The sequence below is a fragment of the Streptomyces sp. NPDC033229 genome (assembly GCF_055576875.1).
Genome location: NZ_JBVIQR010000039.1, coordinates 1 through 56,806, shown reverse-complemented (window position 1 = coordinate 56,806; position 56,806 = coordinate 1). Strand labels below are relative to the sequence as shown.

Below are 56,806 nucleotides of genomic sequence, written 5' to 3'. Positions count from 1 at the left end.
GCCCCCCACAAGACCTGCAACATCGCCCAGATGGGCCAGCAGGTCGCCGACCTCAAGGCCAAGGCCGCCAAGCTGCGGAAGATGGGCGAGCCCGAGGCGGCCAACCGCGCCCAGGCCCAGGCCAACGCCATCGCCAAGCAGCGCGCCGCCTGCATCAAGGCCGACGAGACCGCCGCGAAGCCGTGGTAGCAGTTCCCCCATCAGGCATCGCCCGCCCCGAGCTTCCGGGGGCGGGCGATGCCTGTTGTCCTGCGGACTGCTGTCGGGTGTGCACCTCCGCTGCGCGGCGGTGTCCGGGGTCGCCGGACGGGCTTGTTGTGGCTGAGCTCAGCCATCACCAGCCCGTCCGGCGTTTGAGGACGCGCCCGCAGGGCGCCCGCCGCCGCAGGCGGCAAGACGGCCCGCAGTCGGCCAAGCGTTAGCGCAAGCTCTCCCGTACCGCCATGAGCAGCGACGCCGTCCGCGCATCGCCGTTGCCGATCATCCGGTTGGTGACATAGCCGAAGCCGACGCCGTATTCGTCGTCACCGAAGGCCAGTTGTCCGCCCGAGCCGTCGTGGCCGAAGCTGCGCGGGCCGAGCAGGGGGTGCCGGGACGAGTCGAGGTGGAATCCGGAGCCCCACCGCGCGCCCAGGTCGGGGAAGCCCGACCAGGAGGCGCCGGCCGACTGCTCCCGCACCGCGTCCGTGACGGTCTCCCGGCTGAGCAGCCGCGGCCCGCCGTTCACACCGTGCGCGGCGGCCGCGTACAGCGTGGCCAGGCCGCGCGCCGAGGAGACGCCGCCCGTCGCGGGGAACTCGGCGGTCAGCAGGGCAGCGGAGTTGTAGCCGTGCGGGTCGTCGAGACCGGGGAAGGGCACCAGCCCGTTCGTCGTCAGGATCCGCATGATGAGCGTCTCGGGGTCGGGCAGCGCGGGCCGTCCGTCGGCCTCGACGAGGTGGGCCAGCGACGGGAATTCGTCCTCCGGCACGCCGATCCAGGTGCCGAGGCCCAGGTCGTCGGCGACGGCCTCGCGGAAGTACGCGCCGATGGTGAGCCCGGTGATCCGCCGGATCACCTCGCCGACCAGCCAGCCCAGGGTGAACCCGTGGTACTCCAGCGCGGTGCCGGGCTCCCAGAGGGGCTCCTGCTTCTTGAGGGCCTTGATGACCGGGGTCCAGGCGACGAGGTCCTCGAAGGTCAGCGTGCGGTCGTCGACGGCGGGGAGGCCGGCGCGGTGCGCGAGCACCATGCGCGTCGTGATCTTCTCCTTGCCGTGCCGCCCGAACTCCGGCCAGTAGTCGGCCATGGGGGCGTCGAGGTCGAGCCGTCCCTGCTGGGCGAGCAGATGGGCGCAGATGCCGACGATGCCCTTGGCGGCGGAGAAGACCGGGACGGCCGTGTCCTCTTCCCAGGCCCGGCCGGTCCGCTGGTCGGCGATGCCGCCCCACAGGTCGACGACCTTGCGGCCGCCCGCGAACACGGTCACGGCCGCGCCGAGGTCACCGCGCTCGGCGAAGTTCCGGGCGAACGCGTCCGCGACGGCCCCGAACCCCTCGTCGGCCCATCCGCTGTGCTCCACTGTGCCGCTCTTTCCCTCGCGTCGGGGGCATGCCGGACCGATGCCCCCCGTGTGCCTTCGGCCAGGCCACGATACGTATGCCGCGCGCGCGGATCGAGCGATATTCCGCCCGTCCGTCCCGGTCGCGCGACCCCGCGTCAGCCCTCGGCGAGGAACCGTTCCAGCGCCTCCACCACCAGTGCGTGGTCGTCGCCCTGCGCCAGCCCCGACACCGCGACCGCGCCCACGACGCCCGTGCCGCGCACCGTGACCGGGAAGGCGCCGCCGTGCGCGGCGTAGAGGTCCGGGTCCAGCCGGGAGGAGTCCTCGAAGGTGCGACCCTTCGCGCGGAAACGGGCGCCCACGAGGTAGGAGGACTCGGCGTAGCGCTCGACGACGCGGCATTTGCGGTCCAGCCAGGCGTCGTTGTCGGCGGAGGTGCCGGGCAGGGCGCAGTGGAAGAGGCGCTGGGCGCCGCGCCGGACGGTGATCGTGACGGCGGCGCCGCGCGCGCGGGCCAGCCCGGCCAGGAGCGAGCCCAGGCGCCAGGCGTCGTCGTTGTCGAAGTGGTCGAGGACCAGGCGGCGTTCCTGCTCCTCCAGCCGTGCGATCTCCTCGTTCATCGACCCGCCCCGATCCGCACCGCGCGGCCTTGTGCCGCCGAGGTCCGGGCCGCCTCCAGGACGCGCAGGGCATCGGCCGCCTCCGCCGCCGTGACCGGCGGCCGGCCACCCGTGCGCAGGGCCTCCTCGATCGCCGCGTAGTAGGCGGGGTAGTCGCCGGGCAGGGTCGGTACGGGCTCCCCGCCGCCTGTCTGCGGGGACTCGCCCGCCCCGAGGCGGCCCCACGCGCATTCGGGTTCGACGCCCCAGGCCGCGGCGTCGGCCGTGGGCCGCAGGCCCTCGCGCAGCGCGGCTTCCTGCGGGTCGAGGCCGTACTTCACGAAGCCCGCCTCGCTGCCGAGCACCCGGAAGCGGGGGCCGAGCTGGGCGGTGGTGGCGCTCACCCACAGATGGGAGCGGACGCCGCCCACGTGCGTGATCGCGATGAACGTGTCGTCGTCGGCCTCGGCGCCGTCGCGTCGCACATCGGTCTCGGCGTAGACGGTGGCGGCCGGGCCGAAGAGGTGCAGGGCCTGGTCCACGACATGGCTGCCCAGGTCGTAGAGGAGCCCGCCGATCTCGGCCGGGTCACCGGACTCGCGCCAGCCGCCCTTGGGGTGCGGCCGCCAGCGCTCGAAGCGGGACTCGAAGCGCTGGACCCGGCCGAGGGCGCCGTCGGCGATCAGCTTCTGGACGGTACGGAAGTCGTTGTCCCAGCGACGGTTCTGGAAGGCGCTGAGCAACAGCCCGCGCTCCTCGGCCAGGGCGGCCAGCGCCTCGGCCTCGGCGGCCGTCGCGGCGAGCGGCTTGTCGACGACCACCGGCAGCCCGGCCTCCAGGGCCCTGCGGGCGAGCGGGACGTGGGTGCGGTTGGGGGAGGCGATGACGATCAGGTCGAGCCCGCCCGCCCGCGCGAAGAGGGCGTCCGTGTCGGCGACCGTGGTGACGCCCGGGTGCTCGGCCACGGCCTGCCGCTGCCGGTCGGGGTCGGCCGTGACGACCGTGTCGAGGACCAGACCCCCGGTCGCGGCGATCAGCGGGGCGTGGAAGACGGAGCCCGCCAGGCCGTAGCCGATGAGTCCGACGCGAAGCGGGGTGCGGGGGGTGGGGGTGCCGGTGGTGCCATCCATACCCTCCACTTTGGCAACGCTGTTGCGAAAGTGCAAGCGATGGCGACAATGGGCGGTGTGAACAACGGTGCAGTCACTCCCCAGCCAGGCGCCAACCTCGCCGCGCTGCGCGACCACAACGCCGCCCTCGTCCTCGGGCTGCTGCGTGACGCGGGCGCGGGCGGCGCGAGCCGCGCGGAGCTGGCCGGGCGCACGGGCCTGACCCCGCAGGCGGTCAGCAAGATCTGCGCCCGGCTGCGGGCGGCGGGGCTCGCCGCCGAGGCGGGCCGCCGCGCGTCCACCGGCGGCAAGCCCGCCACGACCTGGCGCCTGGTCCCGGACGCGGCCCACGCCATCGGTCTCCACCTCGACCGCGACGCCCTGACCGCGATCCTCGTCGACCTCACCGGCACCCCCGTCGCCACCCGCACGGCCCCCCTCGCCTTCGGCGCGGGCGCGCAGGTGCTGCTGAGCACAGTGGCGAGGGAGGTGGCGGCGCTGTTGGCGGAGGGCGGCGCGGAGGCGTCGGCCGACGACCGCCCGGACCCGGGCGCGAGCCCGGCCGGCGGCCCCCGCGACGGGTCGCCCAGCCCCGTCCCGCCCCGCGGCAGCGGCCCCGCCCCCAGCGGCAGCGACATGCCCCGCGCGCACCGCCCCCTCCTGGGCATCGGTGTCGCCGTGCCCGGACCGCTCGATCATGCGAGCGGCGTGCTGCACCGGGTCACCGGGTTCCCCGAGTGGGACGGCTTCCCGCTGCGTGACGCGCTCGCCGAGCGGCTCGGGCTGCCGGTCGTCGTCGACAAGGACACCAACGCCGCCGCGCTCGGACTCGTGCTGCGCGGCGCGGGCGGCGGGCCCGCCGCCGACTCCTTCGCGTATCTGCACCTCGGCACGGGGCTCGGCGCCGGGCTCGTCCTCGGTGGCGGGGTGCACCGGGGGGCCAGGACCGGGGCCGGGGAGTTCGGGCACCAGGTGCTCCAGCTCGACGGGCCGCCGTGCCCGTGCGGCAACCGGGGCTGCGTCGAAGCGCTCTGCCTGGACGCCGTCGCGGCCGGTGACACCGCCCGCGCGGCGCGGCTGCTCGGCGTCGGCGCCGCCAACCTCGTACGACTGCTGGACATCGACCTCGTCCTGCTCGGCGGTCGGACCGTGCTGGCCGAACCGGAGCCGTATCTGCGCGGCGTGCGCGCGGTCCTCGCCGAGGACGCCGCCCGCGCGGACGGCCGTACGGTCCCCGTGGCCGTCACCCCCGGCGGCGGCCGGACCGTGGTCGAGGGCGCGGCCGAGCTGGCGCTCGCCCCGCTCTTCGGGCGGTCCGGCACGGCCTTCAGCACCCGGTCCGATGAGACGAAAATCGTCACATCGGGCGGTATGTGACGGCCAGTCGGCCGCACGGGACCGCGCCGCGCCGGGCTCGTGCGCGCGGGCGGTGGGATGTTCCAGAGGACCCGGAGCCCCACCCGCCGCCCTCACCCGTACTCCCACCCGTAAAGGTCCCGCGATGTCCCTGCCCCGTGCCCTTGTCGCAGTCGGCGCCGCCGCGCTCGCGCTCGTCCCGGCGGCGGCACCGGCGGCATCAGTGCGGGCCGCCGCGCGCCCGGCCGCCGAACAGCCGCCCTGCGGCGACCCCGGCAGCGCCGCCTTCCCGATCAGCTCACGGCTGAGCGGCGGCCCCGAGGCGTACGGGCGCGGCGGCGCCCCGCACGGCTGGCGGCTGGAGCTGCGCAACGGCACGGGCGCCGACTGCCAGGCCGTGCACCCGGTCATGGTCCTCGCCGACCGGGGCCGCGCGCTGCGGCCCGGCGACATCCACCTCGACTTCTACGACCGGGGCGCCGAGCGCTGGCGGCCCGTGCGCTTCGAGCGGACCGACGAGGCCGAGAACGTCGGCGTCTTCGACGGCGCATCGCCGGACTTCCCCGGCTTCGCCGTCCCCGCCCGCCGCTCGGTCACCGTCGACCTGCGGCTGTCCTTCGCGGCCGGCGCCGCCGAAGGCCCGGTCACCGCCAATGTGACCGCCGTGCAGCGCCGGGGGAACGACGGCGAGTGGGTGGGGGAGTCCGACGACTACACCTTCGTCATCGAGGAGGGCGCGCCCGAACCCGCCGAGGAGACCGGGCGGCGCGTCCCCGACGGACACGCCGGGGACGCGATGGACCCCGGCGACGCCGGTCACCGCACGCCCCGCGACGTCGCCGCGAGCCCGCCCGCGCTCGCCGACACGGGCTCCTCGCACCACCTCTTCGGGATCGGCGCCGCGGGCCTCGCGCTGCTGCTCGGCGGGGCGGCGCTGATGTTCGGGGCGCGGCGGTCGGGCCGCTGAGCCCTCCCGCGCCGCCGTCCGGGAGAGCACGGCCGGGAGCTGATTAGGCTGGAGGGGTCAGGGCGGCGCACGAGAGGTGCCGCCCTGGCGTACCCAGCCCCGGCGAGGGGCGATTACGGCAGGAGTCCCACTGTGGCAGAGCGCAAGCCCATCGAGTCCTGGCTGACCGACATGGACGGTGTCCTGATGCACGAGGGCATCCCGGTGCCCGGCGCGGACACCTTCATCAAGCGGCTCCGCGAGTCCGGCAAGCCCTTTCTCGTACTGACCAACAACTCCATCTACACCCCCCGTGACCTGCACGCCCGGCTGGCCCGCATCGGGCTCGACGTCCCCGTCGACAACATCTGGACCTCCGCGCTGGCCACCGCCAAGTTCCTGGACGACCAGCGGCCCGGCGGCACCGCCTACGTCATCGGCGAGGCCGGCCTCACCACCGCCCTGCACGACATCGGCTACGTCCTCACCGACCACGACCCCGACTACGTGGTCCTCGGCGAGACCCGCACCTACAGCTTCGAGGCGCTCACCAAGGCCATCCGGCTGATCAACTCCGGCGCCCGCTTCATCGCCACCAACCCCGATGAGACCGGCCCCTCCGCCGAGGGTGCCCTGCCCGCCACCGGCTCCGTCGCCGCCCTGATCACCAAGGCGACCGGCCGCGAGCCGTACTTCGTCGGCAAGCCGAACCCGCTGATGATGCGGGCCGGGCTCAACGCGATCGGCGCGCACTCCGAGACCAGCGCCATGATCGGCGACCGGATGGACACCGATGTGCTGGCCGGGCTGGAGGCCGGCATGGAGACCTTCCTCGTGCTGACCGGGCTCACCCGCTCCGAGGAGATCGAGCTGCACCCCTTCCGCCCCTCGCGCGTCGTGGACTCGATCGCCGACCTCGTCGAACTGATCTGACCCGGCCTCAACCGGCCTGAGGCGACCCGGTCCGCTCCGAGCCGATCGGGGGCCTTTGGGCACCGGATGGCGCAATACGGCTACGGAGCGGATGCGACGCCGGAGGCCGGCGGGTGAACCTTCTGACGTACCCAGGAGGTTTCACCATGGACTCTGCCCGCTTCACATTCTGTGGCGCCCTCGTGGCGGCGGCCGTCGTCTGCGCTGCCCCCGCGTACGCCGTCGACGACCCCGCCACCATGTCGGGGACCGTCGAACTCACCCCCGTCACCAGCCACCCCGGCGGCGAGGTGCAACTGCGCGTCTCGGGCTGCGGCAACAACAAGGCCACCGCCAGCTCCGAGGCGTTCGTCACCGACGCGGTGCTCGCCAGGGACTCGGCCGGGCTGTTCGCGGAGGCGACCGTCCGCTCGACCGTCGCCCCCGGCGTCTATCCCGTCAAGGTCAACTGCGACGGCTACGACGCGATGGCCGCCGGACGGCTGACCATCGTCAAGGAGGGCGAGGAGCCGGCGGGCGGCCACGACCGGCAGGACGACCGCGTCGGATCCGAGACCCACGAGCCGCCGGCCGGCCACGACCAGCCCGGCGGGCTGCCGCCCGGCGACCACCCCCTGCCCGACCCGCACTCCTCGGAGCTGCCCGTCGCGCCCGTACCCGCGGGCGGCGGCGGCACGTCGATGGCCACCGCCGAGGCACCCGGCACACCGGGACTCGTCCTCGCGGGCAGCACGGCGCTGATCGCCGCCGGAGTGATCTGGTACCGCCGCCGCAACGAGGCCGCGCAGCGCCGCGACACCGACGAATCGCGGCACTGACGGAACGCGGCCCGAGTCGATGTCCGAACCGCGTGCCAGTGGCACCGGCCGCCTCCTGACCGGAGTGACCTGGGCGGCGCTGCTGCTGGCCCTGTGGCTGTGGGGGCGGGAGATCACCGAGGGGCACGGGCCCGCCACGCCCACCACCGGTGACGTCGCCGCGGCGGGCCGCCCGATGGGCCGCTCACTGCCCCCGGCCCACGAACCGCTGCCCGCTTCCCGGCCCCGGGGTTTGTCGATCAAGGCGACGGGCGTCTGGGCGCCGATCGAGGAGCGCGGCCTCAATCCGACGGGGGCGGTGGAACCGCCGCCGTACTCGCGGTCCAACGCCGTCGGCTGGTACCGCGGCGGCCCGCAGCCCGGCAGCCCCGGCGCCGCCGTCCTCGTCGGCCACCTCGACACCCCCCGCGCACGCGCCGTCTTCTACGACCTCAGCGAGCTGAAAACGGGGGAGACGATCACCGTGGCCCGGGTCGACGGCACGAGCGCCGAGTTCACCGTCGAGGACGTCTCCGTCTACAGCAAGGACCGCTTCGACGCCCGGAAGGTCTACGGGCCGCGCGAGGCGCACCGGGCCGAACTGCGACTGATCACCTGTGGCGGTGACTACGACCGCGTCCGGCACTCCTACTCCGCCAACGTCGTCGTCTCCGCCTACCTGACCGGTGCGGGCCGGGTGTGAACCACGGCTTCCGGCAGGCCGCGACGGTGGACCCTGACCCAACAGGGCGATATGACGCCAAGTCATACCCTGAGCACCCACTGTGGAGGACACGTCTGTGTCAGCATTGAGACGACCGGTCATGTCCCGCGCGGGTCTGGGGGCACCCCCAGGCAGTACAGCCAAGGGGGAGTGGATGTACGGCAGCTACACCGGCCATACACGCAGAGGCCGCACGGGCCCGGTGCGGGCGGCAGCCGCGGTGGGGGCGCTGCTGCTGCTCTCCGGGTGCTTCTCGTCCTCGGACACCGCCGCCCCGAAGGAGCGCGAGTCCTCACGGCCGCCCACCCAGCAGCCCAAGGCCCAGGCCCCGTTCTGGGTCAATCCGCAGGCCACCGCCGCCCGGCGGGCCGACCGGCTGCGCCGCGACGGCAAGGCGCGGGAGGCCGAGCTGCTCGAGAAGATCGCCGCGCAGCCGGTCGCGGAGTGGATCGGCGTGGACGACCCGGAGGGGCAGACGCGCGGCTTCACCCAGGCCGCCGCCAAGGCCGACCGGGACGCCCTGCTGGTGCTCTACAACATCCCGCACCGCGACTGCGGCCAGTACTCCCAGGGCGGCGCCGCCGACGGCGACGCGTACCGCCAGTGGCTGGACCAGGCGGCCAGGGGCATCGGTGACCGCAGCGCGACCGTGATCCTCGAGCCGGACGCACTGCCGCACATCGAGGACGGCTGCACGCCGCGCGAGTTCCACGAGGAGCGGTTCGCGCTGCTCAACGAGGCCGTCGGCAAGCTCAAGGCGCTGCCGCGCACCAAGGTCTATCTCGACGCGGGCAATCCCAGCTGGGTCACGCCCGCCGGGCGGATGGCGGAGCCGCTGCGGCGGGCCGGTATCGCCAAGGCCGACGGATTCGCGCTCAACGTCTCCAACTTCCAGACCACCCGGGCCAACAAGGACTACGGCCGCAGGCTCTCCGCCCTCGTGGGCGGCAAGCACTTCGTCATCGACACCAGTCGCAACGGCAACGGCCCGCTGAACGGCGGCGACCACGAGAAGGCCTGGTGCAACCCCTCCGGCCGGGCCCTCGGCGAACCCCCGACCACCCGGACCGGGGACTCGCTGGCGGACGCCTATCTCTGGGTCAAGCGGCCGGGGGAGTCCGACGGCGCCTGCAAGGGCGGCCCGGACGCGGGGCAGTGGTGGGAGACCTACGCCCTGGAGCTGGCCCGCAACGCGGGTTGAGGCCGGGGCCAGGGCCTGCCCGGCGGGTTTCTCGGCTGCGGGCCGCTGTGCCGCCTCTCGCCTGCCCGGCGGGCCCTCGGCTGCCGACCGCTGTGCCGCCTGCGGCGGCGAGCGCCCTGCGGGCGCGTCCTCAAGCGCCGGACGGGCTGGTTTCGGCTGAGCCCAGCCAATAGCAGCCCGTCCGGCGATTCAGTCCGGATCCCCGACCCGGGGGACCTTGATCCAGACCGCCTTGGACGGGGTCCCCTGGTCGTCGATCACATGCAGCATGTACCAGCCGGGGGGCATCAGGGACGTGTCCTTGGGCAGCGTGACGGTGATGTCGTTCGCCGTCTTGGTGAGTTCCAATTCGATCGAACGCTGCTCGATATTGGTGACGTGGGTGAAGGAGCCGGGCCGGATCAGCCGGGCCTTGCGGATGGTTTGGGAGTGCGCCGTCGCGTAGGTGGTCTTCTCGCCCGCCTTCACCGTTCTCGGAGCGGTGTCCCGCAGCTCGGGGCGCGAGTCGCGGAAGAGATAGGGCGGGGTGTAGAGGTCCATCTGCTGCTGGAACGTGGCGGGTTTGGAATTGGCCCGGTCGCCGAAGAGCGAGTCGGAGCCGAAGGTCATGACCCGCCCGTCGGGCAGCAGCAGCGCGCCGGAGTGGTAATTGCGGCCCACCAGCGGATCGGCCACCGCGCGCTTGGTGTTGGTCCTCGGGTCGTACAGCTCGGCCTTCAGGACGTTGGAGTCGCCGCGGCCGCGGTAGTCGCCCGAGCCGTTGGTCGTCAGCACGGTGTCGTCGGGCAGGATGACGCTGCTCGGGTAGCGGGCCTTGGCGTAGAGGTCGGGGCCGTCCCGGAAGCGCGGCTTGGGGTCGTGCAGATCGACGATGCGGGTCTTGGCGGTGGATTTCTTGTTCTCACCGACCCCGCCGCCGCCGAGCACCATGTACCGCTGTGCCTGGGCGGGCGGCAGCAGGACGGACATCGAGGTCTCCAGGGTGTCCGGGGCGCTCATCCCGGGCACCTCGGTGAACGCGTTGCTCTCCAAATCCCACAGTCCCGGTACCCGGCCCTTGTCGGCCGGCCCGTAGCCCGCGTTCGACCCGGTGTAGAAGATCCGGCCCTTGTCGGTGAGGAAAAGGGCGGGGTAGGTGGGGAAGAACCGCTCCTTGGGGAGATAGCTCCACTTCTTGGTCTTCGGGTCGTAGACCTCGTTCTTCCCGGGGACGACCTGGCCGATCTCGTCCAGTCCCGAGACGGACAGGACCCTGCCGTCGGGGAGGGTGGTCAGGGTCGGATACCAGCGGGCCTCCCGCATCGGGTCGACCGGGACGTACCGCTCGGCGATGGGGTCGAATTCGAAGGAGTCCTTGATGCCCTGGAAATCCTTCTTGTCGAAGGAGAGCTTGTTGGCGATGCCGTAGAGGTTCTGGGCGTCCTTTCCCTTGAGACCCTCGATGCGGTAGTTGTCGGTGAGGCCGGTTTCGTACTTGGGGCCCTGGCCGAGCGCCTCCACGTAGACGCGGGCGGTGCTGGCGGTGACGGTCACCTTGCCCCCCTCCCCTTGCGTCTTCTTGGCGCGGGGCACGAGCAGGGGGTCGTTGGACTCGAAGGTCTTGCCGCTCTTCCCGCCGGTGAAGCGGGTGCCCGCCGGGAGGGTCATGGGCTTGTCGGGGTCCTCGTTGTGGACGACCATCAGCCCGCCCGCCTTGGTGACGTCCCCCTCCAGCTTCTCGTAGCGCTGGGTGCCGCCCGCGATCAGCAGCTTGCCGTCGGGCAGCTGGGTGTGACCGGCGCAGAAGAGGTCCTTGGGGGTGGCGACGTTCTTGTAGGTGTTGTGCTCGGGGTCCCACAGGACCGAGCGGAAGCTCTTGGCGTCGAAATTGGCGGCGTTGTTCCCCGACCCGGCGACGAGCAGCACCTTGCCGGTGTGCAGCAGGGCCGCGTGGATGGTATTGATCCGGTATTCCCGGGGCATGTCGACCGCTTTCCATTGGCCGTTCGCCGCCTTGTACCCCGGTTGGTTGATCTTGTAGTCGTGGTATTTGGTGGAGGCGTAGCCCCAGATGGCGGGCCCGTTCATCCCCGCCAGGACGACCGCCACCGCCGCACCGATGCCTACGCGGCGGGTGCGGCGGCTGACGCGGAACGGGCGGGCTCTCATGCGCGGGCCTCCACGGCACGGTCGGTGTGGCGGAGGGTCCACCACCAGGCGACGATCGGCGCGACAGTGATCGCGAGGGCGAGCGAAGCCCAGGTGGTCATCGCAACATGGCTGTGGCCGAACCAGAAGGAGGCGGCCAGCGAGCCGCCGAATACCACCAGGAAGAACAGGTGCACACGGAACGTGCCGAACAGAGTGTCGGGACTGGCCGAGTCGCCCTTCGGCGTCACCACGAAATTGCTTTTGCGGCGCAGCACGGCGTCCATCAGCGAGCGGGCGTAGATCGGCGCGGACAGCGCGGACATCACCATGCCGGCCAGCCCGCCGGAGCCCTCGGGCTCGTGCGGCGAGACATTGTGCCGGCGGTTCCAGATGTACAGCCCGATCTGCAGGGCGGCGGCGTCGCTGTACAGCATCATCCAGATCTCCGAATTGATGGAGATGCCGGAGGCGCCGAGGCCGAGGAAGAGGGCGCAGCTCAGCGCGCCCAGCATCCAGTTGATGGCGGTCATCGGGTAGTAGATGACCATCAGGGTGTAGTTGAGGAATTTCCCGGGGGAGAGGGTGAAGGGCCCTTTCCAGAACTGCTTGAGGATCGTCTCGTAGGTGCCCCGGGACCAGCGCAGCTGCTGGGTGAAGAAGTCGGTCCACGCGTTCGGCCCCTCGCCGACGGCGAGCACGTCGGGGGTGTAGACCGAGCGCCACTTCTTCCCCGTCGCCGGATTGCGGTGCCGGTGCAGCTCGAAGCCGGTGGCCATGTCCTCGGTGATCGAGTCGTAGAGCCCGCCGATGCCCTTGAGCGCGCTGATCCGGACGGCATTGTTGGTGCCGACGAACATGGGTGCGCCGTAGCGGTTGCCGGCCCGCTGGATCAGGGCGTGGAAGAGGAACTGCTGGCTCTCGGCGGCCTTGGTGACGGCCGCGTCGTAATTGCCGTAGACCTGGGGGCCGACGACGAAGGCGATGTCGGGATCGCGGAAATAGCCGAGCATCCGCTCCAGGAAGTTGGGCAGCGGGACGTGGTCGGTGTCGACCGAGGCGAAGAAGTCGTAATCGTCGCCGTGGGCGTCCAGCCAGGAGTTGTAGTTCCCGTGTTTGGTCCTGGCGCGGTGCGGGCCCTTCCGCTGATTCCACTTCTCGACGCCCTTGCGGGAGAAGTGGCGCACGCCGAGCCGCCGGCAGACCTCCTTGACCTCGGGGTCGTCGCCCTCGTCCAGCAGCCATACGTCGAGCGGGCCGCGGTGCCGCAGCCGCATGGCGCCCTCCAGCGTCCTGGTGACCATCTCGATCGGCTCCTTGCCGGGCACGAACGAGGTCAGGAAGGCGACTTTGGTGCCGGTCTCGGGCACGACGGGGACCGGGTCGCGGGCGACGAGCGTCGCATGCGCGTTCGACGTGACGTTCAGGGTGCGGAACAGCTCGATGAGGCCGATGGAGACGAGCATCACCGCGTCCAGGAACCGCATGGCGGTCGTCGCGTGGTCACGCTCGGTCCAGTGCGCGGGCTGCATCAGCCACACCAGCAGCCCCAGCGATACGACGGGCGCGGCCCCGAGGAGCAGCGCCGCCCGGATCCGGTGCGGCTCGTCCGCGAGCAGACTGCGATAGCGGACGCGATAGGGCTCGGTGGGGTGGGGCTGCGTGAGCGGGCCGGCCAGTCGGCTGTAGTGCTCGTAGTCGAAGCGGGGCCGTGGCCTGTGCTGATGCGGCGGGGCGGCGCCGGGCGGGGCCGCCCCGCCCGGCCCGGCAGCGTCGGCTGTGCCGGCTGGCCGGGGTGGATCCGGCGGGACCCGCGGGACCGGGCAAGGGGGCCACGCTCCCGGCTCACGGGGCGGGCGCGGGCGCGTGGCCGAGGACGGATCCCGGGACTGCTGCCGGGCATGGGCAGGCGTCGACGTCATGAGTCATCCCCCCGACACGCAGCTGCCTGCGTGTGTCAGATCCTGAGCCCGGCGGACCCCCCGGCCGTTCGGGCGCACGGGCACCGGCTCCCCCCGGCACCCCACTCGACCCACTGATAACGCAGTGAGACCGAGTCGTTGCTGTCGGTTCAGGATCTCCGACCCCGCGTCATGATCGCAAGGGTGAAACGAGGTGGTTACCGGGCAAAGCGGTGCGTCGAACGGAGGAGTGTGCGAAAGGTGCCGAAGGGGGGCGAGGCGCACCCCGCGGTCCGGCCCGGACACGACGAAGGCCCTCACCAGTGGTGAGGGCCTTCGTCTGTCGGTGCGCCGCCAGGGACTCGAACCCCGGACCCGCTGATTAAGAGTCAGCTGCTCTAACCAACTGAGCTAGCGGCGCCTGCTGACAGAGAAAACTCTACCTGATGTTCGAGGGTGCTCCCGACCACCCCGCGAGCCGCCCACCGGATCGGCGGTTCTCCCGCCGTGATCGGCGGACACCGCCCCGACGTGCGGTTTCTCCGGGCCGTTGAGAAGCTGTGGCGAGTACGGACGCGTGGCGAGCGGTCCGGCGGGCCGCCGAGGCACGGCGGGTGCGGGCCCGTCGGCGACCGCCCCGGACAGGCGTACGGAAAGGCGGCGAGGCGGTGCGGACTCCGGCATTCACCGACGAGCCACCCGGCAGCCGCGGGTGCGCGCTGTGTGCGGACGCGGCGGCTCCCGCCCCGGCGCGGGCGGACGGCGGTGACGATGCTCACGCCCCTCACGCCGGGCCTCTCGACGGGGGGATCGCCGAGGAGACCGAGGAGGGGGCCGACGGGGGTGGCGCCCGGCACCGGTGCGCCCTGCGCGGCGCGATCGTGGCGGCCGTGGGGGTGGCTGTCATCGCCGGCTCGGGAACGGGTGCCGTGGCCGCCCCCGAGCCCCCGGACCCCGTGGGCGGGGACAGCTCCGTATACGAACCCGGCGACCCGGAGGGCCCCGCGCTCCCCGGCGAACCCCTCGCGGACGAGCTGCCGGACGGGGCGGAGGCGGACGAGCCGCTGCCGGACGAGCCGGAGCCGCAGGTGTCGGGATCGGAAGGTGCTGCCCCCGAAGGCGCGGCTCAGGAGGGCACGGCTTTGGAGGGCACGGCCCCGGGCGGGGCCATGACCCTGGAGCCGCCGCAGGGACTCGCCGTCCCGCTCAGCGACCAGGACATCCCCGGCGTCGCCGTCCCGCGATGGCCTGACGAGTCCCTGTCCCCGCCCGTCCCCCTCTCCCCGCCCGTCCCGGCGGATCCCGCGCGTACGCCGCAGGCTACCACCGTCGCCAAGCCCCGACTGGAGTCGGCGATCACCTTCGCGATGGCCCAGATCGGCGACCCGTACAAGCTGGGCGGCAGCGGCCCCCACGCCTGGGACTGCTCCGGACTGATCCAGCAGGCGTACCGCCGCGCGGGCGTGAAGCTGCCGCGCATCGCCGCCGACCAGTACCGCGCCACCAAGCGCATCACCCGCCGCGCCCTGCGCCGCGGTGACCTCGTCTTCTGGTCGACCAACGGCAAGGCGTCCGGCATCCACCACGCCGCGATCTATCTGGGCGGCGGCAAGTACCTCGAGGCGCCCCGGCCCGGCAAGAAGGTCCGCATCTCGACCTTCTCCTACTACAGCCCCAACCTGTACGGCCGACCGCGCTGACCTGCCCCGGTACCCGGCGGCCACCCGTAAGGCCGCCGTCCCGGCGGCTCACCCGCCGTTTCGTCCTCAATCGCCGGACACACCCTAGGGTGCGGCCATGGGGATCATCACCGAGCTGGCGGCCGGCGCCTGGAATCTGACGGCGGCCGACGACCGCCGTGTCGTGCTGGGCATCGCGGGCCCGCCCGGCGCGGGGAAGTCGACGCTCACCCGGGCGCTGGTCGCCGAGCTGGAACGGCTGCACGGCGCCGGCGCGGCCGCGTATCTGCCCCTCGACGGCTTCCACCTCTCCAACGCGCAACTGGAGCGTCTCGGTCTGACCGACCGCAAGGGCTCCGCCCCGAGCTTCGACGTGTGGGGCTACGCCGCGCTGCTGCGCCGGGTCGTGGAGGAGCGTGAGCGCAGCGTGTATGTGCCGGACTACGACCGTGTCCTCCATGAGCCGGTCGCCGCCCGGCACGAGGTGCCGCCCTCGACCGGGCTGGTGGTGACCGAGGGCAATTACCTGGCGTGCGACGAGCCGGGCTGGCGCGAGGCCCGCCGGTGGCTGGCCGAGGTCTGGTATCTGGAGACACCCGACGAGGTGCGTCAAGGGCGTCTGATCGAGCGGCAGTTGGCCGGGGGGCGGGACATGGCGGGCGCGCGGGCCTGGGAGCTGGGCAATGACCGGCCCAACGGTGAACTGGTCAAGTCCTCGCGCGTGAACAGCGACCGGATTCTCGCTTCCTTTGGCCTGGACATGACCATTTCGGAGGACTAATCTCCGACTTGGTCTAGACCGCACACTCCACCCACCTCACGGAGAACCCCCCACGTTCTCGAGGGAGCGAAGCATGCGCAAAAAGATCAGTGCGGTGATCATCGGCCTCTCGGTCGCCGGCGTGTCCCTGCTCGCCACCGGCAGCGCCAACAGCCACGGCTACACCGACTCCCCCACCAGTCGGCAGGTGTTCTGCGCGAAGGGCACCGTGAAGAACTGCGGCGAGATCCAGTACGAACCCCAGAGCGTCGAGGGCCCGAAGGGCTTCCCGTCCCGCGGCCCCGCCGACGGCCGGATCTGCGCGGGCGGCAACAGCCGCTTCGCCCAGCTCGACGACCCGCGCGGCGGCCAGTGGCCCGCCACCAAGCTCACCGCCGGACAGGGCTACGGCTTCCGCTGGAAGCTCACCGCCCGGCACGCCACGACCGACTTCCGCTACTACATCACCAAGGACGGCTACAACCCCGCCAAGCCGCTCACCCGCGCCGACCTCGAACCCCAGCCCTTCATGAGCGTGCCCTACGGGGGCCGGATCCCCGAGGCGACCGTCACCCACCAGGGCACCGTCCCCACCCTGAAGACCGGCAAGCACGTCATCCTCGCCGTCTGGACGATCGCGGACACGCCCAACGCCTTCTACGCCTGTTCGGACGTCCAGTTCTGACCCGGGCTCCGACCTGAGCCCAACCGGCCGGGCCGGCCGGGAGACCTTTCGGCGCGTCCCGCGCACCGAGGCCTCCCGCGTCGGTCCGGTCACGTCTCGTGGAGCGGCTCGCTCCGATCGGCGGGCTCAGGGGCGTCGGCCGGATCGACAGGCTCAGCGGGCTCGACCGGCTCGACCGGCTCGACCGGCCGCAGCGCGATCCGGGCCAGGACCCCCGCGACGACCAGCGCGATCACGGCCAGCAGGGCGTAGTCGGGCACGGCGTTGCCGATCCGGGAGGCCAGCTCCTCCAGCTCGAACTCCTGGTCGGCGTCCAGGATCCCGGGCAGGCCGGTCGTCCCGTCGTAGGCGAGGAAGAGCACGCCGATGCCGATGAAGAACAGCCCGGACACCAGCGACGTCGTGTGCAGCCGCAGCCGGCCGAGGCGCAGTTCGCGGCCGCGCAGCCAGCCCCGGCCGCCGAGCTGGAAGCGGTCCCAGAACACGGCCAGCACGAACAGCGGCAGTGCCATGCCCAGCGCGTAGACGGCGAGCATCGACGCCCCGTACACCGGGTTGCCGTTGACGGCGGTCACGGTCAGCACCGCGCCGAGGATCGGACCGGCGCAGAAGCCGGCCAGCCCGTAGACACAGCCCAGCAGGAACGTGGAGGCGGCCGAGCGCGGAGTGATGCGCCCGGCGGCGGCCTGGGCCTTCCGGGAGGCGAAGCCGAGGCCGAGGATCTGGGCGGCGCCCATGGCGATCACGACCCAGCCGCCGACGGTGATCAGCAGATCGCGGTGGCCGTTGAAGAGCTGGCTGGCGGCCGTGGAGGCCGCGCCGAGCGGTACGAGCGTGGTCGCGAGCCCGAGGTAGAAGACGCAGGTGCGGGCCAGCAGCTTGCCGGGGCTCGCGAGGGAGTACGCGAAGAACGCGGGCAGCAGCAGCGCGCTGCACGGGCTGAGCAGGGCGAGGGCGCCGCCGAGGAAGGCGGCGAGATAACCGATGTCGGTCACTTCTCGCTCTTCCCGCTGTCCCCGCCCTTGGCCGGGCCGGCCGCCTTCGCCGCCTTGGCGGCCTTGGCCTGGGCGATCGCGGCCTCGAAGGCGCTCATCGGCTGGGCGCCCGCGACGGGCCGCCCGCCGACGAGGAAGGACGGGGTGCTCTGCACGCCGAGGGCGTAGCCCTCCTCCTGGTCCTTCTTCACGGCGGCCTCGGACGCCGAGCCGTTCATGTCCTCGCGGAACCGGTCGACATCGGCCACGCCGGCCGTGCGGGCCATCTCCACCAGCTTGTCCTCGGCGAGCGCGTCACCCTTGCGGAGCTTGGCGAACAGCTCGTGGTGGAACTGCGGGAAGCGACCCTGCTGACCGGCGGCCCAGGCGGCCCGCGCGGCGCGCAGCGAGTCCTTGCCGAAGATCGGGAAGTTGCGGAACTCGATGCGCAGGACGCCCTCGTCCACGTACTTCTTGATCAGTTCGGGCTGGGTCTCGCGGGTGAAGCGACCGCAGTACGAGCACTGGTAGTCGGCGTACTCGACGAGCACGACGGGCGCGTCGGTCCGGCCGAGGGCGAGCGGGTCGCCGTCCTTGCGGCGGCTGGTGGCCTTCTCCGCCTCGTCGTAGGCGGGCTGCTGCGGGTCGGCGGCGGGCTCGGAGGAGGCGGACGCCTCCCGTTTGCCGGAGCCGCCGGCGTTCTTGCCGATCGCGATGCCGGCCGCGACGAGCGCGACGACGAGGGCGAGGACCGCGCCGATGGCCGCGAGGCGGCGGGCGGGCGTGGTGAGCGTTGCGGACATGAGGAAGAGGCTCCATGGGTCTGACGGATTCTGGGCATGCCGGAGTACGGCCCGGGCGGGCCGTGGTGGGCGGGTCTAGATCCGTAGGACGGGGAGCAGCTCGGCGCAGCCGGCGACGGGGGCGGGCGGCGACCTCGGCGCGGTGGCCCGCGGCGGGAGCGCGGCCGGGGGTGCGGTGCGGGCCGCGGCGGGTGCGGTGAGCGGGTCGCCGTGCCCGGCGGGGACGACGGCCTCGGCGCCCCCCTGCGGGAGGTCCTGCGGGCGGCACGTGCCGCCCGCGTCGCCGGATTCGGCCCGGGCGGCGTGGGCGGCGTGGATCTCCGGCCGGGTGTCCTCGGGGGCTGCGGCCGTGGTGCCGCTCGCCGCCCGCGCGTACACGGACGGGATCACACCGGTCAGGACCGGTCCGGCCGACGCCGGGCCGGAGAGGACCGCGAGGAGGAGCAGGAGCAGCCCGGTAGCCGTCGGACGGCGGTGCTGCGGCACGTGGCCCTCCTTCCCGGTCCCGGTCGCGCGCGGCAGGGCCCGCCGCGGCCCCCATGCTACGGCGGCCGGTCGGAGCAGCGCCCTCCCGAGAACCCTCCGGGAACACGACGAAGGCCCTCACCATCGGTGAGGGCCTTCGTCTGTCGGTGCGCCGCCAGGGACTCGAACCCCGGACCCGCTGATTAAGAGTCAGCTGCTCTAACCAACTGAGCTAGCGGCGCCTGCTGACAGAGAAAATAATACCCGGTCCGAACGGGTGCTCCGAACCACCCGTCGCCGGGGCCCCTCCCGCCCCCTCCTCGCGCGCGTCAGAGGGACTCGGGGGCACTCAGAGGGACATCGACAGCAGCAGGGGTGCCGCCTTCCGGTTCAGCGTCTCGGCGGCCTGCCGCAGCCGGTGGGCGTGTGCCAGCGGGAGCGAGAGCGCGAGACAGCCGACCGAGTGCCCGGCGGTGATCGGGACGGCGGCGCAGACCGTGCCCACCGCGTACTCCTGGAGATCGAGGACGGGGACGGTCGCGGGCTGGGCGTCGAGCTTGCGGAAGAGGACCTGCTCATTGGTGATCGTCCGGGAGGTGAGCCGGGCGGTCTTGTGGCGCGAGAGATGGTCGCGCCGGTCGTCGTGGTCGAGCTGGGTGAGCAGGCATTTGCCGAGCGCGCTCGCGTGCGCGGCGGAGCGGAAGTCGACCCATTCGTTGACCTTGGGGGTGTGCGGGCCGTCCGCGTACTGCGTGATCCTGACCTCGCCGTCGATGTAGCGGCTCAGGTAGACGGCCGCGCCGAGCGAATCGCGCAGCGCGAACAGCGACTGCTGGAGCTTGCGCTCCAGGGCCTTCGCGCGGTCGCCGCCGGAGCCGAGCAGCACCAGGGACTCACCGATGACGTAGGCGCCGTCGCCGACCCGCTCCACGTAGTCCTCGCGGCGGAGCATCAGCAGCAGATGCGCGAGGTGGCCGGCGGGCAGGCCGGTCTCGCGCGCGATCTGGACCTCGGTGACGCCGCCGGAGTGTTTTGCGACCGTCTCCAGCACGCGCAGGGCGTACTGCACCGAGTGGAACGGCGCGGTCGGCTCGGGCTTGAGCGCCACGGTTTCCCCCTAGCGGTTTCCAGCGAGTATCCGCTCTCCACGATAAAGGCGAAAGGGTCCTTCGGGAGCGGGTGTTGAGGAGTTGGACCGGGGTGTCGGGCGCCTGTCCAGCGATGCGGCCCAACGGCATATGCCGACGTCATAAAAGGGGGGCCCGTGGTGCGGCCGGGAATAAGCGGAGTCGAGCTCCGGTTGGGCTGGGCGCGACGTGCGGGACACCCCGCGCGGCGCGAGCGACCAGACGCAGCGCCAACCAGGGAGGCGAGCCACCGTGGCCGACGAGCGGGACGACATCATCCGGGCCGAGCCCAAGGGAAGCGCGCCGGTGCCGCTGTCCGTACTGGACCTGGCGACCGTCGGCAGCGGCCGGACCGCCCGGCAGGCGCTGGGCACCACGGTCGAGCTGGCACGGCTCGCCGAGCGCCGGGGCTACCACCGCTTCTGGGTGGCCGAGCACCACTCGATGCCCGGCGTGGCCAGCTCCTCCCCGGCCGTCATCCTGGCCCACCTCGCGGCACACACCGACCGGATCCGCCTCGGCTCCGGCGGCGTCATGCTGCCCAACCATGCCCCCCTGGTGATCGCCGAGCAGTTCGGCACCCTGGAGGCCCTCGCTCCCCGCCGCGTCGACCTCGGCCTCGGCCGGGCGCCCGGCACGGACGGCGCGACCGCCGCCGCGCTGCGCCGCTCGGACCGGCTGCGGGAGGGGGCGGACGACTTCCCGCAGCAGCTCGCCGAGCTGACGCGGTTCCTGGACGACGACTTCCCCGACGGCCACCGCTACGCCCGCATCCACGCCGTCCCCGGTCCCGTGCAGGGCCGGGTGCCCGGCGGGGTGCAGCGGGCGGACCGGCCCTCGGTCTGGCTGATCGGCTCCTCCGGCTTCAGCGCACGGCTCGCCGGGGCCCTCGGCCTGCCCTTCTCCTTCGCGCACCACTTCTCCGCGGCGAACACCGTCCCGGCGCTCCAGCTCTACCGCGACTCCTTCCGGCCCTCCGGGATCCTCGACCGCCCGTACGCCAAGATCGGCGTCCAGGCGTTCGCCGCCGACGACCCGAAGGAGGCCCGCCGCCAGGTCCTCACCGGGGCGCTCGCGATGCTGCGGCTGCGCACCGGCCGCCCCGGGCTGGTCCCGACGCCGGAGGAAGCCGAGGGGTACGACTTCGGCGCGGCGGAGCGGGAGTTCGTCGACGACTGGCTGCGCAACGTCGTCTTCGGCACCCCGGACGAGGTGCGCGCGGGCCTTGACGCCCTGGTCGAGCGGACCGGTGCCGACGAGCTGATGCTCACGGCCAACGCGCATACGCCGGAGCTTCGGCTGCGCAGCTATGAACTGATCGCGGACGCGTACGGGTTGCCGGACGCGTAGGGCCTGTCCGGCGGATCTTCGGCTGCGCGCCGTCTTTGCCGCCTGCGGCGGCGGGCGCCCTGCGGGCGCGTCCTCAAGCGCCGGACGGGCTGGTTTCGGCTGGGCTCAGCCGTTCAGCCTGTCCGGCGGTTCTTCGGCTGACGGCCCGTTTCGCCGCCCGCGGCGGCATGGCGCCCTGCGGGCGCGTCCTCAAGCGCCGGACGGGCTGATGTGGCTGAGCCCAGCCGCCGGCCCGTCCGGCGATTGAGGACCACTACCTCAAGGCCGTACCCCCGTGCGCAGCAGCGCCGAGATGCGGTCGGCCGGCACCGGCCGGGAGTAGAACCACCCCTGGCCGGTGTCGCAGCCGATCCGCCCCAGCCGCTCCGCCTGCTCCGCGCTCTCCACACACTCCGCCGTCACCGTGAGCCCCAGCCGGTGGGCGAGCTGGACGAGTGCCTCGACGATCGTCTCGTCGGCCGGGTTGGGGTGCTCGTCCGCACGGAAGCCGTGCACGAACGACCCGTCGAGCTTGAGGGTGGAGACCGGGAGCCGGCTGAGGTAGGCGAGGTTGGAATAACCGGTGCCGAAGTCGTCGATGGCGATGGCGACGCCCATGTCGCTGAGCTGCTGGAGCTGCTGCAACGGGCGGCCCGCCGAGCCCATCAGCGCGGACTCGGTCAGCTCCAGCTGCAGCAGGTGCGGCGGCAGTCCGGTCTCGGCAAGGATCCGGGCCACGTCCGTGACCAGGTCGGAGTCCCACACCTGGCGCACCGCGACATTGACGCTGACGACGAGCGGCTCCTCGGGGTGGTCGAGCTGCCAGCGGCGCGCCTGACGGCAGGCCGTCGCGAGAATCCAGCGCCCGAGCGGCACGATCGCCCCCGTCTCCTCCGCCAGGCCGATGAACCGGTTGGGGGCCAGGGTGCCGAACTGCGGATGGCGCCAGCGCACCAGCGCCTCCACCCCGCGCACGATCCCGTCGTCCAGCCCCACCAGCGGCTGGTACTGCAGGACGAACTCGTCGCGCTCGACGGCGGGCCGCAGGGTGCTGGAGAGGGCCTGGCGGGTCATCCGATGGGCGTTGCGTTCCGGGTCGAAGAGCGTCCAGCGGGCCTTTCCGTCGGCCTTCGCCCAGTACAGGGTGGTGTCCGCGGCTTGCATCAGCTCCGTCGCGTGCGTACCGGCCGCCGGGCGCTCGACGACGCCGATGCTCGCCGACACCGACAGCCGCTGTCCGGCCACGTCGAACGGCCGTTGGAGCGCCGACAGTACGGCCGCGGCGAGGGTGACGAGCTGCTCGGTGCCCGCCGAGTCCTCGACCAGCACCGCGAATTCGTCGCCGCCGAGCCGGGCCACCAGGTGGCCGTCGGGTGCCGCGCACTCGCTCAGCCGCTGGGCCACCAGCCCCAGCAGCCGGTCGCCGGCCCGGTGGCCGAGGGTGTCGTTGACGGCCTTGAAGCCGTCCAGGTCGAGATAGCACAGCCCGATCCGGCCGCCGCCGTCCCGGGCGACGACCGCCGCGGTGAGCGCCGCGGCCAGCCGCTCGAAGAACAGGCTCCGGTTGGGCAGCCGGGTGACCGGGTCGTGCATCCGCAAGTGCCGCAGCCTGGCCCGCAGATCCCGCCGGTCGCTGATGTCGGCGACCGACAGCAGCGTCTCGCGGCTGTCGGGCAGTTGGGTGAGGGTCACCTCCGCCCACACCCCCTGGCCGCCGCGGTGTCTGAGACGACGGGTGCAATGCAGCCGGTCGCGGCGGCCGAGCAGCACCTCGCGGTACTCGCTCCAGGTGCGGGCGTCCTCGCGCAGGCCGGTGAAGTCGGCCGCGGGGGAGTCGGCCAGCCGGGCCGGGTCGGTGCCGAGCAGCGCACCGAGCGCGTCGTTGGCGGTGCGTACGAGTCCATCACGGCCGACGACGGCCATGCCCAGCCGCGCGGCATGGAAGGCGGCACGGAAATCGCTCGAAGGTACGTTACGTTGCGTGACGACTGGAGGCGTTGAACCGGGCGTGCCGCCCTGGCCGTCGAGGGTTCCGCTCACCGCTCGCTCCCACGTGGCATTCATTCCGCACTGGTTTCGTTTGGTTCTCGTGGCTCTCGTACGCGTGGTCGAAAACGCGGCATATGACCGCCCTGTCGGGGGTATCCCGTGCTGGAAATGTGGCGATCATAGGGCTCGCGCAAGGACCGTTCCAGCGGCCCTCCCGTGAGCGCCCGAACCGCCGTCTCTGGTTTGTCCGTTTTTGCATGACCGTGCGCGCTCGTGCCTGAGTCCGGGTGGCCGCGTCTTCTCGATTGACCGTCAGTGACTGAGTGTGATGTACCCAGAAGTCGGCTTAGTCACTCGACTGGGGTAGTGGAACAGGGCATATCACCACAAACAATCAGAGGGTGGGTGAGGTGTCCCGAATCCGTCTCCGGAGGTCGACGTGGTGCGTCCGCAGACACCCATGGGAGTGGACCGGCAGCCGCGCTGGCGCCGCGCCGGAGCCGTGGTCACCTCGATGTGCGCGATCGCCGCCACGACCGTCGTCGCCGGACCGGCGCAGGCGGCGGGGCCCGGCGGTCCGTGCGCGCTCCCCCGCAGCCAGGCTCACCACTCCGAGGGTCTCGACAGCTGGAACCCGGCCTACCCCCGCCCCGTCGGCCACCTCGACGCCGTCATGGTCTTCCTGTCCTTCCCCGGCTCCCGTCCCCGCACCACCCCGGCCCAGCTCGCGGCCGACCACTTCCCCGGCACCTCGCGCTTCTTCGACCGGGCCTCCTACGGACGGTTCTCGCTGCACCCCCACGCCGTGAACCGCTGGCTGCGCATGCCGCGATCGGCCGGCTCGTACCGGATACAGCGCGACTGGGACGGCGATCGGCGCGGCGCCTATCTGCGCGACGCCATCGCCGCCGCCGACCGCGCGGTGGACTTCTCCCACTACGACCTCGTCTATCTCGTCGCCGACCCCGACGCCCCGGGCGTCGACTCCGACGCGACGAAGGTCGTCAACCTCGACCGGCCCGTCCGGGTCGACGGCACCGTGCTGCGCCGCATCGTCACCGTCTTCGAACACCACCCGCCGGACCGCAACGTCCTCGCCCACGAGACCGGGCACGTGCTGGACCTGCCCGACCTCTACCACCGGCCCACGGACGGCAAGGGCGACTGGGACACCCACGTCGGGGACTGGGACCTCATGGGCAGCCAGTTCGGGCTCGCCTCGGACCCCTTCGGCTGGCACAAGTGGAAGCTGGGCTGGCTCACCTCGCGGCACGTCCGCTGTGTCCGGTCCTCCGGCAGCAGCCTGCACACGCTCCACTCGCTGGAGGCCCCGATGCGGCCCGGCATCGACTCCCGGACCCGGATGATCGTGGTCCGTACGGGCGAGACGAGCGCCATCGTCATCGAGGCACGCGGCGCGTCCGGCAACGACACCACCACCTGCTCCGAGGGTGTGCTGGTCTACCGGGTGCTCAGCGACACCGCCTCCGGCGGCGGGCCCGTCCAGGTGCTGGACGCGCACCCCGACAGCCAGGCCTGCTGGGGCGAGTCCGTCTACCCGCCGCTGGCGGACGCGCCGCTGCGCGCGGGGGAGTCCCTGTCGACGGGCCCGGACGGGGTGCGGGTGGAGGTGCGGGCCCGGACGGCCGACGGGGCGTGGACGGTCGCGGTGGAGCGCGAGTGAGACGCCCTTGACATCGGACCCGGACACGACGAAGGCCCTCACCACTGGTGAGGGCCTTCGACTGTCGGTGCGCCGCCAGGGACTCGAACCCCGGACCCGCTGATTAAGAGTCAGCTGCTCTAACCAACTGAGCTAGCGGCGCCTGCTGACGTGGAAGACTTTAGCACCCTGCTCCGGCGGAACGAAAATCCATAAAGCCGGGCCCGGCGGGAGCCCCGGCGCCCGCGCGGTCAGCGGGGCACGGGGGTCGGCGTGGCGAAGGGTGCCGCCTCGGCACCGCCCCCACCTGCGGACTCGGTCGTCGCCCCCTCGCGGGCGGCCCGTACGCACGCCCACAGCAGGACCTCCGGGCCCGGGAGCCAGGGGTGCCGCACCTCGGGGGCCACCAGCCAGCGGGAGACGGGGGCCGTCGGCTCCTCCTCGCCCGGCGGATAGAGCGCGGGGGCGGTCACCGCGTCGCCCTTGCCGTGACACAACAACGGCGGCACCGCGCGGGACCACTCCTCCCAGGCGAGCAGCGCGGGCAGCCGCTGGGCGGTGCCGGGGGCGGCGAACAGCAGCAGCCGGCCACGCTGGGCGGCGACCGGGCCGGAGCCCGGGCCCGCGGACCATAAGCGGTCCAATAACCGGCGCCCGAACAGCGCCGGCGCGCTGATCACGTCGAACGCCGTGCCACAGGGCAGCACGACCGGTGCGCTCGGCTGGTCGCACCACAGGGCGTGGACGCTCTGCGGGAAGGGGCTGGCCGAGGCGAGCCAGTCGGCCCCGGCGAGGGTGACGTAGGCGGCGGTCGCGCGGTGCGGAGACTGCTGGGGGGCCTGATGAGGGGCCTGGTGAGGGGCTTGATGAGGGGCTTGGTGACGAGAGGCGTGGGAGTGCGGGCGGGCGGGGCGCGGGTCGTGCGGCCAGGAGCTCATGGGTCCTATATTCAGCGCCATTTCCGGTGCCGCCGCCAGGAGTTGCCCGAACACGGGACAAGGCGACAAGGGGTGCGCTAGTTTGTGCGCCGCATATGCCAACGGCCCATGATCGAGGACCATGGGCCGCCGTGGCCACCGGGCGGTCAGTCGACCGCTCTGCCGCTGCGCAGCAGGTCACGGCCGAACTCGACCATCTTCTTCGTGTAGTCCTCGCTCCACTCGGCGCGCGCCGCGATCACGGCGGTGGGCAGCCGGTCGAAGCGCCGGGGGTCGGCGAGCTGGGCGGCGGCCACCGCCTGGTACTCGATCGCCCGGTCGGCCGCCGCGCGGAAGGCCAGCGCCAGCTCGGTGGAGCGGGCCAGCAGCTCGCGCGGGTCCTCGATCGACTCCAGGTCGAAGAAGTGCTCGGCATCCGCGACGGCCTCGGGCGGCTCGAAGAGCAGCTGCGCGGGTTTCAGGCGGCGCGGCACACTCCCACCGCGCGCGTCGGCAGCCGACTGCGGCTCGCACATGTACATACCTCCAGGATCGTCTCCACCGCCATCCATTGTCCTGCGCCGCGCAAGTACGCCCACGGGCTAGGGGTTCCCGGTGCGGTTTCGGCCAGGGGTTCCTACGGCGATTGCGGCTACGGGCGCCATGCCCGTCCGGGCTGTTTCCGTTGGCCGCCCCGGCGGCCAGGGGGTGCGGCCGCTGTTCAGGGTCGCCATGTCACTCGGTGGTCGGACCACTGGTCCCACGTGGACATCATGGCCTCCCACCCGTCCGGGAACTTCACCGTCACCCCCAGTTGCACGGGCTCCGCCGACGGGTGCTCGTCCAGCAGGCGGTCGACCCCCGCCCGGCACACCACCACGCACGCGTGCCGGTGCCGGGAGGCCAGCACGCACAGCCGGCCCGTCTCCAGGTGGAACGCCGTCGCGTCCGGGCGCCCCGACAGGGGATGCAGCATCACCGTCACATCGAACTCCCGGCCCTGCAGCCGGTTCGCCGTGTCCACCGTGACGCCGGACACCCCCAGCCCGGCGAGCGCTGCCCGGACGGCCGCGGCCTGGTCGCGGTGGGCCGTGCCCACCGCGACCCGGTCCGCCGTGAGCGGCACCGGGTCCGGCGACCGCTCGCTCGTCGCGACCCCGCCCCGGTCCAGCATCCGCCGTACCACCTGCGCCACCGCACCGACCGCCTCCGGGTCCGTCCGGGGCGTGTGGCGGGCGGGCAGCTCCAGCAGGCCCCAGCCCGACTCGGCCGCCTCGTCCAGCACCCGGTCCGGGCCGGAACCGTCGGAGGGGACGCCGAAGGACAACCGCCGGTCGCCGTGGCCGGTGCCGCTGCGGAACGGCGTGTACGGATAGAAGGCGTCCGAGACGAGCGGCGCGGCGGACGCGGGCAGCCGCCAGGACACCGGCAGCCGGTGCTGGGGCAGCTCGGGGTTGTGCGCCAGCAGCGTGGTCACCGCGCTGGCGGACGGGTCGTACGACAGCCCCGCCCACTGGGCCGAGCCGTCCGGGCCCACCACGCTGAACGGGTCCAACTGCCCCGGGTCGCCGACGAACAGCGCCCGCTCGAACAGCCCGGCCACCGCGAGCAGCGCGTCCGAGCGCATCTGATACGCCTCGTCGACGATCGCGTGGCCCCACGGCTCGGTGACCTTGGTGTGCGCCCACTTCGCGGCCGTGGAGACGACGATGTCGAGCCCCGCGAGCTCCGCTGCCTTCGCGGACGTCACGACGGACGCGAGAGCGTCGAGCGCCGGGTCGTAAGGGCGCGCGTCGCTGCTGTGCAGCCGCCCGACGGGCAGCTCCGGGTCCTGCTCGGCGAGCCGCAGCACCAGGTCGTCGACCTGGGCGTTGGTCTGCGCGACGATCATCAGTGGCCGGCCGGCGGCGGCCAGCTCCCGTGCGGCTCGTACGACCAGCGTCGACTTGCCCGCACCCGGCGGGGAGTCCACGACGACGCCGCGGTGCGGGCTGTGCAGGGTGTCCCGCAGGATCGCGTCCGTCGCGGCGCCGGCCGCCGCCGCGGGGTCGAACGAGGCCGTGCGGGGTGCTCGCAGGGTCACGGGGCCACCCGCCGGGCAGGGGCGGGCGGCATCCGGTACTCGGTCACAGAATGTCCTCCGCGGTCACCGGGTCGGGGCCGTCCTCGTGCGTGCCCGGCGGGCCGCCGTGGGTCCAGGGCGTCCGCTCGGGGTCGGGCAGCTCCGGGCCGCCCCGGGGAGCGTGCTCGAACAGAGTCCAGCACACGTGGTCACCGGGGACCGGCACCGACCCCGGGTCGGGGACCTTGCCCCGGCCCATGCCACCGGTCAGCCGAACGGTGAGCGCGCCCGCCGCTTGGGCGACGAACTCGGCCGACTGCGCCTTGCCGTCCGCCAGCGCGCGGTGCACCTTCGCCCCCTCGGCGACGTGCGGGCCGTCGTCCGTACGGACCGTGACCAGCGGGCGCGGGCGCGGGACCTTCGCGTCCGAATACTCCATGACCACCTCGGTGACCTCGCCCGCGAAGGCCTCGCCGGCCAGCCGCCGCGCCGCCATGACCAGCGGATCGTCCAGCGCCTCCTGGGCGTCCAGCTGTGCCTGCGCGGTCTCCCGCGCCGCGAGCTTGCGGGCCGCCGTCACCGCGTCGTCCCGCTTGGGCTGCGGCGGCTCCCCGGCCCGTACGCGGTCGCGGTGCGCGGTGTACGACCAGCGGTCCCGCTTCCACCGCTCACCGACCCTGGCCCCCTCCGGGAGGGCACGCAGCAGATCGACGCCGCGCCACACGGCGTCCCAGGTGGGGCGCAGCTGCGAGGTGAGCAGGGCGCCGATCTCGCGCTCGGCGCCGGCCAGCGCATCCCGCGCGGACGGGTGGTACGGGCCCGCCTCCAGGGCCTCCGCGCGCGCCCGGTCGTAGCGGGCGACGGCGGGCGCCAGCCGCTTGTTGTCGAAGACCGGGTCGGTGGACGGGCCGGCGGGCGGACAGAGCAGCAGCCCGTCCGGGCCGCGCCCGAGCTCCGCGCGGACGGCCGCCTCCGCGCCCGTCGTCCCCGCCGGGGGATCGATCCAGGCGAGCAGCGCGGCCAGGTGCTGGTCCTCGAGGTTCGACTGGCCGGTCGCCCAGTGGCGGCCCAGCAGCTGCGTCATCGGCAGCAGCAGCGACGAGCCGGGCACGCGGGCCCGCTCGCCGAAGTGCGTCAGCCAGCGGCCGAGCAGCGGCACGCGCGGGGGAGCGGGGTAGGGGGTTTCCGGATCCTGCTCGGCGGTACGGCGGAACCGCATGGACCGCCCCAGCAGCCGTACGTACTCGACGCCCGCGCCGCTCGGCACCAGCAACTGCGGGGCGTCCGCGCACAGCTCGACCTCGACCGGGACCTTCTTGCCCGTCTCCGGATCGGTCTCCTTGCGCTGCTCCGGCACGACGTCGTCGGCGAACGACTCGATGTACGGCAGCACGGCCTCGGCCAGCTCGGCGAGGAACGCGGACCGCAGATCCCGGTCGCGGGGCTGCGCCACCATCAGCAACCGCGGCGCGTCCCGCTCGGTCCCGACCAGCGCGCCGAGCGGTGCCCCGGCCTCACCGGCGGTCGTCAGCGGCACGAACACGAGCGGCCGCTTCGCCACATGCCGATGCCGCACGGTCGCCATCGGCCGCGCCCGCCCCTCCCGCACGGCCTCGAGCCGCGCGAGCGTGGTGATCAACGACATGCGGCCTCCGTACGGGTGCGCCGCGCCGCTGCGGCGGGCATGCGAGGGGGGCGCCCGGGCGGGCAGTCCTTCGAGGCGCCGGTCGCGTCGGCCGGTGCGCCGGCCCGCGTCGCCGGGCGGGTCACGACGCGCCTCCGGCGGCCGGTCCGGTGCCGCAGGCGCCCAGCGCCTCCACGCGCAGCGCCGCCGCGCGGCGGAGCGCGGAGACGGTGGGATCGGCGGCGTCGCCCGTCTCGCCCAGGGCGGCGGAGAGGACCGATTCGACCGTGGTCAGCGCGCCCAGCTCGCCGCGCACCCCACGGCCCAGCGTCTCCACCGCACCGGCCGCACGGGCCCGCGCCCGGCAGTGGAAGGCGAGCTCGCACGCGGCCAGGCACTCCGGGGCGTAGGCCGCGCCGACCGACTCGACGGCGGTCGCCAGCTCCGCGGCGGGCCGGGTCGCGGTCCGGCCGTCGTCGGCCAGACGCAGATCGAAGGTGGTGTCGGCGGGCAGCGCGGCGGCGATGTCCTCGACCCGGGTCAGCCGGGCCAGCTGACGGCGGGTGGTGGCCAGCTGCTTGCGTACGTCGACGAGCTCGGCGGCGGGCAGGTTGGAGAAGTCCTTGGGACAGACCAGCAGGACGTGATGCCGCACGCGGGCCCGGCCGGTGGCCGGGGCGTCCTCGGGGTGACCGCGCCCCGCACCGTCCACGACGGCGGGGTGCCGGGTCGCCGTGGCGTCCTGGTGGGCGGGGATCTCACCGCCCGCGTCGTCCTGGTGGCCGGGCAGCCGTGCCGCGGTGTGGTCCCGATGGTCCGGGCGGGCCTCGGGCCGGGTGCCCGTGTGTTCCTGGTGGGCCGGCGGCCGGTTCGCGGTGCTCAGCAGGTCGCCCGTGTGGCCCTGGGGTGCCGGCGGCAGACCTGTGGCACTCGCCCGGGCATCCGCGGAGGTGGGGGCGCCGGTCTCGTCGGCCGGGTGGTCCTGGTGGTCGTGCGGCTGTGCCGCGGTGGTTTCCCGGTCGGCCGGGAGGGGCTCGGGCCCGGTGTCCGCGGCACCCCGGCGGATCAGCGGCAGATCCGCGAGGCCCGGCCGGGCGTCCGGGCGGGTGTGGGCGCCGGTCCTGTCGACCGTGTCGTCCCCGTGCCCCGGCGGACGCGCCACCGGCCCGTCCTCGTCGTCGCCCCGCCCGGAGGGATTGGGCTCGGGCAGTCGGGCCGCCACGTCCTCCAGAGCCAAGGCGTACACCGCCGCCTGCCGTGCGGCCGCGCCCACCTTCGCCGTGTCGGCCGCGCCGTCGATCATCGCGAAGGACTTGATCTCCACGACGGTCCAGCTGCCGTCGGGGTGGACGACCACCGCGTCCGGTTCCAGGTAGACCGGGGTGCCGGCCACCGGGAGGGCCAGCAGGGGGTGGTCCAACAGCGTCCAGCGGCCGGCGGCCGTGGCGTCGCGCAGGGCCAGGGCCGTACGGGCGGCGCGGCCCTCGGGCCCGACGGCCGACAGATCGGGGGCCGGGGCGGGGTCCGGGCCGGGCTCCTGCGGGCCCTCGCCCAGCCGCTCCCGCAGCAGACGGATCAACTCGGCGCCGCCGTCGCCCTTGACGCGGGCCTCGAAGGCGTTGCCCCGGACGAAGGCGAACTGCGACTGTCCGAAGGTCGCCGGCGATCCCAGGGCCCGGGCCAGCGCGCCCTTGTCGATCCCGGCGCCGTCGAGCAGCGCCCGGCGGTGACAGCCGGGATTGGCGGCCAGCGCCGCGAGGGCGCGGGCGTCGAGCGGGTGCGGTGCGACGGCCGGGCCGCGCAGGTCAGCGAGTCGCTGCCGCAGCCCCGTCGGGGTGGCTGTCGACGGCCCCGCCGCGGGCCGGCTGTCGAGGGATCTGGTCACTGGCGTCCGCCTCGCGATGTCGCTCCGGCGCCCCCGATCGGTCCCTCGGGGCCCCTGTTCCGGAGGGCGTCGACCGGGGAAGCGCTGTACCCGCCGAAGTGTCGCACCCGCCACTGACACTCGCGGGCGTCTCGGTGGTTTCCGTGCCGGCCGTGGCCCGGAAGCGGCTCCGGATCCGTTCGGCGAGCCGCAGCACCGGACGGGCCAGCAGGAAGCCGACGCCCATCACGAAGGCGCCCGCGACGGCGTCCAGGAAGTAGTGGTTGGCGGTGCCCATCACGATGACGGTGATGGCCAGCGGGTAGCCGACGCCCGCGATCCTCGCCCAGGTCGTACGGCCGTAGCGCCACAGCACGACGCCGCACCACAGGGCCCATCCGACGTGCAGGCTGGGCATGGCCGCGTACTGGTTGGTCATCCCGCCGAGCCCGCGCGGGGCACTGGCCTCGCCGCCCCACCAGCCGTAGGAGCCGTACTGGGCCATCGTGTCGACGAACCCGTAGCCGGGGTCGAGCAGCCGGGGCGGGCAGGTGGGCAGCAGGGTGAAGCCGATCAGCCCGATGAGGGTGGAGACCATCAGCCACGTCCGCAGCGGACGGTAATCGGCCGGGCGGCGCTTGAAGAGCCAGACAAGCAGCGCGGGGGTGAGCAGGTAATGCAGCGACGCGTAGGCGAAGTCGGCGGGTATGCCGAGGGAGGCGTGTTCGGTGAACAGCCGGTTGAGCGGGTGTTCGAAGTTTATTCGGAACGTTTTTTCAAGATCGAGAATTGACAGGCCGTGGTCGACGGCTGATTGCACGTCTCCCCGGACCAGCAGCCGCCCCGCCGAGTACGCGGCGTACACCACGGCGATCAGCGGCAGCTCGGTCCACCAGCGCGGCCGCTTCCCGAGTGGTGCGGTGCGGTACATCCGGACGCTCTCCATTTGTTCAGGCGGCCAACAAGCGCGCATGCAACCGTACGGTGTAAGCCACTTGGCTCGCACACCGCCCCGAGGCTTCCCGGCTACACCCTGTTCGCCCGCTGTTGTGCGGTGGTCTACGGGTCGTGAGGACAGAGACGCCTGAAATGGCCACAGGGTTGCCTGTGAAAGGGGTGAGCGATGATGGGGGTGGGACAGGCGAGCTTGTCGATCTGTCGCCAAAATCACCCACATCTTATGAAGGGGGCCCCTCCATGGCACCGCGCATCCTGCTGGCCCGGCACGGACAGACGGAGTGGTCGCTCTCCGGCAAGCACACCGGCCGTACGGACATCCCGCTCCTCGACGAGGGGCGGCGCGGGGCCAAGCTGCTCGGCGAGCGGCTGCACCGCGAGCCGTGGGACGCGCTGCCGGGCGTCGAGGTCCGCACCAGCCCGCTGGTGCGCGCGAAGGAGACCTGCGACCTGGCCGGCTTCGGCGACCGGGCCACGACGTGGGACGCGCTGATGGAGTTCCACTACGGCGCGTACGAGGGCATGACCCCGGACGAGATCAAGGCGGCGCGGCCGGGCTGGCTCATCTGGCGCGACGGCGTCCCCGAGGGCGAGACGCTGGCGGAGGTCGGGGCGCGGGCGGACGAGGTCGTGGAGTGGGCCCGCTCGGCCGACCGCGACGTGCTGATCTTCGCCCACGGCCACATCCTGCGCGTCATCGGTGCCCGCTGGCTCGGCCTCGACGTCTCCTTCGCCTCCCGCATCCGCCTCGACCCGACCTCGCTCTCCATCCTCGGCTGGGCCTACGGCGCGCCGGCGATCGAACGCTGGAACGACACGGGGCACCTCGCGTAGCGGTACGGGGTGACCCCGGCTTCGCGCTCGGCGGGCGGCCTGTGTGCGGTGTCCTGCGGACTGCGGGCCGTCTTGCCGCCTGCGGCGGCGGGCGCCCTGCGGGCGCGTCCTCAAGCGCCGGACGGGCTGGTTGTGGCTGAGGTCGGCCACCACCAGCCCGTCCGGAGAGGCGCACCCGTCACGCCAGGCGCGTAGCCGACTGGCGGGTCAGGAAGGACGCCACGGCGGGATCGCGCTCGTGCGGGCGCAGGAGGCGGGCCGTGGTGGCGAGCATCGCGCGGATGCGGGAGGAGCGGACCTGGTCGAGCAGGTCCAGGACGCGTTCGCCCGCGGCCGCCGCCTCGTCCGGGCGGCCGGCGCGGGCCAGGTCGCCCGCGAGCTGCGCGGTGAACAGCGCCGTGTTGCGCGCGAAGTGCGAGTCCTGGAGGTGGACCGCCCGCCGCGCGTGCTCCACCGCGCGCGGCCAGTCGCCGAGCACCGACCAGCACTGCGCCTCCAGCCCCTCCAGTTCCGCCTCGCCGAAGAACGTCATCCACTCCGGGTCTGTCGTCCCCGTGCCCCGCCCGAACAGCGTTCGCGCCCGCAGCAGCGCCGCCTCGCACGCCGGCCGGTCCCCGAGCCCGGCCCAGCCGCCCGCCTCGCGCAGCGTCAGCAAGGACATCAGCCGGGTCGAAGAAAGCTTCCGCCCCGCCCGCTGCGCGGCCTGCGCCGCGCGGACGGCCTCTCTCGGCCGGTCCGCGTCGCGCGCGAGGAACGCGGTGTTGCAGAACGCGTGCGCCTCCAGGGCAGCGTCCCCCGCGACCCGCGCGGTGGCGAGGGCCTCGGCGTAGTGGGAGCGGGCGTCGGCGAACCGGCCCGAGTCGTGGGCCAGCCAGCCGACCGAGATCGCCAGTTCGCCCGCGCCGGCGTGCAGCCGGTCCGCGACCGACTGCCGTCGGGTGCCCGCGTCGAGCAGTTCGTACGCCATCCGCAGGGGCTGCGCGGCGCGTCGGTAGAGGCCGTCACCGCCGTGCCGGTCGTCGAGGACCCGGATGCGCCGCACCGCCCGCTCGACGGCGGAGGCCTCGGCCTCACCGACGCGGCGGTGCGGGCGGGCGCCGGGGGCGCCGCCCAGCGAGGCGGTGGCCACCGCGGCCGTGCCGCTGGTCATGAACGCGCGACGCAACACGTCGCTCTCCTTGGTGCTGTCCGACCACTGCCGGTCGAAGGGTCGGTCGAAGGGGCTGTCAGGGACGCCTTCGGCGAGCTCCCCCGAGGGGGTGGAGTCCTGGGGCGCTTCGGGGATCTCGGATTGCGGGGACGGCGCACGTCCCGCTCCGCGCGCCCCCCGTCCGCGTACCGCGTCCCGTGGCGCGAAGCCCATGTCCGCCGGTTCGCGACCGGGGAACATGTGCCGGAACACCCGTTCGTAGGCGTAGTTGGGGCAACGGATCTCCCCGGATTCGACACGTCCGATGTAGCGCGCGTCGCAGGAGACCTGCTCGCCGATCTCACGGGCCGCACGCCGTACGGCCGCCGCGAACTCGCCAGGTGAGCGGTGTCCGCGCAACTGCCGGAAGGCGGTGTTCGGGCGGGGTGACGAGGATGCGTGGGACGACGCCATGGCCGGGCCCTCTCCCTGGCGAATGCCACCCCGCGCGTGCTCCGGGGCGGGCGGCTGTACTTGCCTTTGCGGCATGAAAACCGTACCGGCTGTGAGCTGTTCACTACGCTCGGTTTGGCTACAAAACGGATATCTCACGCACCATCCGCCATGAACTGCCATCCTTTGCGGCGGCTGTGCGCCGTAGCCGTTGACGCGATGGGGCGTTGGAATCCTTGGAGTGCGCTCGACGCGGAGTGCCCACGGCGGAGGAGGCGTTTCCCTTGGTGGAGGCCGGAGTGGACATCGGTGGTTCGCGTACGACGGCTACGACGGCGCTGCACCGTCCGCGCCAGGATCGCAGCCCGTTCCCGTACCCGCCCGTGACGTTCTTCGAGGACGCCGGTCCGTGCGACCTCGTCACCGTCCCCGCCCGTCAGGGCTTGGAGGCGGTCGACATCCTGCGGCTGCGCGACGGTGTGGGACCCGTCCTGCACGACGGCGCGTGCGACACCCTCGGCTTTCTCGTGCCGCCCGGCACCGCCGCCGGCTGGGACGTGCCCGGCAGCGCCTGCACGCAGACCTACGGCCGCGCCCCCCTGGGCGGCTTCACCGAGCCCCCCGTCTCCGGCACCGGCTGGCTCGTCCCGCCCGACGTGGCCTTCACCTCTTCCACCGACCCCGTCGTACTGAGGGCCGCGCTCGGTGAGGCGGCCCGCACGATTGCGGCCGTGGACCGCTGCCGTTAGCCGCCCGGCGGTTGGCCGGCTGCGGGCCGCCCTGGCCGCTTGCGGTGGCGGGCGCGCCGCGGGCGCGTCCTCAATCTCCCCCGGCTACCGCTGGGAGGTGCCCCCAGCGGGCTGGTTTCGGCTGGGCTCAGCCGAAACCTGGCCCGGGCGGGCGGATGGGGACGGGCTCGGCCAAATCAAGCCCGTCCGGCGATTGAGGGCACCGCCGCGCAGCGGTGGTACCGGCCACGGGCGATACTTGCCAGGTGGCGAAGGGCAAGCAGAAACAAGGGCGCGGGCGCACCGCGGAGCCGGTATCGGCGCAGGTGGCCGGCGGTCTGGCGGAGCTGGTGCCCGACCGGGACCGGCCGCGCGGCCGCACCCTTTTGATCGACGGGGCCCCGCAGTCCCATGTGGACCTCGACGATCCCGCGTACCTCGACTTCGCCTATCAGCGGCGCCTCGGCCACATCGCCGACCTCGTGGCACCGCCCGGCAAGCCGATCCAGGCGCTGCACCTGGGCGGCGGGGCGTTCACCCTCGCCCGGTACGTCGCCGCGACCCGCCCCCGCTCGACCCAGCAGATCGTGGAGATCGACGCGCCGCTCGTCCAGTTCGTCCGCACCGAGCTGCCCCTGGACGGCGGCTGGCGGATCCGGGTGCGCGGCGGCGACGCCCGGGAAGGCCTCGCCAAGGTGCCGGACGGCTGGGCGGACCTGATCATCGCCGACGTCTTCAGCGGCGCCCGCACCCCCGCGCACCTGACCAGCGTGGAGTTCACCGGGGAGGTGCGCCGGGCCCTGCGCCCGGGCGGCTTCTACGCGGCGAACCTCGCGGACGGTCCGCCCCTCGCCCATCTGAAGGGGCAGATCGCGACCGCGGCGGCCGTTTTCCCCGAGCTGGCCCTGACCGCCGACCCGGCGGTGCTGCGCGGGCGGCGCTTCGGCAACGCCGTGCTGCTGGCCTGTGACCGGGAGCTGCCGGTCGCCGAGCTGACCCGGCGGGCCGCCTCCGACCCGCACCAGGGGCGGGTCGAACACGGCCGCGCGCTGGCCGACTTCACGGGCGGCGCGGCGCCGGTCACCGACGCCGCGGCCCGGCCCTCTCCGGCGCCGCCGCCCGACGCCTTCGCGTAGAGGCGGTAGCAGGAGAGGCAGTGTCCGGGAGAGCGCCGAACGGCTCTCAGAACGGCGGGAGTTGCCCGCTGCGCACCACCTGGGAGTACCACCGGGCACTCGACTTGGGCGTACGGGCCTGGGTGGCGTAGTCGACGTACACCGCGCCGAACCGCTTGCTGTAGCCGTACGCCCACTCGAAGTTGTCCAGCAGCGACCAGAGGAAGTAGCCCCGCACGTCCGCGCCGTCGGCGATCGCGCGGCGCACGGCGTCGAGGTGCGCGTGCAGATAGGCGATGCGCTCCGGGTCGTGCACCACGCCCTCGCCGTCCGGCTTGTCGTCGTAGGCGGCACCGTTCTCGGTGACGACGAGCGGTAGTCCGGGGGCCTCCCGGGCGAAGCGGGTCAGCAGGTCGTAGAGGCCGGTGGGGTCGACGGACCAGTCCATCGCCGTCCGTTTGCCGGGCGGTTGGTGGAAGGCGACGCGGTCCGCGCCGGGCCAAGGGGACCGCTCGCCGCCCCCGTGGCCGTCCGCGCGCGAGGGGCGGCTGTCAGTGGTGCCTGATACCACTGTGGGTGCGTAGTAATTGATGCCCAGCGCGTCGAGGGGGTGGTTGATGGTGCCCGGGTCGCCGTCGTACACGAATGACCAGTCCGTGATCCCCGCCGTGTCGGCCAGCAGGTCGTCGGGGTACCTGCCGTGGAGCATGGGGTCGGTGAAGATACGCGTGGCCAGGGCGTCGACGCGGCGCGCCGCGTCCACGTCCTCGGCCGAGGCGGTGCGGGCCCTGACCGCGCCGGGGTTGAGGGCGACGGACAGCCGCGCCCGGTCGGGGAGGACCGCGCGCAGTGCCGCCGCGCCGAGCCCGTGTGCCAGGTTCAGATGGTGCGCGGCACGCAGCGCCGCGACCTCGTCGGTACGGCCCGGGGCGTGCACCCCCGAGCCGTAGCCGAGGAAGGCGCTGCACCAGGGCTCGTTGAGGGTGGTCCACAGCTCGACCCGGTCACCCAGCGCCTCGGCGACGAGCTGGGCGTAGTCCGCGAAGCGGTGTGCGGTCTCGCGCTCCGGCCAGCCGCCGGCCGCCTCCAGCTCCTGCGGCAGGTCCCAGTGGTAGAGGGTCAGCATGGGCTGGATGCCGTGCGCGAGGAGGTCGTCGACGAGGGCGCGGTAGAAGTCGAGGCCGCGCCGGGAGGCCGGGCCCCGGCCGGTGGGTTGGACGCGCGACCAGGAGACGGAGAAGCGGTACGCGCCCAGCCCGAGCTCCGCCATGAGCGCCACGTCCTCGTGGAGGCGGTGGTAGTGGTCGGTGGCGGTGTCCCCGGTGTCCCCGCCGAGCACCTTGCCGGGGACACGGGCGAAGACGTCCCAGATGGAGGGGGTCCGGCCGCCCTCCCGCGCGGCGCCCTCGACCTGGTACGCGGCAGTGGCCGCGCCCCAGAGGAAGCCGGGCGGGAAGTTCACGGACGGGGAGGGAGACGGGGAGGTAGAGGGGGACGGAGAAGGGGTCATCGAGACGCTCCCGAGGTGGAGGGAATGGGGAGAGCGGGCCATGGGGGAACGGGCAGCGGGCACCGGGAGATCAGCCCTTGACGGCGCCCTGCATGATGCCGCCGACGATCTGCCTGCCGAACAGCGTGAACGCGAGCAGCAGCGGCAGCGTGCCCAGCAGCGCGCCGGCCATGATCACGGCTTGGTCGGGCACATAGCCGCGGCCCAGCCCGGTGAGGGCGACCTGCACGGTCGGGTTCTCCTGGGTCAGCGCGATGATCGGCCAGAAGAAGTCGTTCCACGCCTGCACGAAGGAGAGCATGCCCAGGACGGCCATCGCCGGTCGTGCGACGGGGAAGACGATGTGCCACACGACGCGCCAACTGCTCGCGCCGTCGACGCGGGCCGCCTCGATCAGCTCGGTGGGCAGCGCCTCCACGAGGTACTGCCGCATGAAGAAGACCCCGAAGGCGCTGACGAGCGTGGGCAGCACCACCGACTGCAGCCGGTCGGTCCACTCCAGCTCGGCGACGACCATGAAGAGGGGGACCACGCCGAGCTGCGGCGGGATCATCATCGTGCCGATCGTCAGCATCAGCAGGACGCTCTTGAACCGGAAGCGCAGTTTGGCGAAGGCGAACCCGGCGACGGTGCAGAAGAGCACGGTGCCCAGTGCGATGGTGCCCGCCACCAGCACGGTGTTGAACAGCGCGAGGCCCATGTTGGCGTCGGTCCACGCCGTCCCCAGGTTCCGCGCCAGATTGCTGCCGAACCACAACGGCGGCGGGGTCCGGGCGAGCCGGGAGCTGTCCCGCGAGGCGGCGACCGCCGTCCACACCAAGGGGAACAGCGAGCCCACGGTGAACAGCGCCAGCACCGCGTAGGCGACGGGGCCGCCGTGCAGCTGTCGTCCCGCGCGCCGGGTGCCGACCCCCGGCCCCGGCCCGGGCGGGCCGCCCGGGGCAGGCGCGGGAGCCGGCTGGTCGGTCGTCGTGGTCGTCGTCACGGCAGCCCCTCAATGACTCTCGCGCAGTCGTCGCGCGACGGTCGCGTTGACCGCGGCGATCAGCAGCAGGATCAGGAACATCGTCCAGGCGACGGCACAGGCGCGCCCGAGGTGGAAGGAAAACCATCCCTGTTCGTAGAGATAGAGACCGAGGGTCTGGAACTGGTGGGAGGCGCCGCCCTTCTGGCCGCCCGCCCCGCCGAACAGCAGGGGCTCACCGAAGAGTTGAGTCGCCCCGATCGTCGACACCACGATTGTGAAGAGGATCGTCGGCCGCAGCGCGGGCACGGTCACATGCCGGAACTGCTGCCACCGGGAGGCGCCGTCGAGGGCCGCCGCCTCGTAGCGCTCGTCCGGTACGGCCCGCATGGCGGCCAGGTAGATCAGCGCGTTGTAGCCCGTCCACCGCCAGATCACGATCGAGGAGACCGCGAACTGTGAGGTCCAGGTGCCGCTCTGCCAGTCGACCGGGTCGATCCCCGCCACGCCCAGGGCCCAGTTGACCATCCCGTAGTCGCGCCCGTAGAGCAGGACGAAGACGAGCGTCGCGGCGGCGACCGAGGTGGCGTACGGGGTGAGCAGCGCGACGCGCCAGAAGTTCGCGGCGCGCAGCCGGTAGTGCAGCAGATGGGCCAGGCCCAGGGCCATCAGCAGCTGGGGGACGGTCGACAGGACGCCGATGGTGAAGGTGTTGCCCAGGGCGTTCCAGAAGAAGTCGTCGTCCAGCAGCCGGGTGTAGTTGCGCAGCCCCACCCACCGCATGTCGTCCGGGGCGGCCAGTTCCACGCGGTGCAGTGACGCCCAGCCCGTATAGAGGAGGGGAAAGAGCCCGAAGGCGGCGAAGAAGAGGAAGAACGGCGCGACGAAGGCGTACGGGCTGTAGCGGACGTCCCACCGGTGGAGCCGGCCGCGCACCCGGCCCGCCCGGCCGTGACCGGGGCTGCGGTCCGGGCGTCGCCGCGGGTCTTCGCCCTCGTTCCCGGCGCCCTCGTCACCCGCGCCCGCGCCACGGGCCGCGGTGGCGGTCGTGGTCATTCCTCCACCGCGTTCTCGATCTCCTTCTGCGTCGCCTTCCAGGCCTCGCGTGGGGACCTGCCCTGCTGGTCGATCTGGAGCAGCCCGATATCGGTGAAGGCGGTGCCGATCTGCTGCTCGTCGGGGCCGATCACCAAGGTGGGGATGCCCTTGGCCGCCGCGGCGAAGATCCGCCCCGTCGGGGCGCCGCCGAAGTAGGGGTGCCTGGCGTTCCTGACCTGCGGCATGTCGTACGAGGAGGGGGTGGAGGGGATGCTCGCCTGCCGGTCGAAGAGCTTGGCCTGCTGCGCGGGCGCGGTCAGCCAGACCGCGAGCCTGATCGCCTCGGCCTTGTGCCGGGCGGCCTTCGGCACGCCGATGAAGGAGCCGCCCCAGTTGGCGGGCCTGGGCGCGGCGGCCACGTCCCACTTGTTCCTGCCCGCCTCGCCCGCCTTCTCCTTGATGTAGCCGAGCATCCACGGCGGGCAGGCGACCGTGGCGAAGCGCCCGTTCGCGTACGCCTGGTCCCACGGCTTCTCGAACTGTTTGAGCCGTGCGGTCAGCCCGCCCCGCGCCGCCTGCACGGCCAGGTCCCAGGACGCCTTGACGGCCGGGCTCTTCGCGTAGATCGCCTTGCCGCGCCGGTCGTAGTAGCGCTCGGGGTAGGCGTGGATCGACGCGTTGTAGATCCCGGCGGCCGAGTCGGTGAAGACGGTGCCGGCCGGTGCCCGCTTCTTGTACGCCTTGCCCGTGTCGATGTACTTCTGCCAGTCACCGGCCCACAGCCTGCCGACCGCCTCCCGGTCCGTGGGCAGCCCGGCCTTCTCGAAGAGGTCCTTCCGGTAGCAGACGGCGATCGGCCCGATGTCCGTGCCGAGCCCGACCGTCCGGCCCTTCCGGTCCGTGGCCTGCTGCCACTTCCAGTCGAGCCAGTCGCTCCGGCGCACCCCCGCCGCCTTCGACAGGTCCTCGAACTTGCCGGACAGCGTCGTGGCCACCTCGTTGATGTTGGCGACCTCCACGGCCTGGATGTCGGCGAGTCCGCCGCCCGCCGCGAGGTGGGTCAGCAACTGCGGGTAGTAGGCGTCGTTGCGCTCGATCACGCTCTCCTTGATCGTCACGTCCGGGTGCAGCCGCTCGTACTCCGCGTAGAGCCCGGCCTGTTTGTAGCCGAAGACGCCGAAGGTGCCGATCGTGATCGTGGTCTTCCCGCTGCTGCCGCTCCCGGCGCCCCCGGTGCCGCTCGCGGTGGGGCCGCCGTCCTGGGCGCAGCCACCGAGGAGATGCGCGCCGAGCGCGACGACGGCCCCGAGGATCACCGCCCGCCGCCGGTGGGCGCACGTGCTGCCGCGCAATGGCGTCCTCCTGATTCCGCCGGGCAGGCCCTAGAGGAAAGGCGGGGCGGCCGCCCCGCCTCCAGCTCATTGAAGGGCCGCGCGTGTCGCCGACGTCGCCACTACCCGAAAGGGTGAGGGCGTGTCTTGTCGAAGTCACCGGGATGGGTGTGCGAGGGGGTGGCTCAGTGGACGGTTCCGGCGATGAGCCCGGCCGCTCCCTGGCGGAGGAGCTCGGTGCTGACCCGGCCGCCGAGGTCCACCGGGTCGTCGGCGGAGCCCCGGATGTGGGCGCGGACGAATGTGGACCCGGTCTCGTCGAAGACCATGCCGCGCAGCGAGAGCCGCCCGTCGACCTCGGTGTCGCAGTACCCCGCGATGGGGGAGTTGCAGTGACCGCGCAGGCCGTACAGCATCGCCCGTTCCGCCGTGGCCTCCGCCAGCGTCCGCGCGTCGCCCAGCTGCCGGAGCAGCGCGAGGAGGTCGCCGTCGGCGCGGCGGCACTCCAGCACCAGGACCCCGGCGCCGACGGCGGGCAGGAGCTCGTCGACGGTGAAGACCTGCCGGGCCCGCTGTCGCAGCTCGAGCCGTTCGAGTCCGGAGGCCGCCACGACCAGCGCGTCGAGCGCCGGGGTCATGGCCTTCGTGCCGTCGAGCTTGCCGAGGCGGGTGCCGACGGTGCCGCGCACCCGGACGACCCGCAGGTCCGGCCGGGCGCGGCCGAGCTGGGCCCGGCGGCGTACGGAGGAGGAGCCCACGTGCGCCCCGGCGGGCAGATCGGCGAGCGTGCGCACCGCGGAGCCCTCGGGCACGACGAGGACGTCGCGGGCGTCGTCGCGCGGCAGCATCGCCGCGAAGACCAGGCCCTCGGGGAGGGGGCCGTCGCCGGGGACGTCCTTCAGGCAGTGGACGGCCAGGTCGATGTCGCCGTCCTGCAGCCGGAGGTCGATGGCCTTGACGAAGAGGCCCTTCCCGCCGAGCTTCGAGAGATCGCCCTGCCATTGGTCGGCCTCCGTCTCGATGGGGACCACGTCGAGGCGGAGAGCGGGATCGAGTTTGAGCAACAGCTCGCGGACCCGCTCGGTCTGGGCCAGCGCCATGGGGCTCTTGCGGGTGCCGATGCGCAGCGGGCGGCTGTGGGGGGAGGGGTTCACAGAAAGCACCATGGCACGTCGCCCGGACCCCGGTACCGGCTCCGGGACGCCGTCCCGCTGACGAGGGATCAGCCAGGAGGGGGAAGAAGAAGCGGCGGGGACACGACGAAGGCCCGGTCTGTTCTCACAGACCGGGCCTTCGTCATACAGGGTGAGTAACGGGACTTGAACCCGCGACATCCTGGACCACAACCAGGTGCTCTGCCAGCTGAGCTATACCCACCATGTCCGGTGCGTTTCCCACCGGCTGAGAAAAAGTGTACAGGGTCTTCAGGGGTGCTCGCTCCCAGATGACACGCGTTCCGGGAGCGAGCTGCGTCACTATCCCTGAGCGGGCAGGACGTGCTTGGCCGCGATGGCCTTCGCGGTGTCCGAGTCCGGGCCGGGCTGCGGTACGAAGATCGCCTCGCGGTAGTAGCGGAGCTCGGCGATCGACTCCTTGATGTCGGCGAGTGCCCGGTGGTTGCCGCTCTTCTTCGGACTGCTGAAGTAGGAGCGGGGGAACCAGCGCCGGGCCAGCTCCTTCACCGAGGACACGTCGACGATCCGGTAGTGCAGGTGGTTCTCCAGCTCGGGCATGTCCCGCAGCAGGAAGCCACGGTCGGTGCTGACCGAGTTTCCGCACAGCGGGGCCTTGCCCGGCTCCGGGACGTGCTTGCGTACGTACGCCAGGACCTGACGCTCCGCGTCCTCGAGCGTCGTCCCGCCGTCCAGCTCCGCGAGCAGCCCGGAGGCCGTGTGCATTTGGCGCACCACCTCGGGCATGGTGGTCAGGGCCTCGGCGGGCGGGCGGACGACGATGTCCACGCCGTCGCCGAGGATGTTCAGCTCAGAGTCGGTGACCAGGGCGGCCACCTCGATGAGCGCGTCGTCCGACAGCGAGAGCCCGGTCATCTCGCAGTCGATCCACACCATGCGATCGTTCATACGTCTCACCCTACGGGGCGTTCCCGCTGGCCGGGCAGGCGTGGGCTGTAGAGATCGGACTCCGGCTTGCCGGGCTCGGGGCCGAGACCGCCGTGGCCGCCATGACCGGACCCGTGTCCGGATCCATGGCCGAGGTGCCCGCCAGGTCCGGAATGACCACTATGTCCGCCATGTGGTGGTGGAGGTGCGAGGGAAGCGCCGGTCACGGCATGGGCGCCGGCCATGGCCGTCCGCCGCATCGCCATCACCGAGGACTCCCCGGGCCGCTGCTCGGGCAGATCCTGCCGCTCGAAGCGGTCCCCTCTGTCCGGACGGTCCGGACGCTCGCCACGCTCCGGCCGGTCGGCCGGACCGCTCTGCGGCCGGCGCGCCCGGTAGGCGGCCCGGTAGGCGGCGGGGGAGGACCCCAGCTGCCGGCGGAAGTGGCCGCGCAGGGCCACCGGCGAGCGGAAGCCGCAGCGCCCGGCGACCTCGTCGACGGAATAGTCCGAGGTCTCCAGGAGCCGCTGCGCCTGAAGCACCCGCTGGGTGATCAGCCATTGCAGCGGAGCGCTCCCGGTGAGCGAGCGGAACCTCCGGTCGAAGGTGCGCCTGCTCATATAGGCGCGCGCCGCCAGGGTCTCCACGTCGAACTGCTCGTGGAGGTGCTCCAGCGCCCAGGCGACGACCTCGGCGAGCGGGTCGGCGCCGATCTCCTCCGGTAAAGACCGGTCGAGATAACGCTCCTGCCCGCCGCTGCGGCGTGGCGGTACGACGAGACGACGGGCCAGGGCCCCCGCCGCGTCGGCGCCGTGGTCGGTGCGGACGATGTGCAGGCACAGGTCGATGCCTGCCGCGGTGCCCGCGGAGGTCAGTACGTCACCGTCGTCCACGAAGAGCTCCCGCGGGTCCACGTGGACCGACGGATAGCGCTTGGCGAGCGTGGGCGCGTACATCCAATGGGTGGTGGCGGGCCTGCCGTCGAGCAGTCCCGCGGCGGCCAGTACAAAGGCCCCGGTGCACAGCCCGACGATGCGGGCGCCCTCTTCATGGGCGCGGCGCAGTGCGTCGAGTGCTGCGGTCGGTGGCGGCTGGGTGATCGACCGCCAAGCGGGCACCACGACAGTGCCCGCCCTGGAGAGTGCCTCCAGGCCGTACGGTGCGGTCAGTTCAAGGCCGCCGGTTGTTCGCAATGGCACATCTTCGCCCGCGCACACCAGCAATCGGTAGCGGGGGACTCCTGCGTCCTGTCGGTCGATGCCGAACACGGAGAGCGGAATGGAGCTTTCGAAGATGGGGCCGCCGCTGAATAGCAGCACTGCGACGATCTCCCGGCGGCGGCGTCCGGAGAGCTTGCGCGCGGTCTCCGGTACGGTCGTGGAGTCCTGGCTCATGGCGCTAAGCCCCCCTCGGCGGTCGAGTCCTCTCGGTCCTGCACGTTTCCCCTCGGTCCTGAACGGTTCCCCCGCCGGTCATGGCCAAGATCGAATCTACTGCGTCGAATGGAGACGCGGTGACCAGTTCACCACCCGGCTCTATGTCGACATGACAACTTGGCGCGAAGCGTTCGATCACGAAGCGTTGCACTTGCAGGCCCCGGTGAAAAGTACGCCTCTCGCCCATGCCCAATCCCCGTAGGGCGCAACCGCCCTCAACGGTCCTTTCCTTGCTGGTCGACCGGCTGTTGGGGGGTGCTTTGGCCAAGGGATGGAGTTCGGCCCCAACTTGGCTGAAAACCTACGGGTGCAGCCGTGCGAGGCCGTCAGTCGACCGGATGGGCAGTGCCCGGATGACGCGCTCCGCGGTGCGAACCGGTACCGGTCCGGCCGCGCCTGCCGCGGTGCGGAATCGTCTGTTCCGCCGCCACCCGGGCGGCGCTGCGCTCCGACTGGCGCAGCAGGGCGTGGCAGGCGCAGGTGACCGCCACCAGACCGGCCGCCGTGCCGGCGGCGCCGCCGAAGGACTGACCGCACATCAGCAGGACGATGGGGACCAGGACGCAGCTGAAGGCCGCCCAGCGGACTACGTCGCTCACCGGATCGGGGGATTCCCCTTCGGTGGCGTCGGCGCGGGCGGACTCGCGGGTTCCGGTCACGGAACGGCTCCCTGGTGGCGGCTGCTGGCGGTAGTACAACGCCCGGCCGGCCCCGGGGTCACTGGGGAAGCGGGCATCAGGACCATGGCCGGGGCATTGCGCTGCGCGCCGCCCTCGTGCATGCTCCGGGGAACGCCCCGGGGGGTGTGGATCCGGCGGGCCTGGCCGGGCGGCCTCTGGGCAGCCGACGAGTGGCGCCGTACCCTGGGGGGTAAGCACTTGAAAAGATGAATCCCGGACGGATTTTTTCGTCCTTGATCATCTGGCCTGTCCCCCCTCGACAACTCCAATCAGCCCCCGTCGATCCCCCTCCGCAAGAGGACTCCTTCGCCGAGACACCGATGGCCGGTCACGAATTCTCCGAACCCGCGGACCGCAAGCGGGTCGCCGATCAAGCGGCGCACCCCGAAGCGGCGGAAGAAACACGTCATTCCTGCGATCCGGCGTTCCAGCACGGTGTCGTGGTGGGCTTCGACGGTTCCACGTCGAGCGAGCGAGCGCTTGCATATGCAATCGGGATGGCCCGGCGCTCGGGCTCCGGGCTGATCATCGTCCATGTGGCCAACCGGCTGCCGACGACCGTATGGGCGGGCTGTGAGCCGCCGGTCTTCGTGGACGTTCCCGATCACCGGACGGAAGTGCTCGGCCTCGAACTGGCCTGTGCGGACTATCTGTCCGAGGTGCCGTGGATCCTCGTCGAGCGCGGTGGGGACATTTGCCACGAACTGGAGGAAGTCGGCCGGGAGTACGCGGCGGACGCGATCGTGGTCGGCTCCACCCACGGCCTGGTCGGCCGGATCTTCGGTTCCGTCGCGGGGCGGCTGGCGCGGCGCGCACAGCGGCCGGTCGTCGTCATCCCGTAATCACCGTCGTCGGCGGCGGACGCTCGGCCGTACCTCAACTCGAATGCGCTGTACGGGAGATGGTGCCGCCACGCGCCCCGGGATGGCGTCGATTCCGCCTTGACAAGGCGGATGAATCTACTCGCGCGTAGAGGTGGATAGTGCCCCGGTGGCGGGTAGAACCCGCTACATGTGACGTGCTGCCGGACGGGAAGTGACGGTTCCCGGGACCGGCGGCATCACCGCCGGCGTGCGGGCAACGCCGGCGCAGGGGAGGCGGTCCTCCCCGCGCGCGTGGTGGCACGTGCGGGGAAGACCGTCCCCTTTTTGCGGCTGAACCGCCGCCGCTTTCGCGGAGGTGGCTGGTCGCCGCAGGGGCTGCTCAATTGATGGTTGCGGGGACAGGCCGCTCCCTTGAGCTCGCCCGGGTCTTATTCGACCGTGACGGACTTCGCCAGGTTGCGCGGCTTGTCGATGTCGCGGCCCATGGCCTTCGCCGTGTAGTAGGCGAGGAGCTGGAGCGGGATGCCCATGAGGATCGGGTCCAGCTCGTCCTCGTTCTTCGGCACCACGATCGTGTGGTCGGCCTTCTCCTGCACCTGGTGCGCGACGGCGAGGATGCGGCCGGAGCGGGCCTTGATCTCCTCGAGCGCGGCGCGGTTCTTCTCCAGCAGGTCGTCGTTCGGCACGATCGCGACCGTCGGCATGGCGGGCTCGATCAGGGCCAGCGGGCCGTGCTTGAGCTCGGACGCCGGGTAGGCCTCGGCGTGGATGTACGAGACCTCCTTGAGCTTCAGCGAGGCCTCGCGGGCCACGGGGTAGCCCCGGACGCGGCCGATGAACATCATCGACTTGGCGTCGGCGTACTCGCCGGCCAGCTTCTCGATCTCGCCCTCGTTCGCCAGGATCTCGGCGATCTGCTCGGGCAGCTTGCGCAGGCCCGCGATGATCCGCTTGCCGTCGGCGACGGACAGGTCGCGGGTGCGGCCCAGGTGCAGGGCGAGCAGGCCGAAGGAGACCACCATGTTGGTGAAGCACTTGGTGGAGACGACGCAGACCTCGGGGCCGGCGTGCACGTAGATGCCGCCGTCGGTCTCGCGGGCGATCGCCGAGCCGACCACGTTGACCAGGCCCAGGACGCGGGCGCCCTTGCGCTTGAGCTCCTGGACGGCCGCGAGGACGTCGTAGGTCTCGCCGGACTGGGAGACCGCGATGTAGAGGGTGTCGGGGTCCACGACCGGGTTGCGGTAGCGGAACTCGGAGGCCGGCTCGGCGTCCGCGGGGATCCGCGCCAGCTCCTCGATCATCTGTGCGCCGATCTGGCCGGCGTGGTACGAGGTGCCGCAGCCGAGGATCTTCACCCGGCGCACGGCGCGCGCGTCACGGGCGTCGAGGTTCAGGCCGCCCAGGTGCACGGTGGAGAAGCGGTCGTCGATCCGGCCGCGCAGCGCGCGGTCGACCGCGTCCGCCTGCTCGTGGATCTCCTTGTGCATGTACGTGTCGTGGCCGCCCATGTCGTACGACTCGGCCTCCCACTCCACGGTGGTCGGCTGCGCCGAGGTGGAGGAACCCTCGGTGGTGTACGTGCGGTAGTCCTCGGCCCGGAGCGTGGCCATCTCGCCGTCGTCGAGGGTGACGACCTGGCGGGTGTGGCTGACCAGCGCGGCGACGTCGGAGGAGACGAACATCTCCTTCTCGCCTATGCCCAGCACCACGGGGGAGCCGTTGCGGGCCACGACGATGCGGTCCGGGAAGTCGGCGTGCAGGACGGCGATGCCGTACGTGCCCTCGATGTGCCCCACGGCCTCGCGGACCTTCTCCTCCAGCGTGCCGGCCTCGGAGCGGGCGATGAGGTGGGCGAGGACCTCGGTGTCGGTGTCGGAGACGAAGACGAAGCCCTCGGCCGTCAGCTTGGCGCGCAGGTCGGAGGCGTTGTCGATGATGCCGTTGTGGACGACGGCGACCTTCTCCTCGGCGTCCAGGTGCGGGTGGGCGTTGACGTCGTTGGGCGCGCCGTGGGTGGCCCAGCGGGTGTGGGCGATGCCGGTGGTGCCGTTGAAGCGCTTGGGCAGGCGCGCCTCCAGCTCACGGACGCGGCCCTTGGCCTTGGCGGACTTCAGGCCGCCCGTCTTGCCGCTCGCGTGCAGGGCGATACCGGCGGAGTCGTAGCCGCGGTACTCCAGGCGCTGGAGGCCCTCCAGCAGCAGCGGCGCGACGTCGCGCTTACCGATATAACCGACGATTCCACACATGGTGTTGACCCTCCCAGGCAAACGATCAGTGATGCTCGGCGGCGGCAGGAGCCGCCGGTCTCAGCCGTAGACGATGCGGCGCAGTTGCCGCAGCGAGAGCTCGGGTGGCGCCACCGCGCGGTGCGGCAGCTCCGCCGCGATCCGCTCGAAGATCTCCGCGTTGTTCAGTCCCCCGGACTGGAGCTCGCGGTGTCGGCGACGCACGAAGGCCTCGGTCGTCTCGTCGAAGTACGCCAGGACGTCCAGGACCACCCGGGCGGCCTCGCCGCGCTGAAGCGGCGTGCTGCGCACCAGGTGGTCCACCAGGTCGTCATGGGTCATACGGCGTTCGAGCACCCGTTGATACTGAGGGGTGTCGAGGCCTTTCGCAAGAATCCTGCCCGATATCGGGCAGGAGTGAAGATCGAAAGGGTGGGGAGAGCCCAGAAATGTCGGATTAGAAGCGCTTGAGTACGGCCTGTTTCGCCGCCGCGAACTCCTCGGCGGTGAGAATTCCGCTCTGGTGCAGCTCGCCCAGCTCACGCAGGCGCCGCAGCAGCGCGTCATGATCGGAGGCCGGGGCGGAGGGGCCGCCGTCCGTCTCGGGGGCGGCGGACGTGACGGGAGCGCCGGGCGGCAAGGTCTTGATGAGTGCGGGACGGTCCGCCGCGCCCGCTCCCGAGGGGTGCGGCAGCCGGGCCAGGACCGCGGCCGCCGCCAGCGCCATCAGCGGGTCCTTCTTGAAGCCGTACAGCTCGATCGCGTGCGGGTCGTGCTTCGGCGGGGCCTTGGTGGCCCCCTTGACCAGGACGAAGCGCAGATAGCCGTTCTCCAGGCCGTGGGAGGGCAGCCACTCCACCGATTGGATGTCGCCCACCGGGAAGGTGCGCGTCCCGGCGGACTTCTTGCCCTCCTCGGTCATCCAGTTCCACTCCAGCCGGACCCACTCACCGTCGAAGGAAACGGTGCCGTCCCCGGCGCCCACCGACAGCGGCACGGCCGGGCCCGGCAGCAGATAGCGGTCCGTGGGACCGTCGGGCACCTGCTCCAGCAGCAGGGCGTTGCGCACCTCGTCCACGAAGTACTCCGCCACGCCCGTCCGGCCCGGCTCGACCGTCAGCTGATACGGATCGGCGCCGTCCGGCAGCCGGCCGCGCGCGGCCTGCGCCAGGGGGTCGGCCCCGTCGCGCGGTCGCAGTCGCAGCCGGCCGCCCTTGCGGCCCGGCTCGAAGGCGATGCCCGCCACGGCCGTCAGCGGGACGGCCAGCTCACCCAGCGTCTGGCGCAGCAGGTGCACCCCACGCTCGCGCCCGGGCACGATCCGTATCGAGTCGCCGTCGAACGCCCACGTACCGTCCTTCTGGAGGATCTCAGCCATGAAGGAGATTCTCGCAGGCGCGCGAGGGTGCCCTACAGGCCCAACTCGCGGGCGATCAGCATCCGCTGGACCTCGCTCGTGCCCTCGCCGATCTCCAGGATCTTGGAGTCCCGCCACATGCGGGCCACGGGGTACTCGTTCATGAAGCCGTAGCCGCCGTGGATCTGCGTGGCCTCGCGGGCGTTGGTGACGGCGATCTCGGAGGAGTAGAGCTTGGCCAGCGCCGCCTCCTTCTTGAACGGCTCGCCGTGCAGCAGCCGCGACGCGGCGTCGCGCCACGCGATCCGCGCCGTGTGCGCCCGCATCTCCATGTCGGCGAGCTTGAACTGGATCGCCTGGTTGGCGCCGATCGGCTTGCCGAACGCCTCCCGGGCCTTGGCGTAGGACACCGACTCGTCGACACAGCCCTGGGCGAGGCCCGTCGCCAGCGCCGAGATCGCGATCCGGCCCTCGTCGAGGATGCGCAGGAACTGGGCGTACCCGCGGCCCTGCTCGCCCAGCAGATTCGCGGCGGGCACCCGGACGTCGGAGAAGGACAGCTCGCGGGTGTCCGAGGCGTTCCAGCCGACCTTGGAATAAGGGGCCGCGACGGTGAAGCCGGGCGTGCCCGAGGGCACGATGATCGACGAGATGCGCGGCTTGCCGTCCTCGTCGCGGCCGGTGACGGCGGTGACCGTGACCAGACCCGTGATGTCCGTGCCCGAGTTGGTGATGAAGCACTTGGTGCCGTTGATCACCCACTCGTCCGTGGCCTCGTCCAGCCGGGCGGTGGTGCGGGTGCCGCCCGCGTCCGAACCGCACTCGGGCTCGGTCAGGCCGAACGCGCCCAGCATCTGGCCGGAGCACAGCTTGGGCAGCCACTCCTGCCGCTGTTCCTCGGTGCCGAAACGGAAGATCGGCATCGCGCCCAGCGAGACGCCGGCCTCCAGGGTGATCGCCACGGAGGAGTCGACGCGGGCCAGCTCCTCCAGGGCGAGACCGAGCGCCAGATAGTCGCCGCCCATCCCGCCGTACTCCTCGGGGAAGGGCAGCCCGAACAGGCCCATGCGGCCCATCTCCCGCACGATCTCGTAGGGGAACTCGTGGCGCTCGTAGAAGTCGCCGATCTTCGGGGCGACGACGTCGTGTGCGAACTCCTGCACGGTACGGCGCAGTGCCTCGTGCTCCGGGGAGAGGCGGTGGTCCAGCGACATGGCTCAAAGCTCCTGGTGGGAGAGGGCGCGGACGGTGCGGGACGGGCTGGGCCGCCCCAGGTGGCCGGCCATCCACACGCTTGTGGCGGTGAGCCGGCCGAGGTCGACCCCGGTGTCGATACCGAGGCCGTCGAGCATCCACACGAGGTCCTCGGTGGCGAGGTTTCCGGTGGCGCTCTTCGCGTAGGGGCAGCCGCCGAGGCCGCCGGCGGAGGCGTCGACGACGCGCACGCCGTGGCGCAGGGCGGCCAGGGTGTTGGACAGGGCCTGGCCATAGGTGTCGTGGAAGTGCACGGCGAGCCGCTCGGCCGGAACGCCCACCGCGCCCAGTGCGGTCAGGACCGCCGTGACGTGACCGGGGGTGGCGACGCCGATGGTGTCGCCGAGGCTCAGCTCGTCGCAGCCGAGGTCCAGCAGCCGGCGGGCGACCCGCGCGACCTGCCCGACGGGCACGGCCCCTTCCCAGGGGTCGCCGAAGCACATCGAGAGGTAGCCGCGCACGGTGACGCCCGCCTCCCGTGCCGTGGCCACGACGGGCGCGAACATCTCCAGCGACTCGTCGACCGTGCGGTTGAGGTTGGCCTTGGCGAACGACTCCGTGACGCTGCCGAACACGGCGATCTCACGCACACCGAGGGCGAGCGCGCGGTCCAGGCCGCGCTCGTTCGGCACCAGGACGGGAAGGCGGGCCGTGACGCCGTCGAGCATCGGCATCAGCTGCTCGGCGTCGGCGAGCTGGGGCACCCACTTGGGGTGCACGAAGCTCGTCGCCTCGATGGTGGTGAGCCCGGCGTCGGCGAGCCGGCGGATGAACTCCGCCTTCACTTCGACGGGGACGACCGTCTTCTCGTTCTGCAGCCCGTCGCGCGGGCCGACCTCGTGGATCCGGACGCGGTCCGGGAGACCGGGCTCCGGCACGACCATCGGAAGTCCCTCGGTCATGACTCCTCCTGAGGGGCGTCGGCGGGGGTGACGACGGCCAGGACCTGGTCCATGGCGACGGTGGCGCCCGCCGTCACCTCCAGCTCGGTGACGGTCCCGTCGTGCGGCGCGGAGATGACGTGCTCCATCTTCATCGCCTCCACGACGAGCAGGCTCTGCCCGGCGGTCACGGCGTCGCCGACGGCGGCCTTCACGACGGTGACCGTGCCGGGCATCGGCGCGGTCAGCGCCCCGGCGTGCGCGGCCCCGGCGCCGCCGCGGGCGTCGGTGGGGTCGTGATCCTGGACGTGCCAGGCGTCGCCGTCACGGCCGAGCCAGGTGCCATCCGGGCTGGTGGTGTGGGTGAAGGTGTGGGTGAGGCCGTCGATGTCGATGGTGACTTCCCCGGCCCCGTCCCTCCCCGGCTGTGTCGATGTGCGGCTTCGCCGCGCGGGGGGCAGACCCCCGGGGCTCCGGACGAACAGCAGCTTCGCGCTGCGCGGTCCGCCGGGTTCCGTGGCCGGGGGACCGGCCGCCGCGCCGGGCGGGCGGACTGCCGCATTCGTCGCGGTGCCCGTTCCCGAACCCGGGGCGGAGCCCCCCGGCGGGCGGACCTCCGCGTCCGGCACGGCGTCCGTCCCCGAGACCGGGGCAGAACAGCCGGGTTCCCTGGCCGGGGCACCGGGCGCCGCGTCCGGCACGGCGCCCGTCCCCGAACCCCGGGCGGAGCCCCCCGGCAGACGGATCTCCGCCTCCGCCGCGCCGCCGCGCACCTCCACCGCCACCGGCTCCTGGCCCGGCACCCGCAGATGGTGGACCGTCCACGCGGCCTCTCCGCCCAGGCGCCAGCCCGTCGGGACGGAGAAGGGGTCCACCCAGCCACCCGCACGGAGTGCGCCCGGCTCCAGCGCCGACTGGCGCAGCAACGCCGCCGCCACGTACACCTCGTCCGGGACGGACGCCCGCACCAGCGCCACCGCGTCCCGGTCGACCAGTCCCGTGTCCAGCGCGCCCGAGACCACCGACGGGTGGTCCAGCAGTCGGCGCAGGAAGCCGGCGTTGGTGTCCACGCCCAGGACGGTCGTCTCCGCGAGGGCGGCACGCAGTCGGCGCAGTGCCGTCGGGCGGTCCGGGCCGTACGCGATGACCTTGGCCAGCATCGGGTCGTAGGAGGTGCCGACCTCCGTGCCCTCGGCGAGGCCGGAGTCCACCCGCACGCCCTCGCCCGTCGGTTCGCCCAGGGCGAGCACCGTGCCCGCCGAGGGCAGGAAGTCCACCCGGCCGTCGGCCGTCGGCCGCGCGGTCTCCGCGCAGATGCGGGCCTCGACCGCGTGGCCGGTCAGCGTCACCTCGGCCTGGGTCCGGTCCAGCCGCTCGCCGGCGGCGACCCGCACCTGCCATTCGACGAGGTCCAGCCCCGTGATCAGCTCGGTGACGGGGTGCTCGACCTGGAGGCGGGTGTTCATCTCCATGAAGTAGTACGAGGAGGGGTCGTCGCCCGGCACGATGAACTCCACCGTGCCCGCGCCCGTGTATCCGCAGGAGCGCGCCGCCTGCACGGCGGCCTCGCCCATCGCCGCGCGGGTGGCCTCGTCGAGGAAGGGGGACGGCGCCTCCTCGATGATCTTCTGGTGGCGGCGCTGGAGGGAGCACTCGCGCTCGCCGAGGTGGATCACGTTGCCGTGGCCGTCCGCCAGGACCTGGATCTCGATGTGCCGGGGGCGGTCGACCCACCGCTCGACCAGCAGCGTGTCGTCACCGAAGGAGCCCCGGGCCTCGCGCCGGGCCGCGGCGATCTCCTCGCCCAGCAGCGTCTCGTCGCGGACGAGCCGCATGCCCTTGCCGCCGCCGCCCGCCGAGGGCTTGAGCAGCACGGGCATGCCGATCTCCCGGGCCGAGGCCGACAGCTCCGCGTCGGTCAGACCGCTGCCGGAGGAGCCCGGCACGACGGGCACGCCCGCCGCCCGCACGGTCTCCTTGGCGCGGATCTTGTCGCCCATCAGCTGGATCGCCCCGGCGGGCGGGCCGATGAAGACCAGCCCGGCGTCCGTGCAGGCGCGGGCGAAGGCGGCGTTCTCCGCGAGGAAGCCGTAGCCGGGGTGGACGGCCTGCGCGCCGCTGCGCGCCGCGGCCGCCAGCAGGCGCGGGACGGACAGATAGCTCTCGGCGGCCGCCGCGGGGCCGATCCGTACGGCCGTGTCCGCCTCGCGCACATGGCGGGCGTCCGCGTCGGCGTCGCTGAACACGGCGACCGAGCGGATGCCGAGCGCGCGGAGCGTACGGATGACGCGGACCGCGATCTCGCCGCGGTTGGCGACCAGGACGGTGTCGAACATGGAGTCTCCGCTTGTCATGAGGGCGCTCACATCCGGAAGACGCCGTAGCCGGGCGCCGACGGGTCCTTCGCGGGCAGCGGGGCGTTGGCGCAGGCGGTCAGCGCGAGGCCCAGCACCTGACGGGTCTCCAACGGGTCGATCACCCCGTCGTCCCACAGCCGGGCGGTGGCGTAATAGGCGCTGCCCTGCGTCTCGTACTGCTCGCGGATCGGTGCCCGGAAGGCGTCCTCGTCGGCCGCGCTCCACTCCTCACCGCGCGCTTCGAGCTGGTCCCGCTTGACGGTGGCGAGGACGGACGCGGCCTGCTCGCCGCCCATCACGGAGATCTTGGCGTTGGGCCACATCCACAGGAAGCGGGGGGAGTAGGCCCGGCCGCACATCGAGTAGTTGCCCGCGCCGTACGAACCGCCGACGACGACGGTGAGCTTGGGGACGCGGGTGCAGGCCACCGCCGTGACCATCTTCGCGCCGTGCTTGGCGATGCCGCCCGCCTCGTACTGGCGCCCGACCATGAAGCCGGAGATGTTCTGCAGGAAGAGCAGGGGGATGCCGCGCTGGTCGCACAGCTCGATGAAGTGCGCGCCCTTCTGGGCGGATTCGGAGAAGAGGATGCCGTTGTTGGCGACGATGCCCACCGGGTGGCCGTGGATCCGGGCGAAGCCGGTCACCAGGGTCTGCCCGAACTCCGCCTTGAACTCCTGGAAGCGGGAGCCGTCGACGATCCGCGCGATGATCTCGCGCGCGTCATAGGGGGTGCGGGAGTCGACCGGGACCGCGCCGTAGAGCCCCCGGGGGTCCACCCGGGGCTCCTCGGCGGGCTCCACCGGCCAGGGCAGCGGGCTGCGGACGGGGAGGGTGGCCACGATGTTCCGCACGATCCGCAGGGCGTGCGCGTCGTCCTCGGCGAGGTGGTCGGTGACGCCCGAGACCTTGGAGTGGACCTCGCCGCCGCCCAGCTCCTCCGCCGTGACGACCTCGCCCGTCGCGGCCTTCACCAGCGGCGGGCCACCGAGGAAGATCGTGCCCTGGTCGCGCACGATCACTGCCTCGTCGCTCATCGCCGGGACGTAGGCGCCACCCGCCGTGCAGGAGCCGAGCACCGCCGCGATCTGCGGGATGCCGGCGCCGGACATCCGGGCCTGGTTGTAGAAGATGCGGCCGAAGTGGTCACGGTCGGGAAAGACCTCGTCCTGCAGCGGGAGGAAGGCGCCGCCGGAGTCCACGAGATACAGGCAGGGGAGCCGGTTCTCCAGCGCGACCTCCTGGGCGCGCAGATGCTTCTTGACGGTCATCGGGTAGTACGTGCCGCCCTTGACCGTGGCGTCGTTGGCGACGATCACCACCTCGCGCCCGGCGACCCGCCCGATGCCGGAGATGACGCCCGCCGCCGGGGCGGCCCCGCCGTACATCCCCTCGGCCGCCAGCGGAGCGAGCTCCAGGAACGGCGACCCGGGGTCCAACAGCGCGTCCACCCGGTCGCGCGGGAGCAGCTTTCCGCGTGCGGTGTGCCGTGCGCGGGCCTTCTCGCCCCCGCCCAGCCGCGCGGCGGCGAGCCTCTCCCGCAGTCCGGCGGCCAGCTCGCGGTGGGCGGCCTCATTGGCCCGCCAGGCGTCGGACGCCGGATCTGCGGTGCTCCCCAGCACCGGTGCCTGCTGCATGGACTCGAGCTCCCTTGCTCGGTTAATGAGCGTTAACACGTTTCGCTCAGGTTAACGACCACTAACGCCGCTGTCTAGAATTGATTTCGTGACCGACGCAGCAACCCGCCTTCAGCCCGCCCCCGCCCTCACCCGCCGTGAGCAGATCCTCCGGGAGGCCGCCCGGCTCTTCGCCGAGCGCGGCTTCCACGGCGTCGGGGTGGACGAGATAGGGGCGGCGGTCGGCATCAGCGGCCCCGGGCTCTACCGGCACTTCGCGGGCAAGGACGCGATGCTGGCGGAGCTGCTGGTGGGGATCAGCGAGCGGCTCTTCGCGGGCGGCCGCGCGCGCGTCGCCGAGGCGGCCGAGGCGGGCGGCGGCCCCGCCGCGGTGCTCCACTCGCTCATCGACGGTCATATCGACTTCGCCCTGGACGACCGGGCGCTGATCACCCTCCACGACCGTGAGCTGGGCCAGCTGCGCGACAGTGACCGCAAGCAGGTGCGCTCCCTCCAGCGCCAGTACGTGGAGCTGTGGGTCGACGTCGTCCGCCGACTCCACCCGGACGCCACCGAGGCCGACGTGCGCGCCGCCGTGCATGCCGTCTTCGGCCTGCTCAACTCCACCCCGCACCTCAGCCGCCCCGCCGCGCTTCCCGGCCGGACGGCCACGGCCGCGTTGCTGCGGCGTCTGGCGCTCGGAGCGCTTAAGGCCCTTTAGGGCCACTCCGGTTGCCGGCGGCCTGTCGGCTGCGGGCCGTCTTTGCCGCCTGCGGCGGCGGGCGCCCTGCGGGCGCGGGGGGGGGGGGGGGGGGGGGGGGGGGGGGGGGGGGGGGGGGGGGGGGGGGGGGGGGGGGGGGGGGGGGGGGGGGGGGGG

At 72.7% G+C, this 56,806-nt stretch carries 48 protein-coding genes, 4 tRNA genes and 2 pseudogenes (1 of these 54 cut by a window edge); 17 read left to right on the top strand and 37 right to left on the bottom strand.

Features of this window, described 5'->3' with window-relative positions:
• On the top strand, nt 1-189 hold the 3' portion of the coding sequence (locus tag ACZ53N_RS28475; protein WP_469143663.1) for a hypothetical protein. The gene continues 87 nt to the left of window position 1, outside the view; 189 of the gene's 276 nt are visible here — the last part of the coding sequence; the start codon falls outside the window, past its left edge; it ends in the stop codon at nt 187-189.
• 229 nt (nt 190-418) lie between these two features.
• On the opposite strand, the gene ACZ53N_RS28470 is transcribed toward ACZ53N_RS28475, so the two are convergent.
• From ACZ53N_RS28470 to ACZ53N_RS28460, 3 genes are all read right to left on the bottom strand, one after another.
• Nucleotides 419-1,561 carry a serine hydrolase domain-containing protein gene (locus ACZ53N_RS28470; protein ID WP_469143662.1) on the bottom strand — a complete coding sequence of 381 codons (1,143 nt, stop codon included), beginning with the start codon at nt 1,559-1,561 and terminating at the stop codon, nt 419-421.
• A gap of 137 nt (nt 1,562-1,698) precedes the next feature.
• Nucleotides 1,699-2,163, bottom strand: coding sequence for a heme-degrading domain-containing protein (locus ACZ53N_RS28465; RefSeq protein WP_469143661.1), 465 nt, complete (start codon nt 2,161-2,163; stop codon nt 1,699-1,701).
• Nucleotides 2,160-3,272 carry a Gfo/Idh/MocA family protein gene (locus tag ACZ53N_RS28460; RefSeq protein WP_469143660.1) on the bottom strand — a complete coding sequence of 371 codons (1,113 nt, stop codon included), beginning with the start codon at nt 3,270-3,272 and terminating at the stop codon, nt 2,160-2,162. The genes ACZ53N_RS28465 and ACZ53N_RS28460 overlap by 4 nt, the downstream gene beginning before the upstream one ends.
• Nucleotides 3,273-3,320: 48 nt before the next feature.
• On the opposite strand from ACZ53N_RS28460, the gene ACZ53N_RS28455 reads away from it, so the two are divergent.
• The 6 genes from ACZ53N_RS28455 (at nt 3,321) to ACZ53N_RS28430 (ending at nt 9,208) form a co-directional block, all read left to right on the top strand.
• Nucleotides 3,321-4,628, top strand: a complete 1,308-nt coding sequence (locus ACZ53N_RS28455) for an ROK family protein (protein WP_469143668.1) — start codon at nt 3,321-3,323, stop codon at nt 4,626-4,628.
• A 124-nt stretch (nt 4,629-4,752) separates the two neighbouring features.
• A complete protein-coding gene (locus ACZ53N_RS28450; protein WP_469143659.1) occupies nt 4,753-5,574 on the top strand; it encodes a hypothetical protein in 822 nt (273 codons plus the stop codon).
• Nucleotides 5,575-5,706: 132 nt separating this feature from the next.
• The gene (locus ACZ53N_RS28445; protein WP_469143658.1) at nt 5,707-6,486 is read left to right on the top strand and encodes an HAD-IIA family hydrolase; all 780 of its coding nucleotides are present in this window, start codon (nt 5,707-5,709) and stop codon (nt 6,484-6,486) included.
• A 146-nt stretch (nt 6,487-6,632) separates the two neighbouring features.
• Nucleotides 6,633-7,304, top strand: a complete 672-nt coding sequence (locus ACZ53N_RS28440) for a hypothetical protein (protein ID WP_469143657.1) — start codon at nt 6,633-6,635, stop codon at nt 7,302-7,304.
• A 19-nt stretch (nt 7,305-7,323) separates the two neighbouring features.
• Nucleotides 7,324-7,986 (top strand): class F sortase, encoded by a 663-nt coding sequence (locus tag ACZ53N_RS28435; RefSeq protein WP_469143656.1) that lies wholly within the window; start codon nt 7,324-7,326, stop codon nt 7,984-7,986.
• Nucleotides 7,987-8,161: 175 nt separating this feature from the next.
• The gene (locus tag ACZ53N_RS28430; RefSeq protein ID WP_469143655.1) at nt 8,162-9,208 is read left to right on the top strand and encodes a glycoside hydrolase family 6 protein; all 1,047 of its coding nucleotides are present in this window, start codon (nt 8,162-8,164) and stop codon (nt 9,206-9,208) included.
• A 189-nt stretch (nt 9,209-9,397) separates the two neighbouring features.
• Here the strand turns inward: ACZ53N_RS28430 and glxA are convergent, their stop codons facing one another.
• The 3 genes from glxA to ACZ53N_RS28415 form a co-directional block, all read right to left on the bottom strand.
• Nucleotides 9,398-11,356 (bottom strand): radical copper oxidase GlxA, encoded by a 1,959-nt coding sequence (gene glxA / locus ACZ53N_RS28425; RefSeq protein ID WP_469143654.1) that lies wholly within the window; start codon nt 11,354-11,356, stop codon nt 9,398-9,400.
• Nucleotides 11,353-13,257, bottom strand: coding sequence for a glycosyltransferase family 2 protein (locus ACZ53N_RS28420; protein WP_469143653.1), 1,905 nt, complete (start codon nt 13,255-13,257; stop codon nt 11,353-11,355). The genes glxA and ACZ53N_RS28420 overlap by 4 nt, the downstream gene beginning before the upstream one ends.
• Nucleotides 13,258-13,583: 326 nt before the next feature.
• Nucleotides 13,584-13,657: transfer RNA gene (locus ACZ53N_RS28415), tRNA-Lys, on the bottom strand.
• A 247-nt stretch (nt 13,658-13,904) separates the two neighbouring features.
• On the opposite strand from ACZ53N_RS28415, the gene ACZ53N_RS28410 reads away from it, so the two are divergent.
• The 3 genes from ACZ53N_RS28410 to ACZ53N_RS28400 all read left to right on the top strand — a co-directional run bounded on the left by ACZ53N_RS28410 (nt 13,905) and on the right by ACZ53N_RS28400 (nt 16,360).
• The gene (locus tag ACZ53N_RS28410) at nt 13,905-14,936 is read left to right on the top strand and encodes a C40 family peptidase (protein ID WP_469143652.1); all 1,032 of its coding nucleotides are present in this window, start codon (nt 13,905-13,907) and stop codon (nt 14,934-14,936) included.
• Between the two features lie 97 nt (nt 14,937-15,033).
• Nucleotides 15,034-15,696 carry a nucleoside/nucleotide kinase family protein gene (locus tag ACZ53N_RS28405; protein WP_469143651.1) on the top strand — a complete coding sequence of 221 codons (663 nt, stop codon included), beginning with the start codon at nt 15,034-15,036 and terminating at the stop codon, nt 15,694-15,696.
• Between the two features lie 73 nt (nt 15,697-15,769).
• On the top strand, nt 15,770-16,360 hold the full coding sequence (locus tag ACZ53N_RS28400) for a lytic polysaccharide monooxygenase auxiliary activity family 9 protein (protein ID WP_469143650.1): 591 nt from the start codon (nt 15,770-15,772) through the stop codon (nt 16,358-16,360).
• Nucleotides 16,361-16,449: 89 nt separating this feature from the next.
• Here ACZ53N_RS28400 and ACZ53N_RS28395 read toward each other — a convergent pair whose 3' ends face one another.
• The 5 genes from ACZ53N_RS28395 to ACZ53N_RS28375 form a co-directional block, all read right to left on the bottom strand.
• Nucleotides 16,450-17,355 (bottom strand): cytochrome c biogenesis CcdA family protein, encoded by a 906-nt coding sequence (locus ACZ53N_RS28395; RefSeq protein ID WP_469143649.1) that lies wholly within the window; start codon nt 17,353-17,355, stop codon nt 16,450-16,452.
• On the bottom strand, nt 17,352-18,137 hold the full coding sequence (locus tag ACZ53N_RS28390; RefSeq protein ID WP_469143648.1) for a DsbA family protein: 786 nt from the start codon (nt 18,135-18,137) through the stop codon (nt 17,352-17,354). Before ACZ53N_RS28390 ends, ACZ53N_RS28395 begins: the two co-directional genes overlap by 4 nt.
• Before the next feature lie 75 nt (nt 18,138-18,212).
• Nucleotides 18,213-18,623, bottom strand: a complete 411-nt coding sequence (locus ACZ53N_RS28385) for a hypothetical protein (protein ID WP_469143647.1) — start codon at nt 18,621-18,623, stop codon at nt 18,213-18,215.
• A 147-nt stretch (nt 18,624-18,770) separates the two neighbouring features.
• Nucleotides 18,771-18,844: transfer RNA gene (locus tag ACZ53N_RS28380), tRNA-Lys, on the bottom strand.
• A 107-nt stretch (nt 18,845-18,951) separates the two neighbouring features.
• On the bottom strand, nt 18,952-19,710 hold the full coding sequence (locus tag ACZ53N_RS28375; RefSeq protein ID WP_469143646.1) for an IclR family transcriptional regulator: 759 nt from the start codon (nt 19,708-19,710) through the stop codon (nt 18,952-18,954).
• 271 nt (nt 19,711-19,981) lie between these two features.
• Here ACZ53N_RS28375 and ACZ53N_RS28370 point away from each other — a divergent pair, with 271 nt between their 5' ends.
• Nucleotides 19,982-21,079 (top strand): LLM class flavin-dependent oxidoreductase, encoded by a 1,098-nt coding sequence (locus ACZ53N_RS28370; protein ID WP_469143645.1) that lies wholly within the window; start codon nt 19,982-19,984, stop codon nt 21,077-21,079.
• A gap of 258 nt (nt 21,080-21,337) precedes the next feature.
• Here the strand turns inward: ACZ53N_RS28370 and ACZ53N_RS28365 are convergent, their stop codons facing one another.
• Nucleotides 21,338-23,122, bottom strand: coding sequence for a putative bifunctional diguanylate cyclase/phosphodiesterase (locus ACZ53N_RS28365; protein WP_469143644.1), 1,785 nt, complete (start codon nt 23,120-23,122; stop codon nt 21,338-21,340).
• Between the two features lie 364 nt (nt 23,123-23,486).
• Between ACZ53N_RS28365 and ACZ53N_RS28360 the strand changes: the two genes are divergently transcribed.
• Nucleotides 23,487-24,731: a M6 family metalloprotease domain-containing protein gene (locus tag ACZ53N_RS28360; protein WP_469143643.1), complete on the top strand. Its 1,245-nt coding sequence runs from the start codon at nt 23,487-23,489 to the stop codon at nt 24,729-24,731.
• Between the two features lie 68 nt (nt 24,732-24,799).
• Here the strand turns inward: ACZ53N_RS28360 and ACZ53N_RS28355 are convergent.
• The 8 genes and pseudogenes from ACZ53N_RS28355 to ACZ53N_RS28320 form a co-directional block, all read right to left on the bottom strand.
• A tRNA-Lys gene (locus ACZ53N_RS28355) sits at nt 24,800-24,873 on the bottom strand.
• Nucleotides 24,874-24,961: 88 nt separating this feature from the next.
• Nucleotides 24,962-25,648: a bifunctional DNA primase/polymerase gene (locus tag ACZ53N_RS28350; protein WP_469143642.1), complete on the bottom strand. Its 687-nt coding sequence runs from the start codon at nt 25,646-25,648 to the stop codon at nt 24,962-24,964.
• Between the two features lie 146 nt (nt 25,649-25,794).
• Nucleotides 25,795-26,163: a hypothetical protein gene (locus tag ACZ53N_RS28345; protein WP_469143641.1), complete on the bottom strand. Its 369-nt coding sequence runs from the start codon at nt 26,161-26,163 to the stop codon at nt 25,795-25,797.
• 185 nt (nt 26,164-26,348) lie between these two features.
• A complete protein-coding gene (locus ACZ53N_RS28340; protein ID WP_469143640.1) occupies nt 26,349-27,710 on the bottom strand; it encodes an AAA domain-containing protein in 1,362 nt (453 codons plus the stop codon).
• Nucleotides 27,711-27,753: 43 nt separating this feature from the next.
• A complete protein-coding gene (locus ACZ53N_RS28335; protein ID WP_469143639.1) occupies nt 27,754-29,334 on the bottom strand; it encodes a hypothetical protein in 1,581 nt (526 codons plus the stop codon).
• A gap of 121 nt (nt 29,335-29,455) precedes the next feature.
• A pseudogene (locus ACZ53N_RS28330) lies at nt 29,456-29,992 on the bottom strand (hypothetical protein); the annotation flags it as partial.
• Nucleotides 29,993-30,526: 534 nt separating this feature from the next.
• Nucleotides 30,527-31,198: pseudogene (locus ACZ53N_RS28325) on the bottom strand (hypothetical protein); the annotation flags it as partial.
• A complete protein-coding gene (locus ACZ53N_RS28320; protein ID WP_469143638.1) occupies nt 31,119-32,108 on the bottom strand; it encodes a phosphatase PAP2 family protein in 990 nt (329 codons plus the stop codon). The pseudogene ACZ53N_RS28325 and the gene ACZ53N_RS28320, both read right to left, overlap by 80 nt.
• Nucleotides 32,109-32,374: 266 nt before the next feature.
• On the opposite strand from ACZ53N_RS28320, the gene ACZ53N_RS28315 reads away from it, so the two are divergent.
• Nucleotides 32,375-32,968: a histidine phosphatase family protein gene (locus ACZ53N_RS28315; protein ID WP_469143637.1), complete on the top strand. Its 594-nt coding sequence runs from the start codon at nt 32,375-32,377 to the stop codon at nt 32,966-32,968.
• Between the two features lie 178 nt (nt 32,969-33,146).
• On the opposite strand, the gene ACZ53N_RS28310 is transcribed toward ACZ53N_RS28315, so the two are convergent.
• Nucleotides 33,147-34,571 (bottom strand): tetratricopeptide repeat protein, encoded by a 1,425-nt coding sequence (locus ACZ53N_RS28310; RefSeq protein ID WP_469143636.1) that lies wholly within the window; start codon nt 34,569-34,571, stop codon nt 33,147-33,149.
• Between the two features lie 266 nt (nt 34,572-34,837).
• Between ACZ53N_RS28310 and ACZ53N_RS28305 the strand changes: the two genes are divergently transcribed.
• The gene (locus ACZ53N_RS28305; RefSeq protein WP_469143667.1) at nt 34,838-35,299 is read left to right on the top strand and encodes a hypothetical protein; all 462 of its coding nucleotides are present in this window, start codon (nt 34,838-34,840) and stop codon (nt 35,297-35,299) included.
• A gap of 245 nt (nt 35,300-35,544) precedes the next feature.
• On the top strand, nt 35,545-36,414 hold the full coding sequence (locus ACZ53N_RS28300; protein WP_469143635.1) for a spermidine synthase: 870 nt from the start codon (nt 35,545-35,547) through the stop codon (nt 36,412-36,414).
• Nucleotides 36,415-36,460: 46 nt separating this feature from the next.
• Here ACZ53N_RS28300 and ACZ53N_RS28295 read toward each other — a convergent pair whose 3' ends face one another.
• The 9 genes from ACZ53N_RS28295 to ACZ53N_RS28255 form a co-directional block, all read right to left on the bottom strand.
• A complete protein-coding gene (locus ACZ53N_RS28295) occupies nt 36,461-37,903 on the bottom strand; it encodes a GH1 family beta-glucosidase (RefSeq protein ID WP_469143634.1) in 1,443 nt (480 codons plus the stop codon).
• Between the two features lie 70 nt (nt 37,904-37,973).
• A complete protein-coding gene (locus tag ACZ53N_RS28290; protein WP_469143633.1) occupies nt 37,974-38,888 on the bottom strand; it encodes a carbohydrate ABC transporter permease in 915 nt (304 codons plus the stop codon).
• A gap of 9 nt (nt 38,889-38,897) precedes the next feature.
• The gene (locus ACZ53N_RS28285) at nt 38,898-39,923 is read right to left on the bottom strand and encodes a carbohydrate ABC transporter permease (protein ID WP_469143632.1); all 1,026 of its coding nucleotides are present in this window, start codon (nt 39,921-39,923) and stop codon (nt 38,898-38,900) included.
• Nucleotides 39,920-41,257, bottom strand: coding sequence for an ABC transporter substrate-binding protein (locus ACZ53N_RS28280; protein WP_469143631.1), 1,338 nt, complete (start codon nt 41,255-41,257; stop codon nt 39,920-39,922). Before ACZ53N_RS28280 ends, ACZ53N_RS28285 begins: the two co-directional genes overlap by 4 nt.
• 164 nt (nt 41,258-41,421) lie before the next feature.
• Nucleotides 41,422-42,390, bottom strand: coding sequence for a hydroxymethylbilane synthase (hemC, locus tag ACZ53N_RS28275; RefSeq protein WP_469143630.1), 969 nt, complete (start codon nt 42,388-42,390; stop codon nt 41,422-41,424).
• 150 nt (nt 42,391-42,540) lie between these two features.
• Nucleotides 42,541-42,613 (bottom strand) — tRNA-His (locus ACZ53N_RS28270).
• A gap of 98 nt (nt 42,614-42,711) precedes the next feature.
• Nucleotides 42,712-43,317, bottom strand: coding sequence for an oligoribonuclease (orn, locus tag ACZ53N_RS28265; protein ID WP_130877958.1), 606 nt, complete (start codon nt 43,315-43,317; stop codon nt 42,712-42,714).
• A gap of 5 nt (nt 43,318-43,322) precedes the next feature.
• Nucleotides 43,323-44,690 carry a helix-turn-helix domain-containing protein gene (locus tag ACZ53N_RS28260; RefSeq protein WP_469143629.1) on the bottom strand — a complete coding sequence of 456 codons (1,368 nt, stop codon included), beginning with the start codon at nt 44,688-44,690 and terminating at the stop codon, nt 43,323-43,325.
• 368 nt (nt 44,691-45,058) lie between these two features.
• Nucleotides 45,059-45,391 carry a hypothetical protein gene (locus ACZ53N_RS28255; RefSeq protein ID WP_469143628.1) on the bottom strand — a complete coding sequence of 111 codons (333 nt, stop codon included), beginning with the start codon at nt 45,389-45,391 and terminating at the stop codon, nt 45,059-45,061.
• Nucleotides 45,392-45,732: 341 nt separating this feature from the next.
• Between ACZ53N_RS28255 and ACZ53N_RS28250 the strand changes: the two genes are divergently transcribed.
• Complete coding sequence (locus ACZ53N_RS28250; protein ID WP_130877956.1) at nt 45,733-46,254, top strand: universal stress protein; 522 nt, start codon at nt 45,733-45,735, stop codon at nt 46,252-46,254.
• A 410-nt stretch (nt 46,255-46,664) separates the two neighbouring features.
• On the opposite strand, the gene glmS is transcribed toward ACZ53N_RS28250, so the two are convergent.
• The 7 genes from glmS to ACZ53N_RS28215 form a co-directional block, all read right to left on the bottom strand.
• A complete protein-coding gene (glmS, locus tag ACZ53N_RS28245; protein ID WP_469143627.1) occupies nt 46,665-48,485 on the bottom strand; it encodes a glutamine--fructose-6-phosphate transaminase (isomerizing) in 1,821 nt (606 codons plus the stop codon).
• 60 nt (nt 48,486-48,545) lie between these two features.
• A complete protein-coding gene (locus ACZ53N_RS28240; RefSeq protein WP_469143626.1) occupies nt 48,546-48,821 on the bottom strand; it encodes a hypothetical protein in 276 nt (91 codons plus the stop codon).
• A gap of 100 nt (nt 48,822-48,921) precedes the next feature.
• On the bottom strand, nt 48,922-49,842 hold the full coding sequence (locus ACZ53N_RS28235) for a DUF4429 domain-containing protein (protein WP_469143625.1): 921 nt from the start codon (nt 49,840-49,842) through the stop codon (nt 48,922-48,924).
• A 32-nt stretch (nt 49,843-49,874) separates the two neighbouring features.
• Nucleotides 49,875-51,035 carry an acyl-CoA dehydrogenase family protein gene (locus ACZ53N_RS28230; protein ID WP_469143624.1) on the bottom strand — a complete coding sequence of 387 codons (1,161 nt, stop codon included), beginning with the start codon at nt 51,033-51,035 and terminating at the stop codon, nt 49,875-49,877.
• A gap of 3 nt (nt 51,036-51,038) precedes the next feature.
• Nucleotides 51,039-51,977: a hydroxymethylglutaryl-CoA lyase gene (locus ACZ53N_RS28225; RefSeq protein WP_469143623.1), complete on the bottom strand. Its 939-nt coding sequence runs from the start codon at nt 51,975-51,977 to the stop codon at nt 51,039-51,041.
• Nucleotides 51,974-54,292, bottom strand: coding sequence for an acetyl/propionyl/methylcrotonyl-CoA carboxylase subunit alpha (locus ACZ53N_RS28220; RefSeq protein WP_469143622.1), 2,319 nt, complete (start codon nt 54,290-54,292; stop codon nt 51,974-51,976). The genes ACZ53N_RS28225 and ACZ53N_RS28220 overlap by 4 nt, the downstream gene beginning before the upstream one ends.
• Before the next feature lie 26 nt (nt 54,293-54,318).
• Complete coding sequence (locus ACZ53N_RS28215; RefSeq protein WP_469143621.1) at nt 54,319-55,950, bottom strand: carboxyl transferase domain-containing protein; 1,632 nt, start codon at nt 55,948-55,950, stop codon at nt 54,319-54,321.
• Nucleotides 55,951-56,038: 88 nt separating this feature from the next.
• Here ACZ53N_RS28215 and ACZ53N_RS28210 point away from each other — a divergent pair, with 88 nt between their 5' ends.
• Nucleotides 56,039-56,650 (top strand): SACE_7040 family transcriptional regulator, encoded by a 612-nt coding sequence (locus tag ACZ53N_RS28210; protein WP_469143620.1) that lies wholly within the window; start codon nt 56,039-56,041, stop codon nt 56,648-56,650.
• Nucleotides 56,651-56,806 lie beyond the last annotated feature (156 nt).

Bases quoted from the DNA above. Each gene is read 5' to 3' on its own strand.
- ACZ53N_RS28315 (WP_469143637.1), top strand. From the start codon at position 32,375: ATGGCACCGCGCATCCTGCTGGCCCGGCACGGACAGACGGAGTGGTCG.
- ACZ53N_RS28220 (WP_469143622.1), bottom strand. From the start codon at position 54,292: ATGTTCGACACCGTCCTGGTCGCCAACCGCGGCGAGATCGCGGTCCGC.
- ACZ53N_RS28455 (WP_469143668.1), top strand. From the start codon at position 3,321: ATGGGCGGTGTGAACAACGGTGCAGTCACTCCCCAGCCAGGCGCCAAC.
- ACZ53N_RS28310 (WP_469143636.1), bottom strand. From the start codon at position 34,571: ATGGCGTCGTCCCACGCATCCTCGTCACCCCGCCCGAACACCGCCTTC.
- ACZ53N_RS28440 (WP_469143657.1), top strand. From the start codon at position 6,633: ATGGACTCTGCCCGCTTCACATTCTGTGGCGCCCTCGTGGCGGCGGCC.
- glxA (WP_469143654.1), bottom strand. From the start codon at position 11,356: ATGAGAGCCCGCCCGTTCCGCGTCAGCCGCCGCACCCGCCGCGTAGGC.
- ACZ53N_RS28235 (WP_469143625.1), bottom strand. From the start codon at position 49,842: ATGGCTGAGATCCTCCAGAAGGACGGTACGTGGGCGTTCGACGGCGAC.
- ACZ53N_RS28250 (WP_130877956.1), top strand. From the start codon at position 45,733: ATGGCCGGTCACGAATTCTCCGAACCCGCGGACCGCAAGCGGGTCGCC.
- glmS (WP_469143627.1), bottom strand. From the start codon at position 48,485: ATGTGTGGAATCGTCGGTTATATCGGTAAGCGCGACGTCGCGCCGCTG.
- ACZ53N_RS28260 (WP_469143629.1), bottom strand. From the start codon at position 44,690: ATGAGCCAGGACTCCACGACCGTACCGGAGACCGCGCGCAAGCTCTCC.
- ACZ53N_RS28405 (WP_469143651.1), top strand. From the start codon at position 15,034: ATGGGGATCATCACCGAGCTGGCGGCCGGCGCCTGGAATCTGACGGCG.
- ACZ53N_RS28335 (WP_469143639.1), bottom strand. From the start codon at position 29,334: ATGTCGTTGATCACCACGCTCGCGCGGCTCGAGGCCGTGCGGGAGGGG.
- ACZ53N_RS28225 (WP_469143623.1), bottom strand. From the start codon at position 51,977: ATGACCGAGGGACTTCCGATGGTCGTGCCGGAGCCCGGTCTCCCGGAC.
- ACZ53N_RS28420 (WP_469143653.1), bottom strand. From the start codon at position 13,257: ATGACGTCGACGCCTGCCCATGCCCGGCAGCAGTCCCGGGATCCGTCC.
- ACZ53N_RS28430 (WP_469143655.1), top strand. From the start codon at position 8,162: ATGTACGGCAGCTACACCGGCCATACACGCAGAGGCCGCACGGGCCCG.
- orn (WP_130877958.1), bottom strand. From the start codon at position 43,317: ATGAACGATCGCATGGTGTGGATCGACTGCGAGATGACCGGGCTCTCG.
- ACZ53N_RS28450 (WP_469143659.1), top strand. From the start codon at position 4,753: ATGTCCCTGCCCCGTGCCCTTGTCGCAGTCGGCGCCGCCGCGCTCGCG.
- ACZ53N_RS28460 (WP_469143660.1), bottom strand. From the start codon at position 3,272: ATGGATGGCACCACCGGCACCCCCACCCCCCGCACCCCGCTTCGCGTC.
- ACZ53N_RS28350 (WP_469143642.1), bottom strand. From the start codon at position 25,648: ATGAGCTCCTGGCCGCACGACCCGCGCCCCGCCCGCCCGCACTCCCAC.
- ACZ53N_RS28320 (WP_469143638.1), bottom strand. From the start codon at position 32,108: ATGTACCGCACCGCACCACTCGGGAAGCGGCCGCGCTGGTGGACCGAG.
- ACZ53N_RS28345 (WP_469143641.1), bottom strand. From the start codon at position 26,163: ATGTGCGAGCCGCAGTCGGCTGCCGACGCGCGCGGTGGGAGTGTGCCG.
- ACZ53N_RS28295 (WP_469143634.1), bottom strand. From the start codon at position 37,903: ATGACCCCTTCTCCGTCCCCCTCTACCTCCCCGTCTCCCTCCCCGTCC.
- ACZ53N_RS28285 (WP_469143632.1), bottom strand. From the start codon at position 39,923: ATGACCACGACCGCCACCGCGGCCCGTGGCGCGGGCGCGGGTGACGAG.
- ACZ53N_RS28465 (WP_469143661.1), bottom strand. From the start codon at position 2,163: ATGAACGAGGAGATCGCACGGCTGGAGGAGCAGGAACGCCGCCTGGTC.
- ACZ53N_RS28400 (WP_469143650.1), top strand. From the start codon at position 15,770: ATGCGCAAAAAGATCAGTGCGGTGATCATCGGCCTCTCGGTCGCCGGC.
- ACZ53N_RS28215 (WP_469143621.1), bottom strand. From the start codon at position 55,950: ATGCAGCAGGCACCGGTGCTGGGGAGCACCGCAGATCCGGCGTCCGAC.
- ACZ53N_RS28435 (WP_469143656.1), top strand. From the start codon at position 7,324: ATGTCCGAACCGCGTGCCAGTGGCACCGGCCGCCTCCTGACCGGAGTG.
- ACZ53N_RS28390 (WP_469143648.1), bottom strand. From the start codon at position 18,137: ATGTCCGCAACGCTCACCACGCCCGCCCGCCGCCTCGCGGCCATCGGC.
- ACZ53N_RS28365 (WP_469143644.1), bottom strand. From the start codon at position 23,122: ATGAATGCCACGTGGGAGCGAGCGGTGAGCGGAACCCTCGACGGCCAG.
- ACZ53N_RS28230 (WP_469143624.1), bottom strand. From the start codon at position 51,035: ATGTCGCTGGACCACCGCCTCTCCCCGGAGCACGAGGCACTGCGCCGT.